A 57,671-nucleotide genomic window follows, 5' to 3' on the forward strand; every position below is an offset into this window, starting at 1 on the left:
GGGTCGTTAGCTCAGTCGGTAGAGCAGCGGACTTTTAATCCGTTGGTCGAAGGTTCGAATCCTTCACGACCCACCAACCAATTTAATTCACTCACAATTAACATTTCTTAATTAAATTTGTTACTAGCTTTGTGTTTAACTTCTTATATCTGAAGCTCTAATCCTATTGCGTTATACCAAAAAACTATTTTTGTACCATTCATCAATTTTTTGAAAATTCATATTTAGTCCATTAGCGAATGTTAATGATGTAATAGTGAGAGCAAGAAAACTTGTTAACAATGTAATTCTTTTCACAACGAACCACTTAATATCAATAGCATTTAAAAATAAAAATATTTCTCATTATTTAAATAGGAATTAAAGTGAAAACCATTATCCTACACATAATGTGTAACGGTATAGTTCCTATTCTTTTACAAAAAATCTTTGGAGTGTATAAATCAAACTGAAAAATAAATACTTATATTATATAAAAATATATTCATGGCCAATTTCCCAAGTAAGCATTCAATCATCAGAATTTATTTCACCCATTGTCTTTATGAATTATTTTTATTGACTTAAATCATATACTTCCTCTTAAATTTAACTGATAATCCGCGCCTTAATTTATTTTTTTAATGTTGGAGCATGATTATGAAAAAATTTGCATTGAAAGCCGCAATCATCGCGATTGCCGGTTATCTTGGGGTTGTTGGATATGTTCATCAATATGACAAAGGACAAATGGAGAAATTACTTGCCGAAGGCAATTACTCTGCCGAACAACAAAAAATCGCCAAAGTCTTTTTTAACAATGGGTGTCAGTATTGTCACACACCAAGTGCCGAGTTGCCATTTTATGCTCGTGTTCCGTTAGTTGATTCTATGATGCAAAACGACATTAAAGGAGGCAACCGCGTATTCCTATTAAATAAATTACTCGAAGGCTTAAAAAATCCTAGTAAATTATCGGAAGTGGATTTGGCAAAACTTGAGCGCGTCATTGAAAATGGCGAAATGCCGATTGCAAAATTCCGTCATATTCACTGGGGAAGTCGTCCTGATGAAGACGAAAAAACTACGTTATTAAACTGGATTCGTGAACAACGTAAAGCCTTTTTACCGGCAAATACTAAAGGCACCGATAACAATCGCTTAGTTCAACCGATTCCGGATGTCATCATGACAGATCCGGCCAAAGTGGCTCTAGGTCGCAAGCTCTTTAAAGACGGTCATTTATCGACAGACGGCACCATTCAATGTCACACCTGTCACCAACTCGACAAAGGCGGGGTTGACCATTTAGATGTTTCTACCGGCATTGAGGGCAAAAAAGGCGGTATTAACGCACCAACCGTATTTAACGCCGCATTTAACTTCGTCCAATTCTGGGATGGTCGTGCCATTGATTTAGCCGACCAAGCAGGCGGACCACCTGTTAATCCGGTAGAAATGGGTTCCCACACATGGAATGACATTGTGGCAAAATTTGAACAAGATGAAGAATTTAAAAAAGAATTCTTACAAATCTATCCTGAAGTCACCCAAGCCACATTAACCCATGCCATCGGTGAATATGAAAAAACCTTAATCACGCCGAATAGCGATTTCGACCGCTACTTAAAAGGCGATAAAACGGCATTAAACGCACAACAATTAAAAGGGTATGAATTGTTTAAACAGCATAAATGCGATACCTGCCACACGGGCGTGAATATGGGCGGTCAATCTTACGAATACATGGGTATTTACGGTGATTACTTCAAAGATCGTGGCACACCAATCACAGATGCAGACCAAGGTCGTTTCGCGCAAACCCAAGATCCGTACGATATGCATCGTTTTAAAGTACCATCATTGCGTAATATCGCATTAACTGCGCCTTATATGCACGATGCCTCCGCAAAAGACTTGAAAGAAGCGGTTCGTATTATGTTGAAATATCAAAGCAACGCTAAACCGCAACAACAAGACATTGATGATATTACATCCTTCTTAGAAAGTCTGAATGGTGAATTTGAAGGTAAGAAATTGCAATAACGGCAATCAATAAAAAGTGCGGTGGATTTTCAACACGTTTTTAAACGTCGTAAAAACTCACCGCACTTTTTTATTTAAAAGGATTATGCATCGAACGCTTTCAAGGCGCTCAAAAGCTTTTCACCAAAAGGTCGACGCCAACCGTTTAACAATTCCGGCGGTTCATTATCCGCTTCTTTTCGCCAGTGCCATTTCATTAAACTTTCCAAGCCGCGTCGGCCGGCAATTAACTCTTTTGGTAAATTTTCAGGCGTAATTTTCGTTAATTCCTGTTGCAAGGTTTTTAATGCCGCTTTATAACGTGGGTCATCCATTAGACGTTGAATCGTTGGCGGATAATCTTTTGGATCAATTCGTTTAACCTGTTCAAGCAACTGTAATAATTTTTTACCGTGAATTCGCACTTCTGCCGTGCTTAACCCAAGCTCCAACAACGCCGAGGTACTTTTCGGATCATGTTTTGCTACCGTCCATAAATTTTCCGCATGAACCACAAAATTTAAAGCAAGATCCCGTCGCATGGCTTCTTGCATACGCCATTTTGCCAACAGTTTTAGGCGCATTAATTCTAATGAATTGAGTTTCCACGCATTGGGAATAGCAAAATACGCTTCCTCCGGATCCCTTGCAGACTGCGCCCGTTTATTGAGTAAAAATTCACATTCATTTTCCGCCGCACTTTGCCACTCGGTTTGCGCCAGCTGTGCTTGCATTTGCTGATATAACGGCAACAAATACCACACATCGGCCGCCGCATATTGCAATTGCGTATCGGATAACGGGCGAGCCAACCAATCGGTGCGGGAAGCGCCTTTATCAATTTCAATTTGGAAGTAATGTTGCACTAATGTGGCAAATCCCGGTGAATTGGCAAAGCCCAGAAAATTGGCCACCACTTGGGTATCGCACATCGATTGCGGTAGTTGCTGGAAATAGTGTTGAAAAACTTCCAAATCTTCTCCACTGGCATGTAACACTTTGGTGACGCGTTCATCGGCAAGTAAGGCAATGAAAGGAGAAAAATCTTGAATCGTTGTCGGGTCGATAAGCGCGACTTTATCACCGGCATAGAGCTGAATCAAACCGAGCTTCGGATAAAAAGTTCGGGTGCGGACAAATTCGGTGTCTAAAGCCACCGCACTTTGCTGTCCGGCCAATGCACAAACCGCTGCCAAGGATTCATCCTCAGTAATGAGCTTAAAGTGCGGTGCGTTTTTGCATTCTTTTATTTGATACGTCATAGAAATGAAGGAGAGAATATTGCTCACAAAAGCGACATTCTCTCTTATTGATTGATAAAATTAATGACTAATTCGCCTGGCGCTTAGCCAATTCTTCGTCACGCAATACGCGGCGTAAAATCTTGCCTACATTGCTCTTTGGCAACTCGTCGCGAAATTCGATATCTTTCGGAATTTTGTAACCGGTTAAATGTTGACGGCAATGTTGACGCAACTCATCGCGGGTCAGGCTTTCGTCTTTTTTCACCACAAAAATCTTAATGGTTTCACCCGAAACTTCATTTGGTACACCAATAGCTACCACTTCGGAGACCTTATAGTTGAGCATCACTACATCTTCGATTTCATTCGGATACACGTTAAAGCCGGACACCAAAATCATGTCTTTTTTACGATCCACAATGCGCAAGCTGTAGCTTTCATCCATAACGACAATATCACCGGTCGCCATCCAACCATCTTTGATCACTTCGGCAGAGGCTTCTGGGCGTTGCCAGTAACCCTGCATGACTTGCTCGCCTTTTACCCACAACTCCCCTGCTTCGCCGATTGCTGCTTCAGTGCCGTCTTCTTTGATAATTTTAATATCCGTATTCGGTACAGGTACGCCGATACTGCCGTTGTGTTTCACTACATTGACCGGGCAAGCGGCAATCAGCGGAGAACATTCCGTCATGCCATAACCTTCAATAATGTTACAACCGGTAATTTCATGCCAACGGGTTGCCACCGCTTGTTGAATCGCCATGCCGCCACCAACGGAAAGTTTTAACGAAGAAAAATTAACTTCTTTAAAATTCTCGTTGTTTAACAACGCATTGAATAACGTATTCACGCCCGTAATGGCGACGAAAGGATATTTTTTCAGTTCTTTGACAAAGCCCGGAATATCACGTGGATTGGTGATTAATACGGCAGTTATGCCCAACTCGACAAACAATAAACAGTTCACTGTTAGCGCAAAAACGTGATACAGCGGTAGTGCTAAAATCGCCAAGCGTTCACGGTGGCGATCGCCTACGAAAGGATAAGCAATCCACTTAGATTGGAATACGTTCACAATAATATTGCCGTGAGACAGCATAGCGCCTTTTGCCACGCCCGTCGTACCGCCGGTGTATTGCAGAAACGCCAAATTATCCCGTTCTATTTGCGGACGTACATATTGGCGATATTTACCGACACTCAACACTTCACGAAATGTCACCGCATTTGGTAGCTTGTATTTCGGTACCAATTTCTTCACGTATTTCACCACGAAATTTACCAATGTGCGTTTACCAAAAGAGAGTTGGTCGCCCATACGGGTTAAAATCACGTGTTTCACATCTGTGTTGAACACCACTTTTTCTAACGTGGAAGCAAAATTAGAGACCACCACAATAGCTTTGGCACCACTGTCTTGGAGTTGGTGTTCCAACTCGCGCGGTGTATAAAGCGGGTTTACATTCACCACCACGAGACCTGCGCGTAAAATACCAAATAACGCAATAGGATATTGCAACAAATTCGGCATCATTAATGCCACGCGCTCACCACGTTCCAGCTTCAATTCATTCTGCAAATACGCCGCAAAGGCACGGCTACGCTCTTCCAACTTACGAAAAGTCAGCACTTTACCCATATTGATATAAGCCGCGCGGTCCGGATGCTCACGCACCGCCTTATCAAACATATCTAAAATGGAATCGTATTCCGATGTATCCAATTCATGCTCAGAGCCATCCGGATAATTTTTAAACCAAAGTTTTTCCATTATTGTTCCTTAAGTATTGTTCCTATTTTTTATGATGTTGAAATTAGTATAAATTGTAACGAACACGGGGTTCAGCCCAGAAAAAGCGGGAGGAAAATCCCCAACCATAAGGACGGAACGGACCGTAATCATAAAAATCATCCGGATCGTAATAATATTCCTTCACTAATTTCCAAATACGATATTGATCGGCCTGCACTACGGGATAGCTATATTCTGCTTGATCAATGTTGCCCGTTTCTTTGCCTTTTAACACGCCTGCCACCGTGACATATTGATCTTTCAAATTTTCCGGTTCAACAAAGCCGTTTAAATAGGCAATAAACCGCCCATCGCTATGACTATCCACAATAGGTTTGGCGGAAAAATACGCCACCGTTTGATTTAACACTTCGATTTTGGTTTGATTTTTTAACGCCGTAGCAGAAATCACCTTACCGCCTAAACGTACTTTCTTACATTGGCAATCATAATCTTGTAACTGTACGCTTTTTAAATTCAACGCATCAAACCGTTTGGGTTCGAACCCTTGTGGTGCAGAGACACAACCGACCAAACCCAAAGAAAGTGCGGTCAGAATTAGCCATGTTTTTTTACGCATTTTAATTCTCCTCTAAAAGATAATTAAAACTTATTCTCGTCCGGGTAGTTTTTTCCAAGTGACTTCATTACGCAAGTAAATCGGCTCAATGTCTAACGGGCTAATAACCTGCCCGGCAAACCATTGCGGCAAGGCCAAATCCAACATATATAATGCGGAAGGCAAGATAATATCGGTGGTTTTGCCTAAATTGGCTTCCGCCAATTGCGGATACGCCGCCCAACCGGTACCGACTAAAACTGCGCCGGAATGTTCCTGCCGTGCGAGTTGTTCCAACACATTTTGCGGGTTGCAAACCTGTTCTTCAATCACAGGTTGCCAGTGTAAAAACGTGCCAAAATCCGACCGCACTTTTTGTGCCTGCCATTGAGCAAAATAGACTTCATTCATGCGGGCATCAATGGCGCTTAACACGGTTTCCACCTGATATTGCACATAAGCGGCTTGCGCCATGGCGGCTAAATTGGAAATAGGAATCACCGGTAAATTAGCACCGAATGCCAAACCTTGTGCAATGCCCGCACCAATTCGCACACCGGTGAAACTGCCCGGACCACGCCCAAATGCCAAGGCATCAACTTGATTAAGCGTAATCCCTGCCTGCGCCAAAACCTGATCTACCATAGGCAGAATATGTTTCGTGTGTTCGCGTTGGGCAAGTTGTTCCAAATGGATTTTTTCTCCACCTCGTAACAAAGCAACAGAGCAAGCTTCAGTTGCTGTATCTAACGCTAACAATGTGACGTTTTTCATTATTTATTCTATTCTTCTCTATTAGTTTCTGTAAGGAATTGTACCACTTTGTTAAGGTCTCGCGTACGTTTAAAATGCGGCAAACTACGCAAAAAAGTTTCGCCGTAAGGCCGCATCACCAAACGATTATCACAAATAATCACCACGCCCCGATCGGTGACATCCCGAATCAAGCGTCCGACACCTTGTTTTAAGGTAATCACCGCCTCCGGAATTTGAATATCATTAAACGGATCACCGCCCTGCAAACGGCAATCTTCAATACGTGCTTTAAGCAGGGGGGCATCCGGCGCCGTGAACGGCAATTTATCAATAATCACCAACGACAATGCGTCACCTCTGACATCCACGCCTTCCCAAAAACTGGAAGTGGCAACCAGCACGCTATGGGACTGAGAGACAAATTGCTCAAGTAAAGTTGCCTTTGCCGTTTCGCCCTGTAACAAAATCGACAAATCGCTATTTTCACGGAAAAACTCCGCCAGGCTACGCATCATGGCATAGGATGTACAAAGCACGAAACAGCGACCTTGATTCGCTTCAATAATCGGCAACAACATCTCCCCCAGCTGACGAAAGGTGTTGCTGTGATTGGTTGCCGGCAAGTAACGTGGTACACAAAGCAAGGATTGCTCGGCATAATTAAACGGGCTTGGCAGAATTTTTTGTTCCGCATGCTGAATGCCTAAACGCTGACAAAAGTGCTCAAACGTGCCGCCGACTTCCAACGTAGCGGAGGTAAAAATCCACGCGCATTTTTGTTTTGCCATTTGCTCACCGAATTTATCCGCCACTGTGAGTGGCGTGATATGCAATCCAAATTGGCGACCAATACATTCATACCAATAACAATATCCCGTAATTTCTGTTTCCAACAGGCGTTTTAACAAGCCTTGAAATCCTGCAATGCGTTCAAAAATACTGTCCAACGTTTGAGAACGTCCTAAACCGAGCTTAATAACTTCAGCGGTGAAATTGAGTTTTTCCAGTAAAAAATCGTAGGCTTTTTTGACCGCACTTTGCTGCAACATTTCACGCCAATTACCTCGCGTATTGCCTTCTCCCAACAACAAACGAAAATCCTGTACGATTTTTTGTAACTGATCGGAAGCCACACCAAGTTGCGCCATGTCTTTCACTTCCGTGCGGTAAGTAATCTGAATATCTTTGCATAAATCAAAAAGTTGGCGGGAGGTGATAGATTGTCCGAAATATTGACTGGCAATATCCGGCAATTGATGTGCTTCGTCAAAAACAATAACTTCTGCGTTAGGAATCAGCTCGCCAAAACCGTTTTCTTTCACGGCCATGTCAGCAAAAAATAAATGATGATTCACCACCACCAAATCGGCATTCAAGGCTTTTTTGCGCGCCAATGCCACATAACAATCAGCATAATTGGGACAATCACTCCCCAAACAGCTTTCAGCAGTACTGGTGAGTTGTGGCAGAATCGGGCTATCTTCGGCAAGTTCGGTACATTCGGACAAATCGCCGCTTTTAGTGCTATTACGCCATTTTCGTACTTTGGATAAATCATGCAGCACGCTGCGATCGCCCAATACGCCTTGCGCAATCACCTGTTCCAAACGTTCTAAACACAAATAATTGGCACGCCCTTTAAGCAAAGCAATTTTGCCGCTATAGCCAAGGGCTTTTTGAATGGCGGGTAAATCCCGATTAAAAAGCTGATCCTGTAGATTTTTTGAGCCGGTGGAAATAATGGTTTTCTTCTTCGCCAATAACGCCGGCGCCAAATAAGCAAAGGTTTTTCCCGTGCCCGTTCCGGCTTCCACCACCAACGGACTGCTATGCTCAATGGTTTTTCCAACGGCAGTCGCCATCTCGCGCTGTTCTTCGCGCGGACGAAATCCCTTGATGTGTTGACTTAGCTCACCATCAATAGAAAAAACCTTGCTAATTTGTTTCTTATACGCCATTATTTTTTTCATCAAATCAAAAGTCGGCACAGTATAGCAGATTTCCTTTTTTTCTAAATCCACGAGGTCTAAATGACAGTAAATATCCAACTCCAACAGCAAATCACGCCGGAACTTAGCCTTTATGCCTACAACGACATTCCCGTACTGCATTTACAGCACGCCGTTGGTTCGGCAAAAATTGCCTTGCAAGGCGCACACCTATTCAGCTGGCAACCGACACAATGCCAACAAGATGTACTGTGGCTTAGCGAAATTGAACCTTTTGAAACAGGTACGGCCATTCGTGGCGGCGTTCCTATTTGCTATCCGTGGTTTGGCAATGCCGGCTCACCGGCGCACGGTTTCGCCCGCACCAGCCTTTGGCAATTAAGCGATTATGAGATTCGTACCGACAAAGTGCGGTTAGTTTTTTCCCTGTTTTCTGCATTGAATATCGTGTTGGCCAAAGTGGAAATACAATTTAGCGAACAATGCGAATTACGTTTTACTCATTATGGCGATTCGGCGATGAAAAACGTACAAGTGGCTTTACACAGTTATTTCAATGTTGCTGACATCAACCGTACACAAATCGCCAACCTCCCGACAGAATGCTTTAATTCATTAAGCCAATCGCAGGAAGTCGTGCCTTCACCGCGCGCCATTCGCGAAAACGTTGACTGCATTTATACTGCCCCTCAACAACCAACCGAGGTTCACGACATCGGCAACCACCGCATCATTACCATTGAACACCTGAATGCCGGTAACGTGGTGCTATGGAACCCATGGCATAAAACCACCAGCAATATGACGGAAAACGGTTATCAAACCATGGTATGCGTAGAAACAGCCCGAATTGATGAATATCTCCAAACGGGAGAAACGGTGGCAGTGAGATTGAGTGTGAAGTAAATTAAAGTGCGGTCAGATTTTCAGATGTTTTTTGCAAACCAACTCTAAAATCTGATTCCTTGAGACCTTGGCAAAATCTGATATTAATAGCGCACGCTTCCTAGCGTGTGCTGATATTTTTGAAAAAGGCACACGTTAGGAAACGTGCGCCATCGCGGAGGAAACATGCGCGATTGTGGGAGTGTTTTTGAAGTTGAAAAACGTTTGAAAAAATGACCGCACTTTCTAAAAACGAAACGATGGTTCAAGCGTCCTCGCTTGGACCAAATAAGCTCAAGCGTTAATGCTTGCGCTATCTTGAGCATCTATTAGACATCTATATGCTAAAATGACAGAAAATTTTCAGTCTTACACAGCAATTATTATGAATAAAGACAGAATATTAAAAATTAACTCAATTTAAATAAGGAAACCAACATGAAATTGACAAAAACACTTCTCACTACAGCTATTCTAGGCCTTTCACTGGCTTCCTGCCATTCAACAGGTTTGACAAATACACCGGACCAACAGCTTGATCAAGGTTTTGAAGCGGTCAAAAAAGGTGATTACCAAACAGCGTTGAAACTTTGGAAGCCTCTGGCGGATCAAGGGGATGCAAGGGCACAATATAATTTGGGCCTTATGTATCGTAATGAAAACGATATACAAAACAATGTTGAAGCGGCGAAATGGTTTCGAAAAGCAGCGGAAAACGGGGATGTAAAAGCTCAACATAATTTGGGTATGATGTATACGAAAGGAGAGGGCGTAGAACAAGATTATGCTGAAGCGATGAAATGGTACCGAAAAGCGGCGGATCAAGGGGGGCTACGTTCTCAATATAGTTTGGGCGTTATATATTATAATGGAGTAGGTGTAAAACAAGATTATGTTGAAGCTGCGAAATGGTACCAAAAAGCGGCGGATAAAGGATATGCAATGGCTCAATTTAATTTGGGTCTTATGTATCGCGATGGAGAAGGTGTAAAACAAAATAGAACCGTAGCCAAAGAATGGCTGGGTAAGGCTTGTGATAATGGTGATAAAAAAGGTTGTTTGTATTATAAAAAATTAAAGTAAGAATAAAGAAGATTTGATCATATGGAATATTTAATTCTTTATGATCGAAAACATAATCTGTGCTTGTACAGCAAGTGCCATTTAAAAAATGCTCATATATGTAGTCATTCTTAAACTTTTCATAATGTTCTGGAAAGTTAAGAATGCTACCAAAGAAGCTATCTAACCCAATGACAATTCTCGCCATGCTGGCGCGCGTCTCCTGACGCGTGCCGCTTAAATTAAAGATACAAGCACGCGTCAGGAGACGCGCGCTATCGTGGGGAAAACATCATTATCACGAACGGTTTCATTAAGAAAACACAAAAAACGCCGAAAAGTGAATTAGCTAAGGCACTAGCATATAAACGAGATTATCAGGCGAGGAATTTATTATGAAATTTGAAGATTTTAAACAACAGGCACTACAAAATCCTGAAGTAAAAACCGAATACGATCAACTCAGCCCCCAATACGAACTTATTCGTCAAATCATTAAATTACGCCAAGAACAGCAACTCACCCAAAAAGGTTTAGCAGAAAAAACCGGCATCGCCCAAAGTGCCATCAGCCGTTTTGAATCAGGCAACCACACCCCGTCACTTGCCTTTTTACAACGTATTGCTGAAGGATTGGGGAAGAAGGTTTATGTGGAGTTTCGATAAGCAAAAGTGCGGTGGATTTTACATGTGTTTTTGAAGTTGAAAAACGTTTGAAAAAATGACCGCACTTTTTAAAAACAGAACGATGGTTCAAGCGTCCTCACTTGGACCGCATAAGCACAAGCGTGGACGCTTGCGCTATCTAGGAGGAGACGCGCGCTATCGTAGGGGAGTAAGCAACTATACTATAATATGGAGCTTATAAAATTATTTGAGTTTAATGCTATAAACTCCTTTTAATATTTTTCAGAAACAAAAAATATGTTTTCATTTCAAAAATCTGTAAATCATATTTAGCCTTATCAAAATCTTTCTCTTTTTTTATTTCATCTAAACTTTTATTAAAAGATAATATTCTATATAGATTTTTAATTATATCTTTAGGAGATACAATATTAATATCTTCAAATTCATAATCTGTCACTTTCATATCTTTATCTCTATTTACTACTAGAGAAAAACCAACATACCATACTTCAGAATTATTATTAAAGTCAGTAATTTCAATACAAAAATGATAGCGACTAAATTCTCTTAATTCTTCATTAGAAAAACAAAAATAAGGGTATTTGTCAGATTTTATAAACGATAAAATTTGATGATAGGCATATCCTTTATGAAGGGTATCAAATTTTTTAAACTTATTTAAAATAATTGGTAGTGTTCTATCTATTCCTAGTGTTTTTCCTGTGCTAATAAGATCAAATGTCTGTGCTCTAGCTATTCCACCTATATTAGGAATTATACAAATTTTATAAGGAAAGGGATAACTATCAGAAAAAAAAGAATTATATAGTTTTACTTTGAAACTATAGTTATCCCATAATTTATCCCAAAAACTAATTTTAACTAAAAAAACACGATATGAGGCTTTTTGATAATAGCTTTGAACTTTAGAATTAAAAACATTATGTTTGTATACCTTTATAGAAAAATATAAGGCAAATAGCGATATAACTATAGGAGTAATAGAGATAAAATTATGAGAAATAAAATCAATCATATAATTAATCACCTTAAAATCACATGCTACTAATCACGTTCAAAACCCGTTTATCCGACACCGGATACTTCGTCCCCAACTGCTGCGCAAACAAACTCACCCGCAATTCTTCGATCATATAACGAATCTCCGCCACCTCATCCGAAATCGGTTTGGATTTTGGCAGTTTGGCGAGGAGTTGTTGGTAGGCTTGTTGCACTTGTTCCACGCGTAACATGGCGGCACGATCGCGATTCACATCTTGAGCCAGTTTATCCATGCGTTTGTCGATAGCTTGCAGGTAGCGGAGTAAATCCGGCAGGCGGGCGTAGCCGCTTTTTTGTACAAAACCTTGATAAATCAAACCGGCGATTTGGCTTTTCATATCAGACAAGGCGAATGCCATGGTGAAATCCATTTTGCCTTTGAGACGTTGGTTGAGTTGGTGAGTGAGCGTGAGGATCTGCTCCACTTTTTGGGCAATATCCACGGTGACTTCATTGACGTTTTCACGCACAAAATCCCGTAGCTTATCAAAGCCTTCTTCGTTCCACACAAAGCCGCCAAAATCCGCAATCAGTTTATCCACGGCACAGGCGATGCAGTCGTCAATTAAATCCAACACACGACCAAACGGCGTAAAATACAGCCCTAATTTGGCTTTATTCGGTAATTTTTCATGCAAATATTTAATCGGTGTCGGCACATTGAGCAGCAACAATCGGCGCAAACCTTGTTGCATAGCCACCGCTTGTTCAAATTCCGTTTCAAACAGTTTAATGCCCACAGCGTCTTTTTCGTCCACAATGGCCGGGAAGGCTTTCACACTGAAACCGCACTGTTTTTGTTCATAACATTGCGGCAGCTCCGCAAAGCTCCAAATATGCAGCCCACTTTGCTCAATGCCATCATCCGCCACGGCAGAAATGCTTTCCTGTACACGATCTTTTAAGCTAAATTTCAGCTCGTCTAAATTCATGGATTCGGCGATTTTCTTGCCGTTTTCATCCACCACACGGAAAGTCATTTTCAAATAGCTCGGGATTTGTTCCCAATTCCAATGTTCCGCTTCTACGGTGACGCCCGTCATGCGGCGCAATTCATAAATCAGCGTATCCAATAACGGTTTTTCCAACGGCACGGCGCGCCCTAAAAAGGCCTGGGCATAATTCGGTGCCGGCACGAAATTACGACGGTAAGATTTCGGCAGAGACTTAATCAGCGCAATCACCAGTTCCTCCCGCAAGCCCGGTATTTGCCAGTCAAAGCCCGTCATTTCCACCTGGTTGAGCAACGGCAACGGAATATGCACGGTCACGCCATCCGCATCCGTACCCGGTTCAAATTGATAGGTCAGTTTGAGCTTCAGATTGCCTTGATGCCAGAAATTCGGGAAATCCAGCTTGCTCACTTGTTCCGCATCATCGTTAATCAAGAAGGAACGTTCAAAATTAAGCAGTTCAGGATTTTGTTTTTCCGCCTTTTTCCACCAAGTATCAAAATGTTTTTGCGACACCACATCTGTGCCGATACGCTGATCGTAAAACTCAAATAAGGTGCGCTCGTCCACCAAAATATCGCGGCGACGGCTTTTGTGTTCCAATTCCTCCACTTCACGAATCAGCTGCTGATTTTGCTTGAAGAATTTATGTTTAGTATTCCAATCCCCTTCCACCAAGGCGGATTGAATAAAGATCTCACGGCTTACCGTTGGATCAATAGAGCCGTAATTCACCGGTCGAGCTGCCACAATCGGCACGCCATACAGGCTCACCTTTTCATCGGCAATCACCGCCCCGCGAGATTTCGACCAGCGCGGTTCAGAATAGGATTTTTTCGTTAAGTGTTCGGCGAGCGGCTCAATCCATTCCGGCTCAATTTCCGCTACCATGCGCCCCCAAAGTTTGGAGGTTTCCACCAACTCTGCCGCCATCACCCATTTCGGTTGTTTTTTGAAAAGCACGGAATTGGGGAAAATCGCAAAATGGGCATTACGCGCGCCAAGATATTGTTGTTTTTCCGCTTCTTTTAAGCCGATATGCGACAGCAAGCCGCTTAAAAGTGCGGTGTGAATTTGCTGATATTCGGCTTTTTCGGAATTAATCGGCAAGCCCATTTCACGCACGGCAAGGCGAATTTGTTGATAAATATCCTGCCATTCACGAATGCGCAGATAATTTAAAAAATCTTTTTGGCACTGACGGTGAAATTGGTTTTTCGTTAATTCTTTTTGCTGTTCTTGCACGTAATTCCAAAGGTTCAAGAATGCTAAGAAATCCGATTTTTTATCGGCAAAGCGACGATGTTTTTCGTCGGAAGCCTGTTGCTTTTCGGTTGGGCGCTCACGCGGATCTTGGATGGATAACGCCGAGACAATAATCATCACCTCATAAACGCAGCCAAAATCGACCGCACTTAGAAGCATTTTAGCAAGGCGCGGATCGACAGGGAGTTGAGCAAGTTGGCGACCGATTGGGGTAAGTTCCCAACCTTGCTTTTTCTCTGTCGATTCGCTAGCGCGCGTCTCCTGACGCGTGCTTTCATCTGTCAAATTTTGGGCACGCGTCGGGAGACGCGCGCCATCACGAGATTTATATTTTTTCGGTTGAATCGCCCCCAACTCTTCCAACAACTTCACGCCATCTTGGATATGCCGTTTATCCGGTGCATCTACAAAAGGGAACGCTTCAATGTCATCCAAACCCAATGCCGTCATTTGTAAAATAACGGAAGCCAAATTGGTACGCAGAATTTCCGGATCGGTAAATTCAGGGCGATTATTAAAATCCTCCTCAGAATAAAGACGAATACAAATGCCTTCGCTCCCCCGTCCGCAACGCCCTTTTCGCTGATTGGCAGAAGCCTGTGAAATCGGCTCAATAGGCAAACGTTGTACTTTGGTGCGGTAACTATAACGGGAAATGCGAGCCGTGCCGGGGTCAATCACATATTTAATACCCGGCACGGTGAGCGAGGTTTCCGCCACGTTGGTGGCTAACACAATGCGATTTAAACCGCTCGGATGGAAGATTTTATTTTGTTCTTGCGCAGACAAGCGGGCAAAGAGCGGTAGGATTTCCGTGTGTTTTAAATTTTGCTTTTGCAAAGCTTCGGCGGTGTCACGAATTTCTCGCTCGCCGTTCATGAAGATCAAAATATCGCCGCGCCCTTCCGCTTGCAACTCATCCACCGCATTAAGAATGCCTTGTAACTGATCTTGATCGTCTTCTTCCGCAACAGGGCGATAACGCACTTCAACAGGGTAAGTTCTGCCTGAGACTTCGATAATCGGCGCGTTATTAAAATGTTTAGAAAAACGTTCCACATCAATGGTGGCTGAGGTGATAATGACTTTTAAGTCCGGACGACGTGGCAGAAGCTGTTTCAGATAACCGAGAATAAAATCGTTGTTCAAGCTACGTTCGTGGGCTTCATCGATAATCAGGCAAGAATATTGATTGAGGAAACGATCCGTTTGAATTTCAGCCAACAAAATCCCGTCCGTCATCAACTTGATTTGGGTGTTGTCGCTAATCTGATCATTAAAACGGACTTTATACCCCACTAAATCTCCAATTTCTGTTTGCAATTCTTCGGCAATTCGAGCCGCCACAGAACGTGCCGCAATACGGCGCGGTTGAGTGTGTCCGATTGTGCCAAGATTGCCGAATCCTAGCTCCAAACACATCTTCGGCAACTGCGTGGTTTTACCCGAACCGGTTTCCCCCGCCACCACGATCACTTGATGCTCGGAAAGCAGTTTTTCAATTTCTGCTTTGCGTTGGCTAACCGGCAAACTTTCCGGAAAAACGATTGGATTTTTGACCGCACTTTTACGGCTTTCTACACGTAATCTTGCTTGTTCAATTTGTTGTTGGATTTCATCTGCAACGGCTTGCTGCGCTTCTTGGCTTTTAATTTTGCCAATGCCGTGAATGCGGGCGGATAAACGGCGTTTATCCGCCAACATAATGTCAATTAATTGAGAAAAAAGGGATTGCTGTAAAGGGGGTAATTTGTGCTTGACCGTTCTATTTTTCATACTAATTTACTTTTTTAAGCTGCCGTAAGCTAAACAAAACCAGCCGATTAAAAATAATGTACCGCCGATAGGTGTCACCCAAACCAGGAATTTGCCTGCGCCAAGCGCAAGTGCATAAAGACTGCCGCTAAAGAGAAGAATACCAAATGCCCACGCACCTGCGGCAAAATTAGCCATTTTGCCGGCAACCAATGATTCGCGACACAATTGCGCAATACCGATACCCATGATGGCAAGGGTGTGGAACATTTGATATTTCACACCGGTTTCAATCCACGCTAACGCTTTAGGATCTAAAACCTTGCTTAATCCGTGTGCCGCAAAAGCGCCAATCGTCACACATAAAAAACCGCTCAAGGTGGCGATAAATAACCATTTGTTTTTCATTTAAAATTTTCCTATTAATACTGCCAAAATACCTGCGGCGATAAGTGGTCCAACCGGGATGCCGCCCAGAAAAGAGACACCGATAATGGTGCCAATTACCAAGCCTGTCACCAACACCGGTTGCTCGCCCATGAGCGGAACACCTTTGCCCGCAAGCCATGCAACGAAGACACCAACGGCAATAGCGACAAACATTTTCCAACTGACAAATGCCGATAAGCCCGGAAGCTGAATTTTGCCGGAAACCAGCGGACTTAAGACGCCGATGGTTAAAATCACAATACCAATGCTCAAGCCGTATTTTTCCAAATAAGGAATATATTTGGCGAGTAGCGTTTGTTGCATGATCAGTAGCACGGCGGCAGAGATAGTAATAGAACTGTTGTGGCTGAAAATGCCGAGTAAAATTAAAATCACCAAAAGCAAGGCAACCATGTTGAATTGGAGAGACATATTGATCCTAAAGTGCGGTAAGAATTTGCAGAGAATTATAGCATACGCCATAAAATTTGCTCTGAGGCAGACAACAAAAAACCGCACTTGGAAAACCAAAGTGCGGTTGTATTTCAAAACGTTTTTACGCTTGCGGATGTCTTGCTGCCACTTCTTGTAGCAAGGTTTTAAGTTCGCCTTGTTGGTACATTTCCAACACGATGTCACAACCGCCGATTAACTCGCCTTCCACCCATAATTGTGGGAATGTCGGCCAATTTGCGTAAGCCGGTAATTCGGCACGAATATCCGGATGTTGTAAAATATCCACATAGCCAAACGGTACACCACAGTTAATCAACGCTTCTACTGCACGGGCAGAGAAACCACAAGATGGGAATTTCGGTGAGCCTTTCATATAAATCAGAATCGGGTTTTCACTGATTTGTTTTTTGATTTTATCTAACGTTTCCATAATGTTCCTTGTATTCATTGAAGAGAAAACGCGCGCATTGTATCACAAACAATGGGGCCCACCAATAATCCAAAAGGGTATTACCAACTGCCACCGGCACCGCCACCGTCAAAGCCACCACCGCCGAACCCGCCTCCGGAGCCACCGCCAAAACCGCCTCCGCCAAAGCCACCGAAACCGCCACCGTCTCGGTCATTACGACGACGATTTGACATAGATTGGCGCAATACTTCATTCAGGACATGGTTATTCGTTGGACTGACATAAGGTCGGCGCCAACTGATTTCCCCCATCACCACAACCAAAATAAACAGCGCCAACATAATAAACGGTACAAAATCCCCCAAGCTGCTCTCTTCCGCCTGTTGTGCCGAATATTCACCTTTAGTGGCGGCAATAATGTAATCCAAGCCGTTATTAATGCCTTGGGCATATTGCTCGTTGCGGAAATAAGGGCGAATTTGATTACGAATAATTTGTGAAGCAAGGGCATCCGTTAACACGCCTTGCAAGCCTTGTCCCACGGCAATAAACAATTTGCGATCGTCTTTGGCAATGAGTAACAACACACCGTTATTCAGTTTTTTTCGCCCAATCCCCCATTTATCACCTAATTCAAAGGCATATTGAGAAACCTCATATTCACCGGTCGTTGGCACAATCACCACCGCAATTTGCGAACTGGTTTCTTTGCTATAGGTTTCCAACTTGGTTTCTAATGCGCTCAACTGCTTTTCCGACAACGTTTTGGTGTAGTCATTCACATAACGAAAAGGTTTCGGAGAATCGGGAAAGGTTACGGCGGACACGGCAGTCGCCATAAAAACGCAGAAAAAAATGACCGCACTTTTTAAACTCAGTAAGCCGAATACGCGTTTAATCATGAATAATCACCTCGTTATCCAGTTCATTTTGATCGTCCGGTTGAACTGGGAAATGCCGTATCAACTGCTCACCTATCTGCTGCATAGAAGCCAAAATGCCTTCCGTATATTGCTTTTGTTTAAAATGCTCAATCATGCGGGCACATTCCGTTTGCCAAAAATCATCGCCCACATACTGATGAATACCAATGTCTCCGATAATGGCACATTGACGATCGGTATAAGCAATATAAATCAACACGCCATTACGCGCCGCCGTTTGGTGCATTTCCAACTCAGAAAAAACAGCCAACGCACGTTCGTAAGCAGAAAGTGCGGTCGATTTTGACGGTATTTTTCGTTCGATAAAAATCCGAAACTCGGCGGAGGTTTGTTGCTCAAGGCGTGCAACTGCCGCCTCGAGCTGTGTTTTATCTATCGGGATTTTTGCAAATAATGGCATGGTCGCCACCTTGTTTTCCGTTTAGTTAAAATTCACTGTCGGCGCGTTTGCCGCACCTTCAACAGATTTGAAGTAAGGTTTTTCTTTAAAACCAAAAATCATCGCCACTAATTTGGTTGGGAATGTACGAATTTTTTGGTTGTATTCACGTGCTGCCTCATTGAATTTATTACGGGCTACGTTAATACGGTTTTCTGTACCTTCCAATTGCGCTTGTAAGTTCATAAAGCCCTCGTTCGCACGCAATTCAGGATAATTCTCTACGCTGACCAATAAACGGGATAACGCAGAACCCACCGCATTTTGGTTTTGTTGGAATTGGGTTAATTGCTCTTCCGTTAAATTAGACGGATCGATTTTGGTTTGCGTTGCTTTTGCACGTGCTTCAACAACACCAGTCAAGGTTTCTTTTTCAAAATTTGCCTGTCCTTTCACGGTATTCACTAAATTCGGAATCAAATCGGAACGACGTTGATAAGTCGATTCTACATTTGCCCACACGGAATTAATTTGCTCTTCCGCTGCAACCAAGCCGTTATAACTTGGAATCAATGCTACAGCAGCAATTACTGCAACAATAATCAAGATAAGCAATTTTTTCATTTTTTCCCTTTACAATAATTAAACTTAGCTAAAAAACAAAAGACCTAAACATAGGTTTAGGTCTTTTTTATCTTTATCTGAAAATAATTAACAAAATGCTAATTATTTAGTACCGTTAACTGCGATTTCTACGCGACGGTCATCAGCTAAGCAAGCGATAAGCGCTTTACGACCTTTAACTGCGTCACATTTGTTACCAGTAACCGAGTTTGCTTTACCGTAACCGGTTGCAGAAATAGCGTTTTGAGAAACGCCTTTAGCAACTAAGTAGTTAGCTACAGTTTCAGCACGTTTTTGAGATAATTTTTGGTTGTAAGCATCAGAACCGATACGGTCTGTATAACCTGCAACTTTAACGTCTGCACTTTTAACTTGTGCGATTTCGCCGTAGATACCATCTAACACGCTTTGTGCTTGTGGTTTTAAGTTAGCTTTGCCGAATGCGAAAGTTACATCAGAGTTCAAGTTGAAAGTTTTGCTTACAACTTCAGGAGCCGGAGCAGGTGCTGCACCTTGACCGAAACGGTAAGATAAACCAACTGCTACAGAGCCGATGTCCGGAGAATAACGAATGTCAGTTTCTTGACCAGTTTTTCTTACAGCTTTACCTAAGTTGCCTACACGGCTAACCCATTGGTATTCTGCGCGTAATGCTAATTCAGGAAGAATTGCATATTCAACACCCGCTGCAAATACAGGAGATACTTTCAAGTTATGATATTTATCAGCAACCCCGTCATTCACCTGTTTATAATCACTACGGATTAGAGCTGCACCAGCACGGCCATAAACATCTAAGTTGTCTAATACAGGGTAACTTCCTTTAAGGGCTAAAGTGGTACCGTGAGCGGTATGTCTAAATTGATCGCCATCGCTGTATTTAACTTTAGCGCGACCAAAATATTCATAACCGGCTTCAACAGCTAAGTTATCCGTGATCTGGTAACCACCGAAAATACCGTATGCTTCTGAGTTACGTCTGATTTTACCATCGTTACCGTCAGTAAATTGACCTAAACCGTGGTGAACGGAAGCCCAACCAGCTTTTGCACCGGCATAGAATGTATTTGCTTGTGGCGCTGCTTGTGCCACTGTTGCTGCTGCTAAACCAGCGATAGCTAATGCGATTGCAGTTTTTTTCATTTTGATGATCCTCTTTAATATTTAGTCATCTTTAATTTAAAACAGTATCAGCTGATATAGCTGAAAACCAACACAATTACTTGTGTTACCTGTCATCTTAAACTGTTTATGCAAAAAAGGGAAATTTTTTACAATTTTCAGCCTAAGATATTGTTTCAAATAGGGTTGAATTACCCACTTCCTTTTGACAGACTCGCACCCTTTTCTTAAAGGGATGCTCAAAAGTACGGGTATTATCCTACTGAAAAAATGGAAAATCAAACAAATGTCCGTTCTTTTGATTATTTTTTAAACAAATAACACCTGGGAAAGTTTATTTTTTGACCAATCTTAAGTATTTCTTCAGAAATTATCCTCATTATTGACTTCGTTTATCTGACATTCCTTCCTATTTATATGCTAGAATTCGGTCACTTTTTACTCCCTTAAACCCTAATAATGATCAATGATCTAAGAGTGCAGCAAAATGCTACCCCGTTTAAAAAATATCCCTCAACTTTCGCCTTTAGTTGGTAATTATTTAGACGCATTACGGTTACAACATTTTGAAGGCGATATTGCCTCCAATTACGCCGATCGTTTAAGTTTGGCCACGGATAACAGCGTTTACCAACAATTACCACAGGCGATTTTATTTCCGAAAAGCGTGGCAGATGTAGTACGTATTACCAAACTGGCACAACAGGAAAAATACCTTTCTCTCACTTTCACTCCACGCGGAGGCGGCACCGGCACCAACGGGCAATCTATCAATAATAATATTATTGTAGATGTTTCCCGTCACATGACCCAAATTCTTGAACTCAATGTTAAAGAACGTTGGGTACGGGTGCAGGCAGGTGTGGTAAAAGATCAACTCAATCAATTTCTCAAACCACACGGCTTATTTTTCTCCCCTGAACTCTCCACCAGTAATCGTGCCACCTTAGGCGGCATGATTAATACCGATGCTTCCGGACAAGGTTCCTTGCAATACGGAAAGACATCCGACCACGTTCTGGGGTTGCGTGCCGTGCTAATCAACGGCGATATTTTGGACACAAGTGCGGTCAAATCCGATGACATTTTTCAATATATTGAAGAAAACCATGGTTCTGCCCGCGTAAAAAACATCCATCAAGAAATCTTCCAACGCTGTAAAGAAAAGCGGGAGCAAATTCTTCATGATTTGCCACAGCTCAATCGTTTTCTGACCGGTTACGATTTAAAAAATGTGTTTAACGATGATTTAAGCGAATTCAATCTAACCCGTATTCTGACAGGCTCTGAAGGCTCACTTGCCTTTATTTGCGAAGCCACGTTAGATTTAATGCCGCTACCACAGCATCGCACATTAATTAACATCAAATACAATTCTTTCGATGCGGCATTGCGTAACGCACCTTTTATGGTCAAAGCCAATGCGCTTTCCGTAGAAACTGTCGATTCCAAAGTGCTGAATTTGGCTAAACAGGATATTATTTGGCATTCGGTGCAAGATTTATTAACGGAAGACGAACAACATCCGATTCTTGGCTTAAATATAGTGGAATACGCCGGTAATAATCAGGCATTAATTGAAAAGCAGGTGGCGCATTTATGTGCAGAATTGGATCAAAAAATTGCCGAGGGAAAAGATCATATTATCGGCTATCAAGTTTGCGATCATTTGCCGTCGATTGAACGAATTTATGCCATGCGCAAAAAAGCCGTAGGGTTGCTTGGCAATGCCAAAGGCGCAGCAAAACCCATTCCTTTTGTGGAAGACACTTGTGTGCCGCCGGAAAATCTGGCGGATTACATTACCGAGTTTCGTACTTTATTAGATAGCCATAATCTACAATACGGTATGTTCGGTCATGTGGATGCAGGCGTGTTGCACGTTCGCCCAGCGCTAGATTTATGCGATCAAGCGCAAGTTAAATTATTCAAACAGATTTCCGACGAGGTGGCAGAACTCACCCGTAAATATGGCGGTTTAATTTGGGGCGAACATGGCAAAGGGATGCGCTCGCAATACGGCGAAAAATTCTTTACGCCAGAATTATGGCGTGAATTACGTTACATCAAATTCTTATTTGATCCGCAAAATCGCCTCAATCCGGGAAAAATCTGCACGCCGTTAAACAGCGAACAAGAACTTTATTCGATTTTATCGCCAATGCGAGCCGACCTAGACCGTCAAATTCCCGTTCAAATGAAAGAAGAATTTATCGGTGCCATGAATTGTAACGGCAACGGTTTATGCTTTAACTTTGACGTCCACAGCACCATGTGCCCGTCTATGAAAGTGAGTAAAAATCGCGTCTTTTCACCGAAAGGCCGCGCGGCAATGGTGCGCGAATGGTTGCGTTTAATGGCGAACGAGCAAGTTACCCCGGCGCAATTGGATTTCAAACAATCCACAGAGAAGCTCACGGATTTGGTGCAAAAATTAAAAAACAGCTACCAAAAACGCCGTGGCGAATACGATTTTTCTCATGAAGTGAAAGCAGCAATGGACACTTGCCTGGCGTGTAAAGCTTGCGCCAGCCAATGCCCGATTAAAATCGACGTACCGAGCTTCCGCGCCAAATTCTTCCATTTTTACCACCAGCGTTATCTGCGCCCAATCAAAGATTATGTGCTATCCAATGTGGAATACGTTGCACCGCTGATGGCAAAACAAGCGAAGCTCTTCAATTATTTTACGGCACCCCAATTCAGTCAAAAAGTGGCAGAAAAATGTTTGGGTATGACGGATTTGCCGTTGCTCTCTAATCCAAATCTGCAACAACAACTCATTCAACTCGGTCATAAAAACGAGTCCTTAGAGAAATTGGAAAGCCTAAGTGCGGTAGAAAAACAAAATGTTTTGCTTATCGTACAAGATCCGTTCACCTCTTATTATGACGCCAAAGTCGTCGCCGATTTTGTGGCCTTAACCCAAAAGCTCGGCTTTAACCCTGTGGTTCTGCCATTTAAACCGAATGGAAAAGTACAGCATATTAAAGGTTTCTTAGGACGTTTTGCCAAAACGGCGAAAAATCAGGCGGATTTTTTAAACCGTATGGCGAAATTAGGCTTGCCTTTGGTGGGTGTAGATCCGGCCATTGTGTTGTCTTATCGGGACGAATATAAAGAAATCTTAGGTGCCGAACGGGGTGAATTCCATGTTGTCACTGCCCACGAATGGTTGAAACAACAGCTTGATGGCGAAATCTTACAAAACGCGTTGAAAAACGCACAAAAAAATGACCGCACTTTTACGCCACAACAATGGTATTTATTCCCGCATTGTACGGAAATTACCGCCATGCCGAACAGCGGTAAAGAATGGCAACACATTTTTGCTACCTTCAGCCAACAGTTACAGGTGGAAAGCGTGGGCTGTTGTGGCATGGCCGGCGTCTTCGGCCATGAAACCCAACACATTGCCATGTCGAAAGAAATTTATGCCTCCTCATGGCAGAAAAAATTACAGGGCAAAGATCCTGACTTCTGCTTAGTCACCGGTTATTCCTGCCGTAGCCAAGTAAAACGTATGGCACATTGGCAGCCGAAACATCCGGTGCAAGCGTTATTAACGTTATTTGAATAATGGACGTGCATTATGACGATATGGAAAAAAAATTTAACGCTAAAACAGCTCAATGACTTCTGTAAAAACTGTGCGGTAGCACATTTAGGCATTGAATTCACCGCACAGGGGGATGACTGGTTGGAAGCCCGTATGCCGGTGGATCACCGCACTACTCAACCCATGGGATTTTTACATGGTGGCATTTCCGCAGCACTTGCGGAAACCGTTGCTTCCACTGCCGGTTTTTGCTGTGTAGAAGCAGATCAGGCTGTCGTTGGTTTAGAGATCAATGCGAGCCATTTACGCCCGGTAAAACAAGGCTATGTTTGCGCTAAATCAAGCCCGATTCGTTTAGGTAAAAATGTACAGGTTTGGCAAATTGACATTCGAGATGCACAAGATAAACTGTGCTGCGTTTCACGTTTAACTCTTTCTATTATCACACATGACTAATTTAAAAATCGGCGTCATTCTTGCCAATTTAGGTACGCCAGACTCACCAAGTCCTAAGGATATTTCCCGTTATTTATGGCAATTTTTAACGGATCCCCGCGTGGTCGATTTACCACGTTGTAAATGGTATCCGTTACTTAAAGCCATTATTTTGCCGTTGCGTTCTAAACGCGTCGCAAAAGACTACCGTTCTATTTGGACCGAACAAGGTTCCCCGTTAATGGTGTTCACCGAACAACAAAAACAAGGCTTAATCGACTTTTTCCGACAACAGCAACTGGATGTGGAAATCGAAATCGGCATGACTTACGGCAATCCGTCCATGCCAAGTGCGGTGCAAAAATTAATGGATAAAAAAGTGGAGCACATCATCGTACTCCCGCTCTATCCACAATACAGCAGTAGTACAACAGGCGCCGTGTTCGACTCTTTTGCTAACGCGTTAAAACAACAACGTGGCATTGTGCCCTTTGATTTTATTCATTCCTATCCGCTCAACCAAAACTATATTTCCGCCCTCATTGATTCTTGTAAAGCAAGATTAAATGCGGATGAGTTTTTACTGTTTTCCTTTCACGGCATTCCGTTACGTTATGAAAACACCGGCGATTACTACCGGACACATTGCCAACAAACCGCGGCGGCGGTGGCACAAGGGTTGGGCTTAAATGAAAAACAATGGGGCTTAACCTTCCAATCCCGTTTTGGTAAAGAAGAATGGTTACAGCCTTATACCGATGAGTTTTTGTCTAACGCTGCGGCACTTGGCATTAAAAAAGTCGCGGTCATTTGTCCGGGCTTTGCCGTGGATTGTTTAGAAACCTTGGAAGAAATTGCTGAGGAAAATAAAGACTATTTCATCTCTAACGGTGGTGAAAGTTATCAATACATTCCGGCACTGAATGCCTCTCCGGCACACATCGAAATGTTAGGCAGATTAGTGATCAATCAAATGGCGAAAATGAAATGCAATAACTGCTCTTCACCAAACATCGCCATTATTCCAACCATTACGGTGCCAACGTCAAACAACCTTAGCAGCCGTTGTCATTAAAAGAAAAATAAAAAAGTGCGGTGGATTTTCTCGGTGTTTTAAAAACACTTGCAAAAACCACCGCACTTTTGTTTTCAGGATATTTGATGGCGCATGCTTCATAGCGTGTGCCGATAGCCTTTTGATATTTATGGCACGCGTTAGGAAATGCGCGCCATCTAAGAAGAAAATAGTGAGCTTGGCGAATATCGAAGTCGCACAGAGCGTTTGTTAAACGCGGTCCTACCAATTAGACAACAAGCTCATACTAATCTTAAAGGTGCGTTTACACGCCCCCTACCTTATCAATTTACCTTCCACTCTCCGTTCACTACTGTGCCGATGACCTTGTAATCATTGGTGAATACCGCGAGGTTGGCGATTTTGCCTGCTTCGACGGAACCTAAACGGTCATCCACGCCAATAGCGCGGGCAGGATAGAGATTACTCATACGAACGGCTTCGGCGAGAGGGATTTCTACGTATTCCACGGCGTTTTTAATGGATTCCATCATAGTGATAGACGCACCGGCAATAGTGCCGTTGCCGTCATAGCAACGGCCGTCTTTCACATAAATGGTTTTACCCACGAAGGTGAAGCTTTCCAATTCAGGGCCTGCACCTGCTGCCGCTAATGAGTCGGTGACGATACAAAGTTTGTCACCTTTGATTTTTTTATCCACACGCACATTACCGAAATTCACATGCACGCCGTCCACGATAATGCCGGTGTAAACGTCGGAATCCAACACCGCGCCCACCACGCCCATGGCACGACCGGAACTGATCGGCGACATAGCGTTATGTAAGTGGGTGGCGAAAGTGGCGCCTTTGTGGAAAGCGGCTTTTGCTACCTCATAACTGGCGTTGGAATGGCCGACAGACACCACAATGCCGCTTTTCACGAAATCAGGGGTGTAATTGATTGTCGGGTTTTCGGCTGCGATAGTGAGTTTGGTGATCACATCAGCGTTGTCGCAAAGAAAATCTTTCATTTCAGGTGAAATTTCACGAATGTATTCAGGGCGGTGAACGCCTTTTTTCTCTACGCTTAAATAAGGTCCTTCAATATGCAATCCAAGGGCTTGGTTTTTATGTTTGGCTAAATATTCACGCATGATTTTAACCGCACTTTTAATCCCTTCATCGGGAGCCGTGATAAAAGTTGGCAGGAAACTGGTACAACCCGATTTCAAATTGGTGGCTTGCATAATTTCCAAAGTTTCTACACTGGTTTGATCGTTAAACATGACGCCGCCACAGCCGTTTAATTGCAAGTCAATAAAACCGGCCGTAAGATTATGCCCTTGTAAATCAATGGTCTTAATGTCGCTTTCCAATTCGCTTTGTGGAATCACTGCCTCAATGTTTTCACCGTTAATCACCACGGCATAATCCCGTAGAATCTCATATTTGGTGTAAATGACAGAGTTAATCAATGCATATTTCATAATGCTACCTTCTAAAAAATAATCTAAAAATCCACCGCACTTTTAGCTAAAAAGCTACAACACACTATGAATCGCGTGATTTTCCAATTCGGTGAAATATTTCACGGTTTTCACTTTGAGTTCTTGTAGCGCAGGTTCATCACACACCAACACAAAGTGGCGATGTAATTGAAGCGCACTAACCGTCCAAAGATGATTCACCGATCCTTCTACGGCGGCTTGCACAGCGAGTGCCTTGGAATGTCCCGTTGCCAAAATCATCACTTCTTCCGCGTCTAACAAGGTGCCGACACCAATGGTTAAAGAATATTTTGGCACTTGGTTCACATCATTATTAAAGAAACGAGAATTGGCAATAATCGTATCCGGTGTAAGGGTTTTAATACGGGTACGGGAGCTTAAAGAAGACGCCGGTTCGTTAAAGGCAATATGCCCATCCACACCTACGCCGCCCATGAATAAATGGATTTTGCCGTAAGATTTGATTTTTTCTTCATAACGGCGACATTCTTCATCATGATCATCCGTGTTGCCGTTTAAGATATTGATATTTTGCGGCTGAATATCAATGTGGTTGAAGAAGTTGTTATACATAAAGCTATGATAACTTTCCGGATGCTCTGCCGGCAAACCGACATATTCATCCATATTAAATGTCACCACATGCTTAAAACTCACTTGACCGGCTTGGTTAAGTTTGATTAGTTCTTGATAGGTTTTCAATGGCGTCCCGCCGGTCGGCAACCCCAAAACAAAAGGACGTTCTGCCGTCGGGTTAAAATGATTAATTCTATCGACAATATGACGAGCCGCCCAACGGCTGACTTGTTGTTCATTATGTAATGGGATAAGGCGCATGATAAACTTCCTTTATTGTGCCGCGCTTTTTATCCCGGTTCCACCTAGGGTAATAAATTACCCTAAGTTACGCATAATCTTTTTCCCTTCAGAAACCAAGAGAGGAGGCTAAAGGCCCAAAGGATCCAAATTATGCGTAACCGTGGGTAATTTTTACTTATAGCGATACCGTAAAAGTGCGGTCATTTTTTCCATTAAATTATAAATATTTCGCCTTTAATTCTTTTGCTCTTGCTAACTGAGCGTCAGTGGCTTTTGCCGTCATCGGTTCGCGGCAGTAGCCGGCGTCCACACCTTCCAATTTCAACAATTCTTTGATGGTTAAATATAAACCATTCGCCAAAATGCCTTCGATTAAGTCATTGGTGACATGTTGAATGGCAAGAGCTTCGGCAAGTTTGCCTTGTTTGGTTAAGTCAAAAATTTGTCTTGCACGTACGCCATTAACGTTAAAGGTACTACCGATAGCACCATCCACTCCTAACGCAGCAGCCGGTAACATCATTTCGTCAAAACCTGCCCAGATTAAGTGATTTGGATAGGCTTTTTTCAAGCGTTCCAACAAGTAGAAATCGCCTGCAGTGAATTTCACACCAAGCACTTTCGGGTTTTTGTAAAGCTCGCCGAATTGCTCAATGCCCATGTTTACACCGGTTAAGAACGGAATGGAGTACACGATCATGTTATTGCCGGTTTCAGCGATGATAGTGTCGTAGTAATGTTTGATTTCAGGGAAGCTGAATTTATAGTAGAACGGGGTTACGGCAGAAAGGCTGTCATAACCTAATTCGGTGGCGTATTTACCCAATTCCACGGCTTCGTGTAAATTCACGCTACCTACTTGAGCGATTAATGCCACTTGGTCTTTGGCTTCATCTTTAGCGATACGGAAAATTTGTTTTTTCTCTTCGGTAGAAAGCATAAAGTTTTCACCGGTTGAACCGCCCACATATAATCCGTCCACTTTCATCTTATCAATGTTGTGGCGGATAATTTGACGTAAGCCTTTCTCATTAATAGAGCCATCTTCGTTAAATGACACTAATAACGCACTGAAAATACCTTTTAAATCACGCATTGTTTTCTCCTTGATTTATCATTTAATACGTTGTTCTAAAATCACATCTAATGTTTTTTGCTTGGTTTTCACCGCTCTTTCTTGTTCGGCTTGCACCAGCAAAGTATAAATTAAATCCAATACAAACAATTGGGCAATTTTAGTGCCGATGGAATCCCCTTGTAACTTGCCTTGCTTGTTACCATTCACCAAAACGAAATCTGCATGTTCGGTGATTGGGGAACGCAAACTGTGAGTCAATGCTACAGTAACGGCACCATTTTTTTTAGCAATTTTTAAGGTGTGGGCAGTTTCCTGGGAATAGCCGGAATGGCTGATACCAATGGCCACATCGTTTTTCTTCAATAACGCCGCCTGCATATACATAAAATGGTTATTGCCACTGGCATCCACTTGCATGCCGATACGCATAAATTTATTCTTCGCTTCTTCTGCAGTGACACCGGAAGAGCCTACGCCGAATAAAAAGACTTTATTGGCGCGTTGAATCGCCTCTACCACGTTTTCCAACTGGCTAAAATCCAATAAATTAATGGTTTCATTCATGACATTGTTAAGGGTAGCCTGTAATTTATGGGCAATTTTTAAGGAATCGTCATCCGGCATAATTTCCGTGTCTAATACGGTGTCATCCCGCCCTTCTCTATTGGTGGCCAATTCAATGGAGAACTCCAGTTTGAAATCACTGAATCCCTTAAAACCCAATGTGCGACAAAAACGCACAAAGGTGGCCTCACCCACATTTAAACGTTCGGCAAGCTCTGCCAAGGAATACTGCACAATCACATCAGGCGATTGGATAATCACATCGGCAATTTTCTTTTCTGTTTTCGTTAAACTTTGATACAACGAACTGATGGTATTCAGTACATTTCCACTTTTTGCCATAAATTCACTCCAAGTCGGTTAATTGTGTCCTAGCCCAAGCGGCCGCACCGATAAGCCCGGCATCCTGCCCTAATTGAGCGGCATATAACGGACAACGATAAATTTCCGGCATTTCTGTCAAATACTCGTTCACCAAAGGTAAATAGCCTTCCGCCAATCCAACACTGCCGCCCAACACCACTTGTTGTACGTCCATGCCAATCACGAGATCCGCCACTAAATTAGCAATAGCTTTTGCCGAGCGGAACACAAGTGCGGTGGCTTTTTCATCCATTTTTCTGAAACGGGCGAACACTTCTTTCGGATCACAAGGATCGCTCCATTGTTTGGAAACAGCTTCAATGGCACGTCCCGATGCGATAGCTTCCACACAACCTACCCGACCGCAACCGCACACGGGCCCCTTCGGATCGGCAACGGTATGTCCAATATGCCCGGCAATACCGTTTGGCTCGGTGAGTAATTGGTGGTTTAAAATTAACCCGCCACCTACGCCGGTAGAGACGGTAATAAAAGCAAAGTTTTGAATTTTATTTTTATCTTGCAGTTGATATTCGGCATAAGTCGCCGCTTGTGCGTCATTTAATAACAACACCGGCTTGGACGTATGCTTGGAAATGCTTTGTTTTAAAGGGAAATAGGCCAAGCCACCTAAGTTTTTCGGATTAAGTGCGGTTAATATGCCTTTATTAATAATGCCTGTTGAAGCCACCGCCACATAATCAAATTGACCTGCATAATCTGCCAATAATTGTGCCAACGTTTGATGCATTGCTTCCACCACATTTTCCTGCGGTGTGCTAATTTGTTTCCGCTGTGTCACTCGGTTCTCCGACACAATGGCGGTAGCAATTTTGGTTCCGCCGATATCTAACGCTAAACAACGCATCGTTTTTTCCCTCTTGATTATTTATTCGCAGATTTGACCGCACTTGAGAACCAGCTCACGATATGTTCTAAACGGGTTAAGGCGGAGCCTACAGTGACGAAATCGGCACCGATTTCAATAGCGATTTTAGCCAGTTCCGGGGTGTTATAACGCCCTTCCGCCATCACTTTGCAGCCTGCCGCTTTCAAGTCTTTAACTAATTGATAGTCCGGCTCGTCCGGTACGGTACCGCCTGTGTAACCTGACATGGTGCTACCCACAATATCAAAACCCAATTTTTGACAGTACAACCCTTCTTCTAAATTGGAGCAATCCGCCATGGCAAGACAGCCCATTTCATGGATTTTTTTGACCGCACTTTCAATGTCAACCGGGCGTGGACGATTGGTGCCATCCACCGCAATAATATCTGCTCCGGCGTGAGCCAAATCTTCAATATCCTGCAAAAACGGCGTGATACGCACCGGGGTGTCCGGAAGATCCCGTTTAACGATCCCAATGATCGGCACATTCACGGTTGGGCGAACGGCTTTTAGGTTATCTACGCCTTCAATGCGCAACCCTGCTGCTCCGCCCATAACGGACGCCTGTGCCATGGCAGCGACGATTTCCGGTTTATCCATCGGACCATCATCTACCGGCTGGCAAGAAGCAATTAAACCATGTTGAATTTGAGCGAAAACCGCTTGGTGAGATAATTTTTTATCGAATAACTGTGACATAGAAACTCCTTTTTGTTGCGTTCTTTGCGGCTGCATTTGGCAGTCTTTCTAGTCAGTGCCAATCATTATATGAAAATAAAACGTCATTTAAAAATATTTTTTGAAGTGATATTTCAAAGATGTGATCAACCTCTCATTTTTGAAATAAAACTTCATACTCTATTTGAAAATGATTTTTTTACTTTAAAATGCGAGTCGAGTTGTACTTAATCCTCTTTATATACATTAATTCATTTTAACTACAGGAGTGTAGCCATGAAACTAGCCAAACTTTTTCTTGCCACTGCAATTGCACTAGGCGTAACCTCTGTCGCTAACGCTGCGGACTACGATTTAAAATTCGGTATGAACGCAGGCACATCATCTAATGAGTACAAAGCGGCCGAAATGTTTGCCAAAGAAGTTAAAGAAAAATCCAACGGCAAAATTGAAATTTCCCTTTATCCAAGTTCACAATTGGGTGACGACCGTGCCATGTTAAAACAACTAAAAGACGGCGCTTTGGATTTCACCTTTGCAGAATCCGCCCGTTTCCAATTGTTCTATCCTGAAGCGGCAGTATTTGCTTTACCTTATGTCATCAGCGACTACAACGTAGCACAAAAAGCTTTATTCGACACCGCATTCGGTAAAGATTTAATCCAAAAAATGAACAAAGATTTAGGCTTAACTTTATTATCCCAAGCCTATAACGGTACACGCCAAACCACGTCTAACCGTGCAATCAAAAGCATTGCCGACATGAAAGGTTTGAAACTACGCGTACCAAACGCCGCAACCAACTTAGCGTATGCAAAATATGTAGGTGCTTCCCCAACACCAATGGCTTTCTCCGAAGTGTATTTGGCACTCCAAACCAACTCCGTTGACGGTCAAGAAAACCCATTGGCTACCGTACAAGCACAAAAATTCTATGAAGTACAAAAATACTTGGCAATCACCAACCATATTTTGAACGACCAACTTTACTTGGTGAGTAACGAAACTTTTGCCGATTTGCCGGAAGACTTGCAAAAAGTGGTGAAAGACGCAGCACAAAAAGCCGCGGAATATCACAGCAAATTATTCTTTGATGGTGAAAAAGAATTAATTGCCTTCTTTGAAAAACAAGGTGTTACCGTTACCCACCCTGATCTTGTACCGTTTAAAGACGCTATGAAACCTTACTACGCCGAATTCGTACAACAAACCGGCGCCAAAGGTGAAGAAGCGTTAAAACAAATTCAGGCTATCGCTAAGTAATTAAGTAAAGTGTCGCGGGTCTTCCGCGACACTTTACCCATCCTCTTTCCCTTTTCGGAGTTGAGTATGAAAGTTTTTAATAAATTAGAGGAATGGATCGGCGGTGCGCTGTTCCTTGTCATCTTCCTCATTCTAGTTGCTCAGATTTTCTTTAGACAAGTGGTGCAAAGCCCGCTGATTTGGAGCGAAGAATTAGCTAAATTACTCTTCGTTTATGTTGGTATGCTCGGTATTAGCGTGGCTGTTCGTAAACAAGAGCACGTTTATATCGATTTCATCACCAATTTAATGCCACCGTCCATCAAAAAAGTAACCAATACCTTTGTGCAATTGGTGATTTTCCTTGGTGTCATTTTCTTTATTCATTTTGGTATCAAAACCTTCACAGGAGCGAATTTCCCTATTGATGCCTTAGGCGGCATTTCGGAAAAATGGATTTACGCTTCACTGCCAATTATTTCCGTGCTGATGTTGATTCGTTTCTTCCAAGCTCAGGCGAATAATTTCAAAGAAAATAAAAGCTATTTACCGGCCATTTTCTTTATTGTAAGTGCGGTCGTTTTATTGGGCATTTTATTTGCCTTCCCTGAATGGTATAAAGTCTTACGCATTACCGAATATGTGAAATTTGGTCCAAACGCAGTGTATGTGGCGTTGCTCTTCTGGTTAGTCATCATGTTCTTGGGCGTACCGGTAGGTTGGTCATTATTTATCACTACCCTGCTTTATTTCTCCATGACCCGTTGGAACGTGGTGAATGCGGCCTCTGAAAAACTCACCATGAGTTTGAACAGTTTTCCATTACTTGCCGTACCGTTCTATATCCTTACCGGGATTTTAATGAACACCGGCGGTATCACCGAACGTATCTTTAACTTCGCCAAAGCCCTATTAGGCCACTACACCGGCGGTATGGGACACGTTAATATCGGTGCAAGTCTCTTGTTCTCCGGAATGTCAGGTTCTGCACTTGCGGACGCAGGCGGTTTAGGACAATTAGAAATCAAAGCCATGCGTGATGCAGGCTACGATGACGACATTTGTGGCGGTATCACCGCAGCCTCCTGTATCATCGGCCCATTGGTTCCACCAAGTATCGCCATGATCATTTACGGTGTTATCGCGAACGAATCCATTGCAAAATTGTTTATCGCCGGTTTCGTTCCTGGCGTATTAGTGACCATCGCGTTAATGATTATGAACTACTACGTCTCCAAAAAACGTGGTTATCCAAGAACACCAAAAGCGACCCGTGAAGAACTTTGCACGTCATTCAAAAGAGCATTCTGGGCAATTTTAACCCCATTATTGATTATCGGCGGGATCTTCTCCGGCTTATTCAGCCCAACTGAATCCGCGGTAGTGGCCGCATTCTATTCCATCATCATTGGTAAATTCGTGTATAAAGAATTAACCTTGAAAATGCTGTTTAACAGCTGCGTGGAAGCCATGTCTATTACCGGTGTTGTTGCATTAATGATTATGACGGTGACCTTCTTCGGCGACATGATCGCACGTGAACAAGTAGCGATGCGTATTGCAGACGTGTTTGTTGCTGTGGCGGATTCCCCGTTAATGGTGTTGGTGATGATCAATGCCTTGCTATTGTTCCTCGGTATGTTTATTGATGCCTTGGCATTGCAATTCTTGGTGTTACCGATGTTAATTCCAATTGCCGTACAATTTGGTATCGATCTTGTGTTCTTCGGTGTAATGACCACTTTGAACATGATGATTGGTATCTTAACACCACCGATGGGTATGGCATTATTTGTGGTAGCACGCGTGGGTAACATGTCCGTCTCCACCGTAACGAAAGGCGTGTTGCCATTCTTAATTCCAATTTTCGTTACGTTAATTTTAATTACCATCTTCCCACAAATTATTACCTTTGTACCGAATCTGTTAATACCTTAAGGAGCCAAAAAGTGCGGTTGAAAAATGCTGTAAATTTTCACCGCACTTTTCTTCAACATAAATACTCTTTCCTTCCTCCGTAAAAGGAGGGAGCAAAGAGTGACAATAAGCCTATTCATGCCGTTTACGAATAGCAAACAATAACTCAAAACGAGGTTGATTATGACATTTCAAAAAACAACATTAGCTGCTTTATTCTTTGCTGCAACTGCTTTTGCTGCGACGGCGCAAGCCGCCGCTTATCCTGATTTACCGGTAGGCATTAAAAGTGGGGCCGGTGCGTTAATCGGTGACACCGTTTATGTGGGCTTAGGCACTGGCGGCGATAAATTCTATGCCTTGGATTTAAAAACCCCGAACGCCCAATGGAAAGAAATTGCGGCCTTCCCGGGTGGCGAACGTAACCAACCGGTTGCGGCTGCTGTGGACGGCAAATTGTATGTATTCGGCGGATTACAAAAAAATGAAAAAGGCGAATTGCAATTAGTCAATGACGCTTATAGCTACAACCCTGCCGGCAACACTTGGAGCAAATTACCGACCCGTTCACCGCGTGGTTTAGTCGGTTCAAGCGGTGCTTCTCACGGCGATAAAGTGTATATCGTAGGCGGTTCTAACTTGTCTATTTTCAACGGTTTCTTCCAAGACACCGTTGCTGCAGGTGAAGACAAAGCGAAAAAAGATGAAATCACCAAAACCTATTTTGAACAACGTCCGGAAGACTATTTCTTCACAACCGAATTGTTAAGCTATGAGCCATCTACCAATAAATGGCGCAACGAGGGTCGCGTACCATTCTCCGGTCGTGCCGGTGCGGCATTTACCATTCAAGGTGATGATTTAGTTGTCGTGAACGGTGAAATCAAACCGGGCTTGCGTACGGCAGAAACCCATTTCGGTAAATTCACGGCAAAAGGCGTTCAATGGAAAAACTTACCTGATTTACCGGCGCCAAAAGGTCAAAGCCAAGATGGTTTAGCTGGTGCGATGGCAGGTTACAGCCACGGTCATTACTTAGTCACCGGCGGTGCAAACTTCCCGGGTTCCGTAAAACAATTTAAAGAAGGAAAACTCCACGCTCACCAAGGCTTAAGCAAAGCATGGCATAAAGACATTTATACGTTAAACAACGGTAAATGGAACATCATTGGTGAATTGCCTGCGGGCATCGGTTATGGTGTTGCCGTGTCTTATGACAATAAAGTGTTGCTCATCGGCGGTGAAACAGACGGCGGCAAAGCCTTAACTTCCGTACAAAGCATGAGCTACGACGGCAAACAATTAAAAGTAGAATAACCTTCTTTTTAACCTTAAGCTAACGGATTAAGTTACGCTTAATCCGTTATTTTTTTAACTTGTTCAACATAAAATCGACGGATTCGTGATAGTTCTCACAAATACAAAAGTTTTCATTTGAAAAGAGAAATCCTATCGCGCTATGCTACACAGGCTTAAAACAATTATCTTATGGAATCAATAAATTAAAGGAGTTCTTATGAGTATTCTCAGTTATGCCCAAAAAATCGGGCAAGCCTTAATGGTACCCGTTGCCGTATTGCCGGCAGCTGCCGTATTAATGGGGATCGGCTACTGGCTGGATCCGGATGGCTGGGGGGCAAATAGCCAACTTGCCGCGTTGCTCATCAAATCCGGTGCCGCCATCATCGACAACATGGGACTATTATTCGCCGTGGGCGTGGCCTTCGGTTTATCCAAAGACAAACATGGCTCCGCCGCCCTTTCAGGCTTAGTAGGCTATTATGTAGTAACTACCTTGCTCGCACCGGGCGGTGTGGCACAATTACAACATATCGACCCAAGCCAAGTGCCTGCGGCCTTTGGCAAAATCAATAACCAATTTATCGGGATCTTAATCGGTGTGCTTTCCGCTGAGCTTTACAACCGTTTCTATCAAGTGGAATTACCAAAAGCCCTCTCTTTCTTCAGCGGTAAACGTTTAGTGCCGATTGTGGTCTCTTTCGTCATGATCGCCCTATCCTTCTTGTTACTTTACGTGTGGCCATCTATTTTCAACGCCTTGGTTGCCTTTGGTGAGTCCATCAAAGATCTTGGCGCCGTAGGTGCGGGTATTTACGGTTTCTTCAACCGTCTATTAATTCCGGTGGGCTTACACCACGCCTTAAACTCTGTATTCTGGTTTGATGTCGCCGGCATTAACGATATTCCGAATTTCTTAGGTGGTGCAAAATCCATCGCTGAAGGCACCGCAACTGTAGGCGTTACTGGTATGTATCAAGCCGGTTTCTTCCCGGTCATGATGTTCGGTTTACCGGGTGCGGCACTTGCCATTTATCAATGTGCAAAACCAAGCCAAAAAGTGAAAGTGGCTTCAATCATGTTAGCCGGTGCATTTGCCTCTTTCTTCACTGGTATCACCGAACCACTTGAGTTCTCCTTCATGTTCGTCGCACCAATTCTTTATGTGTTACACGCGCTATTAACTGGTATTTCCGTGTTTATCGCAGCTAGCATGCACTGGATTGCGGGCTTCGGCTTCAGCGCAGGTTTAGTGGATATGGCGCTTTCTACACGCAACCCATTAGCCGTTAACTGGTACATGTTGCTGGTACAAGGCTTAGTCTTCTTCACCATTTACTACTTAGTGTTCCGTTTTGCTATCCAAGCGTTCAATTTAAAAACCATTGGTCGTACGGAAGAAGCTGAAGAGTCTGTAGCGGCACAACCGGTAACCAACCAATCACGCGAAGAAAGAGCGGTCAAATTTATTGACGCTTTAGGGGGAGGCGATAACTTCAAAACTATCGATGCTTGTATTACCCGTTTACGCTTGACCTTAGTTGATCGTGAAAAAGTCAATGAAGAGCAATTAAAAGCTCTCGGTTCTAAAGGCAACGTAAAACTCGGCAACGATGGTTTACAAGTGATTCTTGGCCCAGAAGCCGAACTTGTCGCAGAAGCAATTAAGGCGAAAGTGAAATAGATTTTATTTAATATGCTTTAACACGAAAGGCTTGAAGACAATTCAAGCCTTTTATTTTTTAATAATTCCTCTAAAAAATAATTTTTATCAGAAAACACTATACTTTCATTTTTTGATATGTTAAATAACTAAATCAACAAGCCTAAAAATAAAAAAATCACTTCTCTCAAAAATTACACTGAAATATAGAATAACCCTTTGTAGTTAATAATTTTTTATTTTTTTCGGTAAAACTATTCCATACCTCCGAAAGTAAGAAAATAACAAAAAATAAAAATATCAATAACAAGATATAACAAATTAACAACAATTAAGCATAACATCAGAAAGGGTATCCTATGAAAATAACCCCGATTAGCGAATCGGCTGTGGTTTGCACCTTATCTCCCCCGGCCTCGCTTGAACAACAACGTCAATTATGGGCTTTTGCCAGTCGACTACAATCCGACAAAAACATTGTCGAGGTCATCGTAGGCATGAATAATCTTACGGTGTTCACTGATTTCATTACTGATTTTGCCTCGCTCATTCAACACTTAGAACAATGCTGGCAAACATTAGAGGTGAATCAATTCCAAGGGCATCATATTGACATTCCGGTGATTTATGGCGGCGAATTTGGACAGGATTTGTATGATGTGGCCAAATACCATCAAACCACTACGCAACATATCGTTGAAATGCATAGCGCGCCTATTTACACCGTCTATATGATCGGTTTCCAACCGGGCTTTCCTTATTTAGGCGGACTACCTGAATCCTTGCATACGCCAAGACGAGCAACGCCACGCACAGAAGTACCTGCAGGATCGGTGGGGATTGGCGGTGCACAAACGGGCATTTATCCTTTTTCTTCACCGGGCGGCTGGCAACTTATCGGTCACACCAAACAAGCATTATTTGACAAAAACCAAGAACAACCGACCTTGTTGCAAGCAGGTGATACGGTGAGATTTGTGGTGGAAGGAATTGAATTATGATCGAAGTATTAGACGTGCAATCTCGAGCCACTATTCAAGATCTCGGGCGTTTCGGTTTGCGGAAATTCGGTATTAGTCATTGTGGCGCAATGGATAAACTGGCATTGCAAGCAGGCAACTTATTACTTGGTAACGCTCCTGATTTGCCCGCGATTGAAGTGCCATTAGGCGGCATCACCCTGCAATTTCAACATGACACCAATTTTTGTGTCACCGGCGCATTTTATGACATGGAATTGGATGGCGTCCCCGTTTATGCCTACTGGCGTTATCCCGTACGCACCGGTCAAATACTTAAAATGCACCGTGCCAAAATCGGTATGTATGGTTATTTATGTGTTTCGGGCGGAATTGATGTCACGCCGGAACTTCATTCTTGTAGCACCGACATTCGGGCGAAAATCGGCGGTATTGAGGGGCGTTATTTAAAGACAGGCGATCAATTAAAAACTGCTTCAAACGGTATATTATTAAGCCCACTTGGTATTGCACCGATTCCATTAAAAAGTATTATTTATGCGCTTCCTTCTTCCGAATATCATGCCTTTAAGCGCAAATCGCAATATTACTGGTGGCGTAGAAAATGGACGCTACAAAGCAACAGCGATCGCATGGGTTATCGTTTTCAAGGAGAAGTATTGGAATTAAAAAAACCGTTGGAAATGCTTTCCCACGCTATTCAATTTGGTACCGTTCAAGTGCCGCCAAGTGGCCAACCGATTATTTTAATGGCTGATGCACAAACCACCGGCGGTTATCCCAAAATAGCCAATATCATTGACGCAGATTTAGGTAGTCTGGCGCAAGTGCGGTTAGGTTCAACGATACATTTTGAAGCCGTCACACTCGAACAGGCGGCTAAATTACGGCGCAAAAACGAGGTTTACCTCAATCAAATTAGGAGGATTGTCAATGAAACAAATTGATTTAAATGCCGATATCGCCGAAGGCTTCCCTTATGACGAAGCCTTATTAAAACTTCTCTCCTCCGCCAATATCGCCTGCGGTTTACATGCCGGCGGCGCAAAAGAAATGCAAAGTGTGGTTAAATTTGCGAAAGAAAATCATGTACGAATTGGCGCCCATCCCGGCTTTCCCGATCGAGAAAATTTCGGTCGCATGACAATGCAGTTGACACCGGAAGAATTAGTCGCTTATTTACGTTATCAATTAGGGGCCTTAAAGGCCATTTGCGATGGCGAAGGCGTGACTATTGAGTATGTTAAACCGCATGGTGCGCTGTATAACCAAGCGGCAAAAGATGAAAACCTGGCGGCTTTAATCGCACAAACCCTTCGTCAGTTTGATCCACATTTAAAACTGATGGGCTTGGCGGGAAGCTTAATGTTACAGGCAGCAGAAGCAGAGGGATTGCAAACTATTTCCGAGGTTTTCGCTGATCGTCACTATATGCCGGATGGGTCATTAGTGCCGCGTACCCGTTCGGATGCTATGGTGGAATCCGATGATGAAGCCATTGCGCAAGTGATACAAATGGTTACCCAAGGCACCGTGAAGGCCATTGACGGTAGCCTGGTGAAAGTCAACGCCGAAAGCATTTGCCTGCACGGTGATAACCAACATGCTTTGCAATTTGCCGAACGAATTGTGGCGGAGCTCACAAAACAACAAATAAAAATTCATGCATAACACTAATTAATACACAACATCCACTTAAACAATAAAAAGGAGGTGCTTTATGGCATCAATCACTCACCGCCGTAATGCAGTGCTTGGCGCGGCATTCCTAATGGCAACCTCGGCTATCGGTCCGGGCTTCTTAACCCAAACCGCCACATTCACCAATACCTTATTGGCCAGTTTTGGCTTTGTGATCTTACTTTCCATTTTGTTGGACATTGGTGCGCAACTAAATATTTGGCGTATCATTGTGGTCTCCGGTAAACGCGCGCAAGATATTTCCAATGCTGTCTTTCCCGGTGCGGGTTATTTTCTAGCCTCTTTAATTGTCATGGGAGGCTTGGCCTTTAATATCGGCAACGTAGGCGGCGCCGGCTTAGGCTTAAACTCCATTTTTGGTATTCAACCCGAAATTGGTGCCATCATCAGCGGCGTATTTGCAATTTTAATTTTTTTACGCAAAGAAGCCGGCCTGTTAATGGATCGTTTTGCCCAGTTAATGGGCTTCGTCATGATCGCTTTAACCGTATATGTGGCCTTTAAAACCGAGCCGCCTGTGGTAGAAGCCATTCACCGCACATTCTTACCGGAAAAAATTGACCCTATTGCTATCGTCACCCTCGTTGGCGGCACCGTTGGCGGCTATATCACCTTCGCCGGCGCACACCGTTTATTAGATGCAGGCATTCAAGGTGAAAAAGCCCTCCCTGAAGTCAGTCGCAGTTCTGTTTCCGCCATTTTAATCGCCTCGGCCATGCGCGTTGTATTATTCCTTGCCGTACTTGGCATTGTGGCAAAAGGCGTGGCATTAAATCCGAAAAACCCGGCAGAAACGCCTTTTGAATATGTTGCCGGCAATTTTGGGGTCGTGTTATTTGGTATTGTGATTTGGGCTGCATCTATCACTTCTGTGATCGGAGCCGCTTACACTTCCGTCTCATTTTTAACCAGCTTATGTCCGAATGTCCAAAAATACCGTAACCGTTGGATCATTGCCTTTATCGTCATTTCCACTGTAATTTTAGCCACCATCGGAAGACCTGCAGCCGTATTGGTTTTCGTCGGTACATTAAACGGTTTAATCTTACCGATCGCTCTTGCTCTCATTTTGTTCGCTGCCTATAAACACAACATTGTCGGCAACTACAAACACCCGTTATGGATGGCAATTATCGGTTGGATCGTGGTTATCGCCATGGGCGTATTAAGCGGAAAAACGATCTATTCTTACGTTTCGGGTTTCTTCGGCTGATTCGCAGGAAAAGTGCGGTCAGTTTTTGACGTAAATTTTAATACTGACAAAACAAAAGCCACTTTGAATCCAAAGTGGCTTTTTTATTCGTTTCAATCAAGCATCAACGCAAATGCTTATTCTCTTCCGTTTCCGGTTCTAAATCGAGTTTTTCCATCAACAAACGGTCGCCGTCTTCTTCCGGGTTACCCGTAACAAGAAGTTTATCGCCATAGAAAATAGAGTTAGCCCCCGCCATAAAGCACATTGCCTGCATTTCTTCGCTCATGCCTTGGCGACCGGCGGATAAGCGGACGTAACTGTTTGGCATAGTGATACGCGCCACGGCGATAGTGCGCACGAATTCTGTCCAGTCTAAATCTTCTGCATCGGCAAGCGGTGTGCCTTCGATTTTCACTAATTGGTTGATAGGAACGGACTCCGGTTGCGGATCCAAATTCGCCAGGCTGGCAATGAGTCCTGCACGTTCTTTGCGGGTTTCGTTCATGCCTACAATCCCGCCGCAGCATACTTTCAAGCCAGCTTTACGCACTTTGCCTAAGGTACTGATACGGTCGTCAAAACGGCGCGTGCCGATCACTTCACTGTAATGTTCCGGTGCAGTGTCTAGGTTGTGATTGTAGTAATCCAAACCCGCGTCTTTTAATTCTTCCGCCATGCCATCTTGCAATAAGCCGAAGGTACCGCAAGTTTCCATACCGAGGGATTTCACCGCCTTGATGATTTCCGTCACTTTGGCGATATCTTTTGGTTTCGGGCCGCGCCACGCGGCACCCATGCAAAAACGCCCTGCGCCACGGGCTTTGGCGATTTTGGCTTTCGCAACGATTTCTTCTACATCTAATAATTGCTGATTTTGCACGCCTGTTTGATAACGCGCCGATTGCGGACAATAACCACAATCCTCCGGGCAACCGCCGGTTTTAATCGACATTAAGGTAGAAAGCTGAATGGCGCGCGGATTGAAGTTTTTGCGATGAACTTGCGCCGCACGATAGACCAAATCCAAAAACGGCGTTTCAAACAACGCTTCCACTTTGCACACAGACCAATATTCCACGCTTGGGTGGGGAGTGATAGAGTAAATTTGTAGAGTACTGCTTAACATAGTTTTCCTTTAAGTAGAAAGCACTTTTTAAAAGTGCGGTACATTTTATGCGTATTTTTATTCTTGGGTTATCCGACCATTTTCCACGCGAATCATCCGATCAACATTGCCTTCCAACTCGGAAGGTTGATGGGTGACAAGCAATAAGGTCAGATTTTTGCGTTGGCAAAGTTGGTCGATTAAATCCAACATTTCCCTCCGCAAAGCCGGATCGAGCGCGGAGAACGGCTCGTCCAACAATAAAATCGGCTTATCGCGCAACAAACAACGGGCCAAGGCGACACGCTGTTTTTGTCCGCCGGAAAGGCTGTTTGGTTGACGGTTCAAAAAATCCGTTAAGCCCACAGCGGCGGCGACTTGTTCAAGCTGTTGTTGCTCAAGTGCGGTCAATTTTAACGATGTTTTTAAGCCTAACGCCAAATTTTGCCAAACGGTTAAGTGCGGGAACACATTGTTCTCTTGAAACAAAATAGACACAGGACGTTCATAAGGCGCGCTTTGCGTATGATTTTCACCGTTGAGCCAAACCTCGCCACGGGTGGGCAAAACAAAGCCGGCAATCAAATTAAGCAAGGTACTTTTGCCTGCACCACTTGGCCCGATAATGGCAATACGCTCCCCTGCCGCCACGTGCAAATCAAACGTCATGGGCATGATGTTATCGGCTAAAAATACCTTATCTAAACGAATCATACTGTTCCTTTTGTTGTTCGTCTTTTTGTTGCTCAAGCAAGGCAAATATTATGCCGCACAATAACAGCAAAATACCTGCGGTAACTGCCGCTTCTGCGTTGCGATAGCTACCTAATTGTTGATACAACAAATGTGGCAACGAGGTAAAATCTTGATTACCGAATAACGCAATGGCGGTGAAATCCCCTAACGATAGCGCGAATGCCAAGGCAAGGGCGTATTTTATCGGTGTGCGCAGATCGTGCCATTCAATTAAACGAAATCGCTGCCAGCCTACAATGCCAAGGGAATTACACAGACGTTCGTAATATTGCATATTATTGTTAAACGGCACACTTAAAATTCGTAGCACAAAGGGCATCGCACTTAAGGCGTTACAAACCACCACAATGGCAAATAAATAAGCGTTGTTAAAGTCGATTTCACGCAACAATAAAAACAACCCCATGGCGAGAACCAAAATAGGAATCGCCAAAATCACCATGCCTGCGTTGATAATAAAGTGCGCGGTTTTCACATAATACAACCATTGCAAACGACGGGATAACAACAATAACGCCACAGCCATAAGCAACACCAACAAGGCGGAAGCCGGCGCGATAGTTAAGGAATAGCCCAAAGCTTTCCAAAGTTGCGGGTTTTGCCATGCGGCGAGCCATTTTTCCGATGTTAGTGCGCCGATAATAATATTCAATAACGGCGACAACATAAATAACACAAACAGGGCAAGCAAAAAAATGTGGAAAATTTTCACCGCACTTTGCGGCCGGGTAAACCAACGATAGCCACTGCTCAAACCGGTTTGTGTTGTGCGGCTAAACCAACTGCTCACACTAAACAGTAACAGACAAAAAATAAATTGTAACAACGCAAACAACGCCGCCTTCGGCAAATCAAACTCAAATAAAATCGCCTGATAAATGGCAGTTTCCAGCGTAGTATATTGTGGCCCGCCACCGAGTGTTAACACTACAGTGAAACTGGTAAAACACAACATGAAAATCAGGCTGAACGTAGGCAAAATTTGTTGGCGTAAATAATACCATTCCACTAAGCGCACAAAACGCCATCCACGTATATTTAGCTGTGCCGCCAGTTGGTGTTGTTGATAAGGAATCGCTTCCAAACTTTGCAGAAAGAGTTTGGTCGCAAGCGGAATATTAAAAAAGACATGAGCAATTAAAATGCCCGACAAGCCATAAATACTCCCCGCCCAAGTGCGGTCAAAAAAATGCAAGATTTGCGCAATCCAACCCGACGCGCCATACACGCCGATTAACCCGAAAATGGCGACCAACACCGGCAATACAAAGGTGAGCGACATGATTTTCAGCAAAAAACCTTTGCCGATAAAATCCACATAATAAAATGCACGCGCCAACAGCATACCGAAAAACAAAGACAACAATGCCGAAAGCAAGGCCTGCCCTAAACTAAAGGCAATAACATGGTGCAAATAAGCATCATGAAAAATCAGTCGCCAGTCATAGCTGCCTTCCACCAACACGGCACGCAACGCACCCGTATAAAACAGCGTGATAAATAAAATAACAAGCATTCCGCCCAGATAATGACGTGGGCGGAATTGTGGGTTGGAAAACAACGCAAACATTAATGGATTACTTTGTTAATGTGGTTTGCCATTGGCTGATCCATCTTTTTAACGCGTCCGATGTTGCCGCCGAAGTGTCCAAAAAGGTTTCTTGTAGTTTTTGCGCTTTTAAGGCATCAAAGTGCGGTTCCACCGCCTCTTGAATCACCGGGAACATCACATTGGCGCTGACGATGTGTTTTTGCGCTTCAGGCGTGATCAAATACGCCATAAATTGATCGGCACATTGATTCTTATGCTCTACTACCCGTGCGGCCAATTCTACTTGCATCACATTGCCTTCGGCAAACTGTGTGGCTGCGTAATTTTCTTTATTTTCAAATAATTGGTGATATAACGGCGATGTGCTGTAGCTTAACACCACATCCGCCTCACCTTTCAAAAAGGCACCATAAGTATCAGACCAGCCTTTGCCTACAGTCACCGAGTGTTTGGCCAATTGTTGCCACGCCTGTGCCACTTGTTCTGCCGGGTAAACGGTATTCATCCACACCAACAAACCACGACCAACACTGCTGGTGCGTGGGTCTTGATAGATGACACGCAAATCTTCACGCTCGACCAATTCTTTTAAACTTTTCGGCGGATTCTTAACTTTATCTTTGTCATATACGAACGCATAGGTGCCGAAATCATAAGGCAGGAAGGTGTTATCTTGCCATTGGGTCGGCAAACTGAGTTTGCTTAAATCCACATGATTGATGTCAAACAGTTTGCTTTTTTTGGCCTCTTCCAACACAAAATTATCCAAACCTAACACAATGTCCGCCTTGGTTTTATGCCCTTCCAAACGCACCCGATTAAACAGCGTACCACCACTTTCAAAAGGCATATAATTCACTTTGCACAGCGGGTATTTCTGCTCGAACCCTTGTTTTATTTTCGGCCCGGCACCCCAGTCGGAAGTGAAGGAATCGTAGGTATAAATATTCACGTTTTGCGCCTGTTGGCCTAAAACTGCAGTGGAAAGTGAAAGTGCGGTGAAAAATAAAATTGTTTTTTTCATAATAAGTCCTTAGTGTGATTAAATTGACGTTAAATTAAACCTTATTCTTGATATGCCCAGTGATTCGTCGGCCCATGTCCGTGGCCAATATTTAACGGGTGGCTAATGGCGGCACCGATATATGCCTTGGCAGTTTGCACGGCGGATCGAATATCCGCCCCTTTGGCTAATTCAGCAGTGAGACAGGCGGAAAACGTGCAACCTGTGCCGTGAGTGTGTGGCGTCGGATAGCGTGGCGATTGCAAAACAAAATGCTCGTTAGGGGTAAAAATCCAATCGCGACACTCCGCGCTTTGCGAATTGCCGCTATGTCCACCTTTAATCACCACCGTTTTTACGCCCTGCGCCTGCAACATTTGTGCGGCTCGTTGAGCGCTTTGTTCATCTACAATGTCTATGCCGGTTAATGCCATCGCTTCCGGTAAATTCGGAGTAATCACCTCCGCCTGCGGCAATAAAAATTTAACCAAAGAATCCACCGCACTTTGTTGCAACAACGGCGCACCGCCTTTGGCAATCATCACAGGATCCAACACCAACGGTCCAAAATCATATTGTGTTAATGCCTCAGCGACACATTCGATTATCTCTGCCGTGCCTAACATACCGATTTTAAAGGCGCTAATCGTGAAATCATCGGCGATAGCTTTCAGCTGGCTTTGAATGGTTTGCAGGGGAATGGCGTGAATATCAAACACGCCCAACGTGTTTTGCGCAGTAATTGCCGTAATCACCGATGTGCCGAACACGCCACGCATTTGAAAAGTTTTTAGATCAGCTTGAATGCCGGCGCCACCACCGCTGTCCGAGCCGGCAATGGTTAAAGCTTGAACGATGTTACTCATAATATCCTCCGCGATTTAACGAAGAGGAAACACATAAACCATATTGCATAATTGTTCCTTTATTTAAGGAAAAGAGTGAATTGGCAATAATGACGAATAAAGATGAGAGAAAAGAAAGGAAATTTGATTCTCCGATTAGTTTCCTACGTCAGTATTAACTGTATCAGGTTCACGGGTATTATCTCAGCACGAAGCACCCCGACTAATAACGGGTTTTAGTCTATCGATTTTACCTATGCGTGACAAGAGGACAACGGAATTTTCATGGAAAAATGCAATTGAAGAGAATAAGTTAAAAAAAGTGCGGTCAGAAACATATTTATTTCTGACCGCACTTTTATTGATTGGTGTAGATAGTCTGATTACTTACCGACTTGGCTACCGATTAAGCCACCTAATGCCGCACCACCGAGGGTTGCGCCGGTTGAGCCACCGATTACATTACCGGCCACACCACCAACTGCAGCACCAATCGCAGTATTTTTCTGCGTTCTGCTTAAATTGTGGCAACCGGTTAAAGCGACTGCTAAAGTAACGATGCCGAGAATTTGAACCATTTTTTTCATTTTAAAACCTCATTAGTTGCTTAAAATAATATGAGTAATGTTTTTGTTTATACTCAGCAAATTAGACTGATCTTTTGCTAAAAAGTTTTATTTTTTACGCAATGATACTTCCCCTGCATTAAAGTACCGAACGCCATCTTGCGTCATTAAACACAAATGACCGCTACTATTAATTCCCTGCTCAATACCGGAAATCACGCCTTTTTCCGTGATCACATTCACTTCCGTACCAAAATAGGCATCATGTTCCAACCATTGTTGTTGCATTTCCACGTCAATACCGTGTTGCTCAAAACGAGCCAAATAACGATAAATGGTTTTCACCATTTGGATGATGATCTGTTCACGATCGATATCGGGAAAAAACTCGCTTAATTCCGCCCAAGGCTGATCGATGTGCTTTTCCTGCCCAAGCGAAACATTCATACCAATGCCTACGACCAAATTCAATTTGCCATTCGGTTGATTAACAATTTCCACCAAAATACCTGCCAATTTCCGATCGTTAACCAAAATATCATTCGGCCATTTCACTTGAAATCCGTACATATCCAATTCCACCAACGCCTGCACGATAGCAAGCCCAATCATCGAACTCAAGCCATCTAAAGGCTTGCTAGGATCTAATTGCCAATAAAAGCTCAAAATAATCTGCCCGGCAAACGGGGAAATCCATTGTCGCCCGCGACGCCCACGCCCTGCGCTTTGATGTTCTGCCAAACAAAGATCACCTTTTTGTAGCGTTTCGATATTATCCAATAAATACTGATTGGTTGAGGAAATCATCGGTTTTAACGTGACACGATAAGGCTGCAGGGCTTGAGCTAAGCGCTGTTCATTAAGTAACGGTAATCGGGGAATTAAATAAAGATAATCGTCTTCCAGTTCAAAACATAAACCTTGCTGTTCCAATTGCGCGACCTCGTTTAACAATTCCGCTTGGTTACAGCCTAAAAGTGCGGTCAAATTTTCTAATGAATTTTCTACGCCGCAGATAAGAAGTTCGATTAATTTTGCCATGTGTATTCCTATAACTTGGGTTGGCTAATGTATTTTATCGGCGGTTATCATACGCTAAAAATCCCGTCTTTTTACAATTTTTTCTTTCCAAAAGCAGGGCAAATCTGTATAATCCGCCCGCAATATTTTTTCATCATTAACTAATACAAGAGAGATATTGCAATGGCATTACGCATCTTAAAAGAAGCACTGACGTTTGACGACGTTCTCCTCGTTCCCGCTCACTCTACCGTGTTACCTAACACAGCGAACCTTTCCACCCAATTAACGTCCACTATTCGCTTAAACATTCCTATGTTATCTGCAGCAATGGACACCGTAACCGAAGCGAAATTAGCCATTTCTCTCGCACAAGAAGGCGGAATCGGTTTCATTCATAAAAATATGACCATTGAACGCCAAGTAAATCGCGTCCGCAAAGTGAAAAAATTTGAAAGCGGTGTGGTTTCCGATCCAATCACCGTGCCACCGGATTTAACCATCAGCGAGCTTAAAATCATAGCGCAAAAAAATGGTTTTGCCGGCTACCCTGTGGTGGATGCCGACAAAAATTTAGTAGGTATTATCACCGGCCGAGACACCCGTTTTGTATCCGACACCAGTAAAGTTGTGGCAGATTTTATGACTCCAAAAGAGCGCTTGGTGACGGTAAAAGAAGACGCCAAACGGGAAGAAATTTTCCAATTAATGCACGAACACCGTGTAGAGAAAGTATTAGTGGTGGACGATAATTTCAAATTGAAAGGCATGATCACCTTAAAAGACTATCAAAAAGCCGAACAAAAACCGAACGCTTGTAAAGATGAATTTGGCCGTTTACGCGTTGGTGCAGCCGTTGGCGCGGGTGCCGGTAATGAAGAACGCATTGATGCCTTGGTGAAAGCCGGTGTGGACGTATTGCTTATTGACTCCTCTCACGGCCATTCCGAAGGCGTGTTACAACGCGTGCGCGAAACCCGTGCGAAATACCCTAATCTACCAATTATTGCAGGCAACGTTGCTACCGCTGAAGGCGCTATTGCCCTAGCTGACGCTGGTGCCAGCGCCGTGAAAGTAGGGATTGGTCCGGGTTCCATTTGTACCACCCGTATCGTCACCGGCGTGGGCGTGCCACAAATTACTGCGATTTCCGATGCGGCGGAAGCCTTAAAAGATCGTGGTATTCCGGTGATTGCCGATGGCGGTATTCGTTATTCCGGCGACATCGCCAAAGCCATTGCGGCCGGCGCAAGTTGCGTGATGGTGGGTTCAATGTTCGCCGGGACAGAAGAAGCACCGGGCGAAATCGAGTTATATCAAGGTCGTGCTTTCAAATCTTATCGTGGTATGGGTTCACTTGGTGCTATGGCGAAAGGATCCAGCGATCGTTATTTCCAATCAGATAACGCCGCGGATAAATTAGTGCCGGAAGGCATTGAAGGGCGCATTCCTTATAAAGGCTTGCTCAAAGAAATCATCCATCAACAAATGGGCGGCTTACGTTCCTGTATGGGCTTAACCGGTTGCGCCACTATCGACGAATTACGCACCAAAGCCCAATTCGTACGCATCAGCGGTGCCGGCATTAAAGAAAGCCATGTGCATGATGTCACCATCACCAAAGAAGCGCCAAATTATCGCATGAGCTAATTCTGCATATAATAAAAAGGTGCGGTCGGTTTTAAAAACGTTTTTTAAATCGACCGCACTTTTTTATTCCTCAAATAAACGCGTCAATTCTTTCTCGTAACAATAAATATTCACCGCACTTTATAATAAAAATTAAATCGTTTTAGTTCATGTTTAAAACTTGCCAAAATTACTGATAAAACAATATGTTGTCTGATTTATGTAAAAGTGTGTAATTTAGTAGGGCTATAATTGAACTCGCCTATAAAACCGCTATAATTACGCGAACTAAATCAATTTTACTGTATGTTTTTTATACAATCTCATCACCTGATTATCTAGATATAAGGCCAATTTATGAATAAAGTATTTAAAGTTATTTGGAATCACGCCACGCAATCATTCGTTGCTGTTTCAGAATTAACCAAAGCCCACAAAAAAGTAAAATCCTCTCAAGATAAACGCTTATCAATTTCTACTATTCTAAAAACTTCCTTGATATCTTCTATCGCTATTATCGGGGTAGGAAATGCGATAGCTGCGATTCCTGAGGGAACAAATGGCGGAGCTAGCGCACTTGCAATTGGTACTTCATCAAGTGCATCTGATAGGAGTGTAGCCGTAGGTACAAGGGCTACAGTAACCGGCGCGTCAGGGGTTGCAATAGGACTAGATGCTAAAGCTGTTCCAAATTATGGTATTGCTATTGGTGCCAATAGTACTACTGCAGGTATAGGTCAAAGTATTGCTATTGGTGGTGCAGGTGCTGCAGGAAATGGTGCAAGTGCATTAGGCGATCAATCTATTGCTATTGGTGGAAACACAAAAGCGAACGGTCACTCGTCTATCGCTATCGGTGGTGATGACGTTGACCTCGCTGCAAAACAAACAACCAAATATACTGATCTTACAGGAGCTGAAGTTTCCGGCACAGTAAGTCAGGCATTTACCGCATTAACCAGCAAAAATCTTCTGCAACCACAGTACGTAAATACGACTAGCGGTCAAGCCGCCATTGCCTTAGGGATGAAAGCAACTGCAGGTGATATCGCATTGGCAATGGGTACATTAGCAACCGCATCCAAGACCAACTCTATTGCTATCGGCACAGGCGCAACAGCAAATCGTGATAATGCTGTAGCTATTGGGGGCGGTGCAACCACAGAGAACGCGGGGACAAAACAAACTGAAAAATCTTATACCGTAAACGGTACGACCTATAAATTCACTTGGGCAGGTGGTGCAAACACCTTACCCGGGGATATTGTTTCCTTCGGTTCCGAAGGCTATGAACGCCAATTGAAGAATATTGCTCCCGGTGAAGTAAGTGCTACATCAACCGATGCGGTAAATGGTTCACAATTAAACGCTGTTGCCGAAAAAGTTGCAGGTGGTTGGTTTGTAACGGCAGGAAATATAGCCGGAGGCACCTCCAGTGGAGAAACCAGACAAAGCGTCAAACCTGAAGACAGTGTGACGTTAAAAGCCGGTAAAAATATGAATATCGCGCAAAGTAGTAGAGATTTCACATTCTCTGTTAGCCCAACCTTAAGCGATATTTCAAGTATCAGTGGTCAAGGCACTAACTTGAATTTCACCGCTAACGGCGTAAGTTTGAATAATAAAAAAATCACCGGTGTAGCAGATGGTACCGCGGCAACGGATGCGGTTAACGTACAACAATTAAATGCCGTTAAAAATAGCCCAATCACTTTTACGTCCAATACAGGGACAAGTGCGGTCAAAAAATTAGGTGAATCTTTAAAAATTAAAGGCGATGGCAACGATATTAATGGTGTTGCTACAGCTGACGACATCACCTTTAGTCTTAATAAATCAACAACAGTAACTCAAGGCGATAACAAAGTCGTTACCGGGGATGCGGTTTATAACGCGATTCAAGCGAGCCAAATGCGCTATTTCTCCGTGAGTTCTGCAAAACTAGGCAATAAAGACAACACGGGAGCAACCGGCAATGATGCTATTGCTATCGGACCTGAATCCACTGCCGGGGATTACGCTGTTGCTCTAGGTAATAAAGCAATTGCAAGTCATGCCGGCTCTATTGCCGTGGGTTCTGAAAATAAAGCAGAAGCAAGAGACGGTATCACAATCGGACGTTTTGCCTCTACAAATGGTGCAGACAACTCACAAAGCATTGCCATTGGTGGAGGAAACTACCCTAACGCGGGAGCAAATGCAACAGGCGATCAATCTATTGCCATTGGTGGAAATACTTATGCCAAGGGTAACTCCTCTGTTGCTATTGGTGGTGATGATGTAGATAAAAGCGCAAAGACACAAACCAAATATACTGATCCAACAAGCGGAAGAGAAACGCAAGACACAATTGAACAAGCCTTTAACGCCATCACCGGTAAAGCATTCAAAATGAGTACAAATAGCGATGGCCGAACAGAGCAATATCGAAATACCACAACCGGTGAATCCTCAGTTGCTTTGGGTACCAAAGCCATTGCCGGCGATATTGCCTTAGCATTAGGTACTAGTGCGGAAGCTGCTAAGACCAACAGTATTGCAATCGGTACGGGTGCGATTGCAAATCGCGATAACGCTGTGGCAATCGGTGGCGGTTCAACTACCGATAAACAAGGTACAATACAAACCAACATGACCCAAAATGGTTTTACCTTAAACTGGGCTGCCGGCGATAAAACCTTACCGGGTGATATAGTTTCCTTTGGTTCTGTAGGTTATGAACGCCAATTGAAAAATGTGGCTGCAGGCGAAGTCAGCCAAACATCAACCGATGCGATTAATGGTTCCCAGCTTTATGCTGTGGCTGAAATCGCTACTGCTGGTTGGAATATTACCTCTGAAGCAGATGGCGGTACGGCTAATAACCCAGCTACGGTAAATGTCAAACCAAAAGACTTGGTGAAATTAAAAGCCGGGAAAAATATGGTGATTGATCAATCAACCAAAGATTTCAAATTCTCCGTTTCCCCTGCTCTAGTTGATATTACGAGCGTTTCCGGTGCGGGAACTACAATGGCCTTAAGTGCCAGCGGCATTACCTTAAACGATAAGAAAATTAGCGGCGTAGCAAACGGCGTGGCTGACAAAGATGCAGTGAATGTATCTCAATTAAATGCCCTTGGTAATAACACCATAAAATTGGGTGGTAATACCGGCACAACTAACGCACAAACATTAAACAAACAAGACGGTTTACAATTTAACGTGAAAGGTGCTAATGGCTTAACGACAAAAGCATCCGGTGCTGAAGTAACCGTTGAAATAGACGCTGACACCAAAGCCAAAATTGATAATGCTGCAGATAACAACTTAAGCAACATTACACCTAACGGCAAAAAAGTCATCACTGATTTGGTGGATATGGAAAACGGCGATAACACTGTTGTAAGCAATACCACAAACGCTGCCACCGGTAAGAAAACATTTAAAGTAAATGTAACTACTACGGCGTTAAGTGTAGATGAAACTAGTGGTACCGTGACTGCCCCTGCAGCAACAGATGCATCTAAACCGGTCACTGCAGATTCCGTAGCAACTGCGATTAACAACGCTGCTTGGAAAGCAGCAGGCAGTGGCAATGGCGTGACAAACGACGTAGCAGATACCATCAAAGCCGGCAAGACTGTGACATTTGACGCAGGTGAAAACCTTGTATTAACTCACACCGCCAATAAATTCAGTTTTGCTACTGCAAAACAAGTTAACTTTGATAAAGTCACTGTTGGTACCACAAACATTAGCAAAGACAATGGCATTGACGCCGGCAACCACAAAATCACCAATGTAACTGCTGGTGTTAATGACACTGACGCAGTAAATAAATCACAACTAAACGAATTGGCAAACAAAGCCATTACCTTTACCTCTAATTCAGGTACAAGTGCGGTTAAAAAATTAGGTGAAACCTTGCAAATCAAAGGCGATGGCACAGACATCAGCGGCGTATCTACAGCAGATGATATTACATTCAGCTTAAACAAAGCCACTTCTGTCACTGCTAATGATGAGAAAGCGGTTACCAGCAAAGCGGTACACACGGCAATTCAAAATATCAATTTGAATACTGCGGGCAACAGTGGCACCGGCTCTGTGAACTTAGCTACTTCTACTCTTTCCATTACGGGCGAAAATGGCATTACCACCACTGCAGCCAATAACGGTATCAAAGTAGGATTAGACGTTGATACCAAAGCCAAAATTGATAATGCGGCAAATCAAAATTTAAGCAACATTACACCTAACGGCAAAAAAGTCATCACCGATTTGGTGGATATGGAAAACGGCGACAACACTGTTGTAAGCAATACCACAGACGCTACCACCGGTAAGAAAACATTTAAAGTGAATGTAACTACCACGGATGTTACTGTAGAAGCTAACGGTCAAGCAGCTGCAACATCTACCGCACCTGCAACAGCACAATCTGTTGCAAATGCAATTAATAATGCTTTCTGGAATGTGACCTCAAATAATGAGCAAACCAGTCCTGTGAAAGCGGGAGACACAGTGAAATTCCTTGATGGCCAAAACATCAATATCACCAAAAACGATAAAACCTTTACGATCAATACGGCTAAAGAGGTGACTTTTGACAAGGTGACTGTTGGTAGCGCCGTGATTGACAAAAATAACGGTATTAACGCAGGTAATCAAAACATTACCAATGTGAAAGATGGCGTAAACGATACGGATGCAGTTAACCTGAAACAATTGAAGGAAAAAGAGACCGCACTTACGAATGCCGGTTTAGACTTCACCGGTAATAATGATACTGTGACTGTACACCGTAATTTAGGTCAAAAACTTATCGTGAAAGGGGCTCATGACGCAACAGATGTTTCTGCTAAGAATATTTATGTTGAAGCAGACGCTACCGGCTCACTCACTGTGAAAATGGCTGAAAATCCTGAATTTAAAGGCGTTAAATTAGTTGATGGCGCTAACACAGTAAACTTAGCGCCTACAGCGAATGGTTTAACCTTAAGTGATGCCAATAATCAACCGACTAAATTAACCGGGGTAGCAGATGGCGATGTGAGCGATACATCAAAAGATGCGGTTAACGGTAGTCAATTAAATGAAGTGAAAAAGGTTGCGAATAAAGGCTGGAATCTAACAGCTAGCGGTCAAAATAAAACGAATGTTGCACCTGATGCGACAGTAGATTTGAACAATACCGATAATAATATTGTAGTGACCAAAAATGCTACCGATAACAATGTCACCTTTAATTTGGCCAAAAACATTGCTGTTGATAAAGTCACCACCGGCAGTACCGCGATTGATACCAATGGCTTGAAAGTCGGTGATGTAACGGTAACAAACGCCGCGCCAACTGTGAATGGTGCAGCGGTGAATAACTTAAATGATGCTATTACTCAAACAGCTGCTCAAGCCTTTAGTCCATTAACATTCGGTGGTGATAGTGGTGCGGCGTTTGCACGTAAACTTGGTACGCAAGTGAATGTGAAAGGTGGTATGACAGATGCGGCTAACTTGTCTGATAACAATATTGGTGTTGTAGCAGACACCGACACATTAACCGTGAAATTGGCAAAAGAACTGAAAAATCTAACCAGCTCTGAATTTGTTGATGTAGCGGGAAATAAAACGATTGTTAATGGTAATGGCATGACTATTACTCCGACCACAGGCAACCAGGTTGCACTAACAAAAGACGGTTTAGATAACGGTGGTAACAAAATCACCAATGTTGCTGATGGCGTAGATAGTAAAGACGCAGTGAATAAGGGGCAATTAGACAAAGCTACTCAAGACCTAACTACCTTAGGTTTTGGTTTGAAAGCGCAAGACGGTAAAGAGTCTAAGAAAGCATTGGGTAATACCATTGAAGTTGTTGGTGATGATCAAAACATCTCCACTGAAATTGATGAAACCGATGCTACTAACAAAAAACTTAAAGTGAAGTTATCTAAAGACTTGAACATCAACACGGTGACAGCAGGAACCACCAAGTTGGATAGCAATGGCTTGAAAGTTGGTGATATTACCGTTACCAATGCGCCAATTACTGTTGGTGGCACAATCGTGAATAATGTTAATGACGCCATTAATAAAACCGCAGAACAAGCCTTTAAAGACTTGACTGTCACAGGTAACACAAATAACGACACCGGCAATAACGGCACTCAACAAAAATTGGGCTCTACTTTAGCCATTGACGGCGGTTTAACTGATGCTGCAAAAGCGTCTACCGCGAAAAATGTTCGTACGGTTGTTACAGACAATAAAGTAGAAATTCAAATTGCAGAAAAACCGGAGTTTAAAGAGGTTCAATTAGTTGATGGTAATAATGCCGTAAACTTAGCCCCAACGGCAGACGGTTTGAAAGTGAGCAAAGCTGATGGTTCGGATGCGAAAATCGGTGGTGTAGCTGAGGGTACCGAAGATAACGATGCGGTCAATGTTAAGCAGTTAAATAACCTGAAAGACAGCCCGTTAACCTTTGCCGGAGATGCCGGTACAAATGTGAAACGCAAATTGGGTGAAACCATCAATATCAAAGGTGGTGAAACTGAGGACAACAAACTTGTTGACGGCAATATCGGTGTCATTGCAGACGGCACAGACACGTTAAAAGTGAAACTGGCGAAAGAGTTGAAAAACTTAACCAGTGCACAATTTGTTGATGGAAATAACAATACTGTTATCAACGGTAGCGGTATTACTATCACCCCGGCAAATGGCGGTACGCCGGTAAGTCTAACCAATAACGGTTTAGATAACGGCGGTAACAAAATCACTAACGTTGCCGATGGCAAGGTTGCTGCAGATAGCAAAGACGCAGTCAATGGCGGACAATTACATAAAGCCGTAGATGACTTAACCAACAAAGGCTTTGGCTTAAAAGCCGAAGATGGTAACGAAGTCAAGAAAGGCTTAGGCGATACCGTCGAAGTTGTTGGCGCCGATAATAACATTTCCACCAAAGTCGCTGATGGCAAAGTTCAGGTTGAGTTAGCGAAGAACCTTGATCTTGGTGAAAACGGTAGCGTGAAAATGGGCGACACCACCGTTAATAAAGACGGTCTGAAAGTGGGTGACAAAGTTTCCGTGACTAAAGATGGCTTAAATGTTGGCAATGATGTGAAAGTCACTGAAAACGGCTTAAAAGCAGGTGATATCGAGATCAATAAAGATACCGGTATTAATGCAGGCAACAAAGTGATCGCTAATGTTGCTAACGGTAAAGTGGATAAAGACAGCAAGGAAGCCGTAAACGGTAGTCAATTACACGAAGTGAAAGAACTTGCCGCTCGTGGTTGGGATGTAACCACTTCCGCCACAGGTAGCGGCACCGTTTCCGGAACAACCGTAACAACGGTAAAACCGGGCGATATGGTCACTTACACGGCAGGCAATAACATTGCTATTACGCAAAACGGTACACAAATTACCATTGCTACCAACGATGATATTCAAGCGAAATCTATCGTAGCGGATACAGTCAATGTAGGCGGTAAAAATACGGATGGTACTAATGGCAAAGATGGCGTGTTAACCGTTGATAGCGCAGATGGTAAGAACGGTGTAGCGCTTAACGGTAAAGATGGCTCTATTGCGTTTAAAGGTGCGAATGGTGTCACAGCCTCTATTAGCGTTGCCGAAGGCCCAGCAGGTGTAGATCCGCAAGATGGCACCGCCAATAAACCACGTTTGAAAGTGGGTAACGAAAATGTTGCTACCCTAAACGATGGATTGAAATTCGGTGCAAATAGCGGTGATGTACATTCCGCCAAATTGAACACCCAAGTGAATGTAAAAGGTCACAAAGACAATTCCGATTGGGGTAAATTCGATGAAGGCAAAAATGTCATGACCAAAGTGGAAGGCAACACAATTACCGTCGCTATGGCGAAAGAATTGAACGTTGATTCCGTCACGACCAAAGGTGGCACACGCATTGGAGACAATGGTTTGACCTTCGTAGATAAAGACGGTAATCAATTGGCAAATAGTCCAAGTGTTAGCGCTAAAGG

The 57,671-nt window shown here is 43.4% G+C and carries 45 protein-coding genes, 1 tRNA gene and 1 riboswitch (1 of these 47 running past the window's edge); of the genes, 19 read left to right on the forward strand and 27 right to left on the reverse strand.

The window, feature by feature from the left end; translation table 11 throughout:
- A tRNA-Lys gene (locus DK428_RS09765) sits at window positions 1-76 on the forward strand.
- Between the two features lie 563 nt (window positions 77-639).
- Complete coding sequence (locus DK428_RS09770) at window positions 640-2,025, forward strand: cytochrome-c peroxidase (protein ID WP_109063784.1); 1,386 nt, start codon at window positions 640-642, stop codon at window positions 2,023-2,025.
- 83 nt (window positions 2,026-2,108) lie between these two features.
- On the opposite strand, the gene rnd is transcribed toward DK428_RS09770, so the two are convergent.
- From rnd to yoaA, 5 genes are all read right to left on the reverse strand, one after another.
- Window positions 2,109-3,266 (reverse strand): ribonuclease D, encoded by a 1,158-nt coding sequence (gene rnd / locus DK428_RS09775; RefSeq protein WP_109063785.1) that lies wholly within the window; start codon window positions 3,264-3,266, stop codon window positions 2,109-2,111.
- Between the two features lie 67 nt (window positions 3,267-3,333).
- Window positions 3,334-5,022, reverse strand: coding sequence for a long-chain-fatty-acid--CoA ligase FadD (gene fadD / locus DK428_RS09780; RefSeq protein WP_109063786.1), 1,689 nt, complete (start codon window positions 5,020-5,022; stop codon window positions 3,334-3,336).
- A 43-nt stretch (window positions 5,023-5,065) separates the two neighbouring features.
- The gene (locus DK428_RS09785; protein ID WP_005704101.1) at window positions 5,066-5,623 is read right to left on the reverse strand and encodes a Slp family lipoprotein; all 558 of its coding nucleotides are present in this window, start codon (window positions 5,621-5,623) and stop codon (window positions 5,066-5,068) included.
- 30 nt (window positions 5,624-5,653) lie between these two features.
- Window positions 5,654-6,376, reverse strand: coding sequence for a tRNA (adenosine(37)-N6)-threonylcarbamoyltransferase complex dimerization subunit type 1 TsaB (tsaB, locus tag DK428_RS09790; RefSeq protein ID WP_109063787.1), 723 nt, complete (start codon window positions 6,374-6,376; stop codon window positions 5,654-5,656).
- 8 nt (window positions 6,377-6,384) lie between these two features.
- Window positions 6,385-8,316, reverse strand: coding sequence for a DNA repair helicase YoaA (gene yoaA / locus DK428_RS09795; RefSeq protein WP_204352434.1), 1,932 nt, complete (start codon window positions 8,314-8,316; stop codon window positions 6,385-6,387).
- A 72-nt stretch (window positions 8,317-8,388) separates the two neighbouring features.
- On the opposite strand from yoaA, the gene DK428_RS09800 reads away from it, so the two are divergent.
- The 4 genes from DK428_RS09800 (at window position 8,389) to DK428_RS09815 (ending at window position 10,919) form a co-directional block, all read left to right on the forward strand.
- Window positions 8,389-9,213, forward strand: a complete 825-nt coding sequence (locus tag DK428_RS09800) for a D-hexose-6-phosphate mutarotase (RefSeq protein ID WP_109063789.1) — start codon at window positions 8,389-8,391, stop codon at window positions 9,211-9,213.
- 417 nt (window positions 9,214-9,630) lie between these two features.
- Window positions 9,631-10,275 (forward strand): tetratricopeptide repeat protein, encoded by a 645-nt coding sequence (locus DK428_RS09805; protein ID WP_109063790.1) that lies wholly within the window; start codon window positions 9,631-9,633, stop codon window positions 10,273-10,275.
- Window positions 10,276-10,548: 273 nt separating this feature from the next.
- Entirely contained in the window at window positions 10,549-10,653 is a 105-nt protein-coding gene (locus tag DK428_RS11890; protein WP_420837004.1) for a hypothetical protein, read from the forward strand.
- Complete coding sequence (locus tag DK428_RS09815; RefSeq protein ID WP_109063791.1) at window positions 10,650-10,919, forward strand: helix-turn-helix domain-containing protein; 270 nt, start codon at window positions 10,650-10,652, stop codon at window positions 10,917-10,919. The genes DK428_RS11890 and DK428_RS09815 overlap by 4 nt, the downstream gene beginning before the upstream one ends.
- A gap of 220 nt (window positions 10,920-11,139) precedes the next feature.
- Here DK428_RS09815 and DK428_RS09820 read toward each other — a convergent pair whose 3' ends face one another.
- From DK428_RS09820 to ompA, 9 genes are all read right to left on the reverse strand, one after another.
- Window positions 11,140-11,919 carry a hypothetical protein gene (locus DK428_RS09820; protein WP_109063792.1) on the reverse strand — a complete coding sequence of 260 codons (780 nt, stop codon included), beginning with the start codon at window positions 11,917-11,919 and terminating at the stop codon, window positions 11,140-11,142.
- A 19-nt stretch (window positions 11,920-11,938) separates the two neighbouring features.
- Window positions 11,939-15,940, reverse strand: a complete 4,002-nt coding sequence (gene hrpA / locus DK428_RS09825; RefSeq protein ID WP_109063793.1) for an ATP-dependent RNA helicase HrpA — start codon at window positions 15,938-15,940, stop codon at window positions 11,939-11,941.
- A gap of 6 nt (window positions 15,941-15,946) precedes the next feature.
- Entirely contained in the window at window positions 15,947-16,327 is a 381-nt protein-coding gene (locus tag DK428_RS09830; RefSeq protein WP_109063794.1) for a DUF423 domain-containing protein, read from the reverse strand.
- The gene (locus DK428_RS09835; protein ID WP_109059707.1) at window positions 16,328-16,780 is read right to left on the reverse strand and encodes a DUF441 domain-containing protein; all 453 of its coding nucleotides are present in this window, start codon (window positions 16,778-16,780) and stop codon (window positions 16,328-16,330) included.
- Window positions 16,781-16,904: 124 nt separating this feature from the next.
- The gene (gene grxD, locus DK428_RS09840; protein WP_005538743.1) at window positions 16,905-17,234 is read right to left on the reverse strand and encodes a Grx4 family monothiol glutaredoxin; all 330 of its coding nucleotides are present in this window, start codon (window positions 17,232-17,234) and stop codon (window positions 16,905-16,907) included.
- Window positions 17,235-17,314: 80 nt separating this feature from the next.
- Entirely contained in the window at window positions 17,315-18,118 is an 804-nt protein-coding gene (locus DK428_RS09845) for a TPM domain-containing protein (protein ID WP_109090013.1), read from the reverse strand.
- Window positions 18,111-18,560 carry a TPM domain-containing protein gene (locus DK428_RS09850; protein WP_109063796.1) on the reverse strand — a complete coding sequence of 150 codons (450 nt, stop codon included), beginning with the start codon at window positions 18,558-18,560 and terminating at the stop codon, window positions 18,111-18,113. Before DK428_RS09850 ends, DK428_RS09845 begins: the two co-directional genes overlap by 8 nt.
- Before the next feature lie 21 nt (window positions 18,561-18,581).
- A complete protein-coding gene (locus DK428_RS09855; protein WP_109063797.1) occupies window positions 18,582-19,163 on the reverse strand; it encodes a LemA family protein in 582 nt (193 codons plus the stop codon).
- Window positions 19,164-19,265: 102 nt separating this feature from the next.
- The gene (gene ompA, locus DK428_RS09860) at window positions 19,266-20,306 is read right to left on the reverse strand and encodes a porin OmpA (protein ID WP_109063798.1); all 1,041 of its coding nucleotides are present in this window, start codon (window positions 20,304-20,306) and stop codon (window positions 19,266-19,268) included.
- A 466-nt stretch (window positions 20,307-20,772) separates the two neighbouring features.
- On the opposite strand from ompA, the gene ydiJ reads away from it, so the two are divergent.
- The 3 genes from ydiJ to hemH are packed head-to-tail and all read left to right on the forward strand — an operon-like array spanning window position 20,773 to window position 25,354.
- Entirely contained in the window at window positions 20,773-23,865 is a 3,093-nt protein-coding gene (gene ydiJ / locus DK428_RS09865; RefSeq protein WP_109063799.1) for a D-2-hydroxyglutarate dehydrogenase YdiJ, read from the forward strand.
- 12 nt (window positions 23,866-23,877) lie between these two features.
- On the forward strand, window positions 23,878-24,300 hold the full coding sequence (locus tag DK428_RS09870) for a hotdog fold thioesterase (protein WP_109063800.1): 423 nt from the start codon (window positions 23,878-23,880) through the stop codon (window positions 24,298-24,300).
- On the forward strand, window positions 24,293-25,354 hold the full coding sequence (gene hemH, locus DK428_RS09875; RefSeq protein ID WP_109063801.1) for a ferrochelatase: 1,062 nt from the start codon (window positions 24,293-24,295) through the stop codon (window positions 25,352-25,354). The genes DK428_RS09870 and hemH overlap by 8 nt, the downstream gene beginning before the upstream one ends.
- Window positions 25,355-25,638: 284 nt before the next feature.
- On the opposite strand, the gene nagA is transcribed toward hemH, so the two are convergent.
- From nagA to DK428_RS09905, 6 genes are all read right to left on the reverse strand, one after another.
- On the reverse strand, window positions 25,639-26,784 hold the full coding sequence (gene nagA, locus DK428_RS09880) for an N-acetylglucosamine-6-phosphate deacetylase (RefSeq protein WP_005700234.1): 1,146 nt from the start codon (window positions 26,782-26,784) through the stop codon (window positions 25,639-25,641).
- Window positions 26,785-26,838: 54 nt separating this feature from the next.
- Complete coding sequence (gene nagB / locus DK428_RS09885) at window positions 26,839-27,642, reverse strand: glucosamine-6-phosphate deaminase (RefSeq protein ID WP_005700233.1); 804 nt, start codon at window positions 27,640-27,642, stop codon at window positions 26,839-26,841.
- A 199-nt stretch (window positions 27,643-27,841) separates the two neighbouring features.
- On the reverse strand, window positions 27,842-28,720 hold the full coding sequence (gene nanA / locus DK428_RS09890) for an N-acetylneuraminate lyase (RefSeq protein ID WP_005700232.1): 879 nt from the start codon (window positions 28,718-28,720) through the stop codon (window positions 27,842-27,844).
- A gap of 18 nt (window positions 28,721-28,738) precedes the next feature.
- On the reverse strand, window positions 28,739-29,608 hold the full coding sequence (locus DK428_RS09895; RefSeq protein ID WP_109063802.1) for a MurR/RpiR family transcriptional regulator: 870 nt from the start codon (window positions 29,606-29,608) through the stop codon (window positions 28,739-28,741).
- Window positions 29,609-29,612: 4 nt separating this feature from the next.
- Window positions 29,613-30,497 (reverse strand): N-acetylmannosamine kinase, encoded by an 885-nt coding sequence (locus tag DK428_RS09900; RefSeq protein ID WP_109063803.1) that lies wholly within the window; start codon window positions 30,495-30,497, stop codon window positions 29,613-29,615.
- Window positions 30,498-30,514: 17 nt separating this feature from the next.
- Window positions 30,515-31,219: an N-acetylmannosamine-6-phosphate 2-epimerase gene (locus tag DK428_RS09905; RefSeq protein ID WP_109063804.1), complete on the reverse strand. Its 705-nt coding sequence runs from the start codon at window positions 31,217-31,219 to the stop codon at window positions 30,515-30,517.
- Between the two features lie 255 nt (window positions 31,220-31,474).
- Between DK428_RS09905 and DK428_RS09910 the strand changes: the two genes are divergently transcribed.
- The 8 genes from DK428_RS09910 to DK428_RS09945 all read left to right on the forward strand — a co-directional run bounded on the left by DK428_RS09910 (window position 31,475) and on the right by DK428_RS09945 (window position 41,213).
- Window positions 31,475-32,461: a sialic acid TRAP transporter substrate-binding protein SiaP gene (locus tag DK428_RS09910; RefSeq protein ID WP_109063805.1), complete on the forward strand. Its 987-nt coding sequence runs from the start codon at window positions 31,475-31,477 to the stop codon at window positions 32,459-32,461.
- 66 nt (window positions 32,462-32,527) lie between these two features.
- Window positions 32,528-34,378: a TRAP transporter large permease subunit gene (locus tag DK428_RS09915; RefSeq protein ID WP_109063806.1), complete on the forward strand. Its 1,851-nt coding sequence runs from the start codon at window positions 32,528-32,530 to the stop codon at window positions 34,376-34,378.
- Between the two features lie 162 nt (window positions 34,379-34,540).
- Window positions 34,541-35,674 carry an N-acetylneuraminate epimerase gene (locus tag DK428_RS09920; RefSeq protein ID WP_109090014.1) on the forward strand — a complete coding sequence of 378 codons (1,134 nt, stop codon included), beginning with the start codon at window positions 34,541-34,543 and terminating at the stop codon, window positions 35,672-35,674.
- 199 nt (window positions 35,675-35,873) lie between these two features.
- Window positions 35,874-37,340, forward strand: a complete 1,467-nt coding sequence (gene nagE, locus DK428_RS09925) for an N-acetylglucosamine-specific PTS transporter subunit IIBC (RefSeq protein ID WP_109063808.1) — start codon at window positions 35,874-35,876, stop codon at window positions 37,338-37,340.
- 338 nt (window positions 37,341-37,678) lie between these two features.
- A complete protein-coding gene (gene pxpB, locus DK428_RS09930) occupies window positions 37,679-38,320 on the forward strand; it encodes a 5-oxoprolinase subunit PxpB (protein ID WP_109063809.1) in 642 nt (213 codons plus the stop codon).
- Complete coding sequence (locus tag DK428_RS09935) at window positions 38,317-39,246, forward strand: 5-oxoprolinase/urea amidolyase family protein (protein ID WP_109063810.1); 930 nt, start codon at window positions 38,317-38,319, stop codon at window positions 39,244-39,246. Before pxpB ends, DK428_RS09935 begins: the two co-directional genes overlap by 4 nt.
- Window positions 39,233-39,970, forward strand: coding sequence for a 5-oxoprolinase subunit PxpA (gene pxpA / locus DK428_RS09940; RefSeq protein WP_109063811.1), 738 nt, complete (start codon window positions 39,233-39,235; stop codon window positions 39,968-39,970). Before DK428_RS09935 ends, pxpA begins: the two co-directional genes overlap by 14 nt.
- Window positions 39,971-40,019: 49 nt before the next feature.
- A complete protein-coding gene (locus DK428_RS09945) occupies window positions 40,020-41,213 on the forward strand; it encodes an NRAMP family divalent metal transporter (protein WP_109063812.1) in 1,194 nt (397 codons plus the stop codon).
- Window positions 41,214-41,316: 103 nt separating this feature from the next.
- Here DK428_RS09945 and bioB read toward each other — a convergent pair whose 3' ends face one another.
- The 7 genes from bioB to birA form a co-directional block, all read right to left on the reverse strand.
- Complete coding sequence (bioB, locus tag DK428_RS09950; protein ID WP_050693502.1) at window positions 41,317-42,321, reverse strand: biotin synthase BioB; 1,005 nt, start codon at window positions 42,319-42,321, stop codon at window positions 41,317-41,319.
- A gap of 57 nt (window positions 42,322-42,378) precedes the next feature.
- On the reverse strand, window positions 42,379-43,014 hold the full coding sequence (gene thiQ, locus DK428_RS09955; RefSeq protein WP_005700218.1) for a thiamine ABC transporter ATP-binding protein: 636 nt from the start codon (window positions 43,012-43,014) through the stop codon (window positions 42,379-42,381).
- Window positions 42,998-44,626: a thiamine/thiamine pyrophosphate ABC transporter permease ThiP gene (thiP, locus tag DK428_RS09960; protein WP_109063813.1), complete on the reverse strand. Its 1,629-nt coding sequence runs from the start codon at window positions 44,624-44,626 to the stop codon at window positions 42,998-43,000. The genes thiQ and thiP overlap by 17 nt, the downstream gene beginning before the upstream one ends.
- A 7-nt stretch (window positions 44,627-44,633) precedes the next feature.
- Entirely contained in the window at window positions 44,634-45,632 is a 999-nt protein-coding gene (thiB, locus tag DK428_RS09965) for a thiamine ABC transporter substrate binding subunit (protein WP_109063814.1), read from the reverse strand.
- Between the two features lie 41 nt (window positions 45,633-45,673).
- A complete protein-coding gene (thiD, locus tag DK428_RS09970) occupies window positions 45,674-46,477 on the reverse strand; it encodes a bifunctional hydroxymethylpyrimidine kinase/phosphomethylpyrimidine kinase (RefSeq protein WP_109059689.1) in 804 nt (267 codons plus the stop codon).
- 123 nt (window positions 46,478-46,600) lie between these two features.
- A riboswitch (TPP riboswitch) is annotated at window positions 46,601-46,688 on the reverse strand.
- 151 nt (window positions 46,689-46,839) lie between these two features.
- On the reverse strand, window positions 46,840-47,043 hold the full coding sequence (locus DK428_RS09975; protein WP_109063815.1) for a glycine zipper 2TM domain-containing protein: 204 nt from the start codon (window positions 47,041-47,043) through the stop codon (window positions 46,840-46,842).
- A gap of 87 nt (window positions 47,044-47,130) precedes the next feature.
- Window positions 47,131-48,063, reverse strand: coding sequence for a bifunctional biotin--[acetyl-CoA-carboxylase] ligase/biotin operon repressor BirA (gene birA, locus DK428_RS09980; protein WP_109063816.1), 933 nt, complete (start codon window positions 48,061-48,063; stop codon window positions 47,131-47,133).
- A 162-nt stretch (window positions 48,064-48,225) separates the two neighbouring features.
- Here birA and guaB point away from each other — a divergent pair, with 162 nt between their 5' ends.
- Together guaB and DK428_RS09990 are read left to right on the forward strand one after the other, a co-directional pair.
- A complete protein-coding gene (gene guaB / locus DK428_RS09985) occupies window positions 48,226-49,692 on the forward strand; it encodes an IMP dehydrogenase (RefSeq protein WP_109063817.1) in 1,467 nt (488 codons plus the stop codon).
- A gap of 336 nt (window positions 49,693-50,028) precedes the next feature.
- Window positions 50,029-57,671, forward strand: the 5' portion of a protein-coding gene (locus DK428_RS09990; RefSeq protein ID WP_109092185.1) for a YadA-like family protein. The gene runs 388 nt beyond the window's last position; the window shows 7,643 of its 8,031 coding nt (coding positions 1-7,643); it begins with the start codon at window positions 50,029-50,031; its stop codon lies off the right edge, out of view.

Origin of the sequence: Aggregatibacter kilianii (assembly GCF_003130255.1) — a bacterium.
GTDB lineage: Bacteria > Pseudomonadota > Gammaproteobacteria > Enterobacterales > Pasteurellaceae > Aggregatibacter > Aggregatibacter kilianii.

Coding starts and splice junctions, on each gene's coding strand:
- DK428_RS09770 (WP_109063784.1), top strand. CDS start 640: ATGAAAAAATTTGCATTGAAAGCCGCAATCATCGCGATTGCCGGTTAT.
- rnd (WP_109063785.1), bottom strand. CDS start 3,266: ATGACGTATCAAATAAAAGAATGCAAAAACGCACCGCACTTTAAGCTC.
- fadD (WP_109063786.1), bottom strand. CDS start 5,022: ATGGAAAAACTTTGGTTTAAAAATTATCCGGATGGCTCTGAGCATGAA.
- DK428_RS09785 (WP_005704101.1), bottom strand. CDS start 5,623: ATGCGTAAAAAAACATGGCTAATTCTGACCGCACTTTCTTTGGGTTTG.
- tsaB (WP_109063787.1), bottom strand. CDS start 6,376: ATGAAAAACGTCACATTGTTAGCGTTAGATACAGCAACTGAAGCTTGC.
- yoaA (WP_204352434.1), bottom strand. CDS start 8,316: ATGGCGTATAAGAAACAAATTAGCAAGGTTTTTTCTATTGATGGTGAG.
- DK428_RS09800 (WP_109063789.1), top strand. CDS start 8,389: ATGACAGTAAATATCCAACTCCAACAGCAAATCACGCCGGAACTTAGC.
- DK428_RS09805 (WP_109063790.1), top strand. CDS start 9,631: ATGAAATTGACAAAAACACTTCTCACTACAGCTATTCTAGGCCTTTCA.
- DK428_RS09815 (WP_109063791.1), top strand. CDS start 10,650: ATGAAATTTGAAGATTTTAAACAACAGGCACTACAAAATCCTGAAGTA.
- DK428_RS09820 (WP_109063792.1), bottom strand. CDS start 11,919: ATGATTGATTTTATTTCTCATAATTTTATCTCTATTACTCCTATAGTT.
- hrpA (WP_109063793.1), bottom strand. CDS start 15,940: ATGAAAAATAGAACGGTCAAGCACAAATTACCCCCTTTACAGCAATCC.
- DK428_RS09830 (WP_109063794.1), bottom strand. CDS start 16,327: ATGAAAAACAAATGGTTATTTATCGCCACCTTGAGCGGTTTTTTATGT.
- DK428_RS09835 (WP_109059707.1), bottom strand. CDS start 16,780: ATGTCTCTCCAATTCAACATGGTTGCCTTGCTTTTGGTGATTTTAATT.
- grxD (WP_005538743.1), bottom strand. CDS start 17,234: ATGGAAACGTTAGATAAAATCAAAAAACAAATCAGTGAAAACCCGATT.
- DK428_RS09845 (WP_109090013.1), bottom strand. CDS start 18,118: ATGATTAAACGCGTATTCGGCTTACTGAGTTTAAAAAGTGCGGTCATT.
- DK428_RS09850 (WP_109063796.1), bottom strand. CDS start 18,560: ATGCCATTATTTGCAAAAATCCCGATAGATAAAACACAGCTCGAGGCG.
- DK428_RS09855 (WP_109063797.1), bottom strand. CDS start 19,163: ATGAAAAAATTGCTTATCTTGATTATTGTTGCAGTAATTGCTGCTGTA.
- ompA (WP_109063798.1), bottom strand. CDS start 20,306: ATGAAAAAAACTGCAATCGCATTAGCTATCGCTGGTTTAGCAGCAGCA.
- ydiJ (WP_109063799.1), top strand. CDS start 20,773: ATGCTACCCCGTTTAAAAAATATCCCTCAACTTTCGCCTTTAGTTGGT.
- DK428_RS09870 (WP_109063800.1), top strand. CDS start 23,878: ATGACGATATGGAAAAAAAATTTAACGCTAAAACAGCTCAATGACTTC.
- hemH (WP_109063801.1), top strand. CDS start 24,293: ATGACTAATTTAAAAATCGGCGTCATTCTTGCCAATTTAGGTACGCCA.
- nagA (WP_005700234.1), bottom strand. CDS start 26,784: ATGAAATATGCATTGATTAACTCTGTCATTTACACCAAATATGAGATT.
- nagB (WP_005700233.1), bottom strand. CDS start 27,642: ATGCGCCTTATCCCATTACATAATGAACAACAAGTCAGCCGTTGGGCG.
- nanA (WP_005700232.1), bottom strand. CDS start 28,720: ATGCGTGATTTAAAAGGTATTTTCAGTGCGTTATTAGTGTCATTTAAC.
- DK428_RS09895 (WP_109063802.1), bottom strand. CDS start 29,608: ATGGCAAAAAGTGGAAATGTACTGAATACCATCAGTTCGTTGTATCAA.
- DK428_RS09900 (WP_109063803.1), bottom strand. CDS start 30,497: ATGCGTTGTTTAGCGTTAGATATCGGCGGAACCAAAATTGCTACCGCC.
- DK428_RS09905 (WP_109063804.1), bottom strand. CDS start 31,219: ATGTCACAGTTATTCGATAAAAAATTATCTCACCAAGCGGTTTTCGCT.
- DK428_RS09910 (WP_109063805.1), top strand. CDS start 31,475: ATGAAACTAGCCAAACTTTTTCTTGCCACTGCAATTGCACTAGGCGTA.
- DK428_RS09915 (WP_109063806.1), top strand. CDS start 32,528: ATGAAAGTTTTTAATAAATTAGAGGAATGGATCGGCGGTGCGCTGTTC.
- DK428_RS09920 (WP_109090014.1), top strand. CDS start 34,541: ATGACATTTCAAAAAACAACATTAGCTGCTTTATTCTTTGCTGCAACT.
- nagE (WP_109063808.1), top strand. CDS start 35,874: ATGAGTATTCTCAGTTATGCCCAAAAAATCGGGCAAGCCTTAATGGTA.
- pxpB (WP_109063809.1), top strand. CDS start 37,679: ATGAAAATAACCCCGATTAGCGAATCGGCTGTGGTTTGCACCTTATCT.
- DK428_RS09935 (WP_109063810.1), top strand. CDS start 38,317: ATGATCGAAGTATTAGACGTGCAATCTCGAGCCACTATTCAAGATCTC.
- pxpA (WP_109063811.1), top strand. CDS start 39,233: ATGAAACAAATTGATTTAAATGCCGATATCGCCGAAGGCTTCCCTTAT.
- DK428_RS09945 (WP_109063812.1), top strand. CDS start 40,020: ATGGCATCAATCACTCACCGCCGTAATGCAGTGCTTGGCGCGGCATTC.
- bioB (WP_050693502.1), bottom strand. CDS start 42,321: ATGTTAAGCAGTACTCTACAAATTTACTCTATCACTCCCCACCCAAGC.
- thiQ (WP_005700218.1), bottom strand. CDS start 43,014: ATGATTCGTTTAGATAAGGTATTTTTAGCCGATAACATCATGCCCATG.
- thiP (WP_109063813.1), bottom strand. CDS start 44,626: ATGTTTGCGTTGTTTTCCAACCCACAATTCCGCCCACGTCATTATCTG.
- thiB (WP_109063814.1), bottom strand. CDS start 45,632: ATGAAAAAAACAATTTTATTTTTCACCGCACTTTCACTTTCCACTGCA.
- thiD (WP_109059689.1), bottom strand. CDS start 46,477: ATGAGTAACATCGTTCAAGCTTTAACCATTGCCGGCTCGGACAGCGGT.
- DK428_RS09975 (WP_109063815.1), bottom strand. CDS start 47,043: ATGAAAAAAATGGTTCAAATTCTCGGCATCGTTACTTTAGCAGTCGCT.
- birA (WP_109063816.1), bottom strand. CDS start 48,063: ATGGCAAAATTAATCGAACTTCTTATCTGCGGCGTAGAAAATTCATTA.
- guaB (WP_109063817.1), top strand. CDS start 48,226: ATGGCATTACGCATCTTAAAAGAAGCACTGACGTTTGACGACGTTCTC.